A 57,671-nucleotide genomic window follows, 5' to 3' on the forward strand; every position below is an offset into this window, starting at 1 on the left:
ATAAAGATTCCAAAACTCTTGCAGACTTCATTAAAAATATGGAATTCCCGATGGTTTCATCCAATGTGACTGTTACAGGTGACAAGGATTTAGAACCGCTTTTTAAAGGCGAAATTGGTCAGCCCGGCGATGGTGGTAACGTCTACCCTGCAATGGTCAAAGAAGTAGATGGAGAGAAAGTCGGAATCTACGGATTAACGACTCCAGATACAGAATTCATCTCTAACCCTGGTGAAAATGTCGTCTTTGAAGATGCAGTTGAAAAATCAAAGGCTACAATCGCAATGCTTAAAGATAAAGGAGTTAATAAAATCATCGCCCTTTCTCACCTTGGGTATTCAAATGACTTAGAATTAGCTGAGGAAGTGGATGGACTTGACATCATCGTAGGCGGTCACTCGCACACCGTTCTTGAAGACCCTGTAGTCATTGATAAGGAAGAGCCTACCGTTATCGTACAAGCTGGTGAATATTTGAATCTTCTTGGAATACTAGATGTTACATTCGACGATCTGGGTGTAGTGACGGAGCATAACGGTGAAGTCCTGAACCTTAAGGATTATGCTGCTGATGAAGTTGCCCTTGCTAAGGTAAATGAATTCAAAGCTCCTCTTGAAGAGTTGAAAGCTGAAGTTGTTGGAAAAACGGAAGTGGCTTTGAACGGGGAACGTGCAGACGTACGGAGAAAAGAAACCAACCTAGGAAACTTGATTGCTGACGGAATGGTTGCGAAGGCAAACGAGTTTGTGGAAACGCATATCGGTCTTCAAAATGGTGGAGGGATCCGTGCTTCAATCGATGCCGGTGAAATCACACTAGGGGAAGTATTAACGACCATGCCATTTGGAAACAACTTGGTCACTCTTGATTTAACGGGACAAGAAATTATGGATGCCCTTGAGCACAGTGTATCAAGAGTTGAAGGGGAAGACGCACCAGGTGAATTCCTTCAAGTTTCAGGGATTAACTTCAAGTATGATGTTAGCAAACCTGCCGGGGAGCGAGTATGGTCCGTAGAAGTGAAGACAGACAACGGATTTGAAGAGATTGACCCTGAAATGATGTACTCTGTGGCAACAAACGCCTTTACTGCAGATGGTGGAGACGGCTATACAATGTTCAAGGAAGCGAAAGAAGATGGGCGCCTGACAGAATTATTCGTTGTCGATTTTGAGGTATTCACATCTTACCTTGAAAAGAACAACCCTATTTCACCAGCTGTTGAAGATCGAATCGTTCAAGAAGAAGCACCGGAAGTATCACGCCTGACTGGAGATACTCGTTACGAGACAGCCGTTGAAATTTCGAAAGAAGGTTGGGAAACTTCGGATACAGTTATCCTTGCCCGCGGAGATTCATTCCCTGACGCACTTGCAGGAGCACCTCTTGCATACAAGCATGGTGCGCCGATATTGTTAACTGAAAATGGTACATTAAATGCAGCTGCAAAAGCAGAAATCAAGCGTCTTGGTGCAAAGAATGTCATTATTCTGGGGGGAAAAGGTGCTGTGAGTAACTATGTGAAATATCAGCTTGAAGGAATGGGACTTGATGTTGATCGTATCGGCGGAGATGATCGCTGGGAAACTGCAGTGAACATCGCTGCGAGTCTTGGGGGATCCCCGGAGAAAGCAGTAGTAGCAAACGGTAAGAACTTCCCTGACGCTCTTGCCATCGCTTCTTATGCAGCGAGCAAAGGATATCCGATTCTATTGACTGATTCTGATAAACTTCCTGCTGAAACAAAGAAAGCTTTACAAGGAATCGACAGTACGATTGTAGTCGGTGGAGAAGCTGTAGTAAGCAAGGACGTCATGAAATCACTTCCTGAAGCGACTCGTTACTTCGGTCAAGACCGTTACGGTACTGCAGCGAAAATCGCAACAGACCTTAATCCATCTACACAAGTATACGTGGCTACTGGAAAGAATTTCGCAGATGCATTAGCCGGTTCTGTACTTGCAGCAAAAGAAAATGCTTCTATGTTATTAGTACATCCTAATGACCTGCCTTCTGTTACTTCTGATGCTATTGATGAATTAAAAGCGAAGGATTTCCATATTCTTGGCGGTGAAAATGCTGTAAGTGAAACTGTAGTTGAGAAGTTAATGAAATAATTTCAAATCAAGAGAAAAGCCATCGATTTATTCGATGGCTTTTACTTTGTCAAAATGCAATGAAAAATAGTACTGGATATTCTTCTGATTTGGAAATCATGCTCAGTAGTTTTAAATAAAGGCACTTTTTTTCTACCTATGCCAACGACTCTCCCTATACTTCCAAGCCTCCACAAAATAAGATTCCACCGAAGTATACCCAATACGATAAAACCCCTCATCAGGCTTCCAAACCCGATAAGCTCCTAAGCTCTTACGATATTCTTCAGTAAGCTCATCCGGAACAGGATAAGTGTCGTCGAAATCCAGATTTTCGAATTCCTGTACAGGCAGGTAATAGAGTGCCGATTGAATGATCCCCTCTTCCACCAGCTTTTTCAAGGCTGATCCCGAAGCGGCATGATCTTTGTGGGGATCGTTATAGGTTAACGCATGATGTCTGGCTTCAGGAAAGCGTTCATTCATTTCTTCCATAATCTTCATGACATCATTTTCATTAATCTCACCATCGGGAAGGTCATGTACGAAAACATTCTCTGACTTTACTCCCAATTCTCCTACAGATTTCTTAAATTCCTTCACCCGTGAGTTACCGAACTCTTCTTTAGAAATTGGTGGCATATTTTTCTCTCGCAAGTTCTCGTTGATTTTTTTGATGGACTGGCTGGCTTCACCATGTGAAAGCAAAACCACGGCTATTTCATTTCCCTTGTCGATTTGACGAAGGATAGAAGGCCCTAAACTTAGAGTTTCGTCGTCTGCATGTGGAGCGTAAAAAACAGAGGTATCAGGTTCTTTTTCAAAAAGAGTGCAACCGCCAAGGAAAACGGATAATAATAGAATAAAGGTTAAATAGATAGCTCGCATGTGGACCTCCAGGTGAGAAAAATAGTTAAATCTTTACTAATTGATTCTATCAAAGTTTTTGGGGCTGGTGTATACTTTCATAGTAGGAAAGTATAGAACGTGAAGTGAAAGGAACGGAGTATGGAACAAGTTCAACCAACAGAAAAACAGATGCAAGTGAAAAAGAAAAAAAGAGTCTATTCCCTCGATATGCTGAGAGGGATTATTGTAGCATTATCCGTGTTTTTGAGTACGATTCCTTATGGGAAGGTGGACTATCCCTACTTCCGTCATGCGGAATGGTATGGTGTCACTTTGATTGATATCATTTTACCAACGTTCATCACCATTTTTGGTGTGAGTATGGCGATTGCCTATCAGCGCGGGGTGAAATGGGAGAAGATTTTAAAGCGGACCGTTCGCTTGATTGTGTACGGCATCATTTTTACGATCATTGTGGAATGGACGTTGGATTTTTCGACTATTCGCCTGACCGGTGTATTACAGATGTTTGCCCTTCTGGGGATTGTTACGGTGGCGATCACCAAGTTTGTACAATCTCCTTTTAAGTTGATGATGATTGCGTTGTTGGTGTCATCGGTATATGGGGGTATCATCCTCTATACAGGTCAATCCTGTGAAGGCGGATTGCCTCAGCCAGAATGTAATCCTTCACACGAGATCGATAGCGCTGTGTTTGGGGAAAGTCATTTATACCATCATGGCGAGCGGGGGTATGACCCTGAAGGACTGGTCACCAGTTTGTCGGCTTTATCGAATGTCCTCTTCGGATATGCGTTTGGACGATTAATATTGACCCGTAAAGAGACGGGGGCATGGCGGGAGTTATTAGGGATAGGTGTTCTATTGATTGCCGTTTCTCTCGCTTGGGATCATTTCCTCCCATATAACAAACGCCTATGGACGCCTGCGTTTGCTCTATTGGCAGCTGGATTTGCAGCTAGTATGCTGTCGATTCTATATCTAATATTCGATAAGCGAAAAGTGGACGCCAAAGAGACGCCGCTGAAGCCGGTTGTTTGGTTTCTGGAAGCGTATGGACGGAATAGCTTCTTGATCTATTTTGGTAAATTTATGCTCGGTTCCGTATTGATCCATCTTTCAGTCACGGATGACGGTATAGAAAAATCGCTCTCCAGAGTGATCAATGAATGGGTGGCAATGTTTGCCCCGCATCCGCAACTGGCTTACGGCTTATTGAACCTGATCTTCTGGACAGTCGTTGCCTTCGTCTGTCATAGGAAGAAGTGGTATTTGAAAGTATAGAAGAAGGTCCGTCCCTTACTCTGAGGGACGGACCTTCTTCTATTTCTGATTTAAAGTCTTTTCAAATATAAGGCTGGCATAGGTTCTTGTGTATTTCAGAATGGTTTCTCCAACCTCTTCAGCCGGAAAATCAAATAAAGGTTGGAACAGCTCTTTATTGCTCTCTGTACCGAATGCGTCGACAAAACGGTACGTTAATCGAAGTTCGGTGAAGGTCGTCGTAAAGTAAACTTCCAACTGAGTGACGGTATCATTATCGGATTCTTCACTCTCAATCCGCTCATGATAAAGGGGGATCAGTTCCTCCATGTCATTTTCAATACGTACATGTGCGCGATTCATAAGCTGTGAAGCACCGTCTAGGTTAGGGTATTTTGCATTTAACAGAAGTGGCTGCAGAATTCCATGAAGAGCTTTGGTTGATTCAACATGTAATACAATGGCCTTCACCAAATTTTTTGTGTATTCATCCTCTGTTGGTGAGCTTTTCATCATTTCGAGTAAATGATCATTTACCTCTTCACGAAGCTCGTCCTTATCAAGGTGTATGACTAGTTTTTTATAGATGGTAGCAACTGATTGTGTGAGGGACTCCATGGGTAATGTGCCTTCTTTCTTATGTAAGGATTGAAATATGATACTATTTTACCATTAAAATACAGAAAATTCTATATATTATTCTGGTAAAAACGCGCTCTAAATAGAACGCGCTTCGTACAGCTTATTGGTTGCCTTCCAGGACTCCCCAAATGTCCTTCTCTACATTAGGTTGAATGGCTTTGATTCCGCCAAGGATCTTAACATCATAAGTGTAATCGATCATCAAATCTTTGATGGCTGGATGTAATCTGTCCGGAGGAGTCAATAATAAAGGCTCACCGAAATGTGCTGCAAGGGCGGAACCTGTTAATGCATCAGCAAATTGAGTCCCGGTTGCAAAGAACACAGAACCAGTATGGACGTTGAAATTCTGAATGATGCTGGCGTTCGTTTCATACCGGTTCACACCGTAAATTCTTGTTGGATGGTTTAATTTAGTCATGGCGGAGTGACTGATGACTCCTGTTCCCCCAATGACGTAGTTTTTCTTATACGTGTTCGCTTGAGCAAGGGTGGAAGCAGGGATTATGTCCTTCTCAGATAACAGAATCGGATAGCCCTCTTGTGCAGCTATGGAAGCGATGGAAAGGGCATCAGGGTAGTTCTTTCCACTTACGACAAACACTGCATCATGATTGGGAAGAGACTTAGAAATGGCAACGGCTGTCTCATAACGATTGTTTCCGCTGATACGGGTAACAGAAACTCCCAAATCTTTAATTTCCTCTACTACGTTATCAGATATCACGCCTGCGCCCCCAAGGATGGTTACTTTTTTGACATCCAATTCTTCAATTCCTTTTTTGGCTGAAGAATGAAGAGTTTGCTTGGGGGTTAATAGAATGGGAGCACCCTTATGGTAAGCAAGCGGTGCTCCGGCCAGGGCATCAGGATAATTGGTACCGGTAGCTAAAATCATTTCATCACTACCTGAATCCCACCCCTTTAAAGCAACTTGTAGAGCCGTTTCATATCGATCCGCCCCGTAGATCCGTTCTACATTAGGCTCGAGATAGAACTGAGACACCATCAACGCATATTCTTTGTCCACTCCCAAATCACTTTTATTCTTAACAGAAACATAGTAAGTTCCAGACGTGGATGGGTAAAAGGCAGAATATCCATTTTCTTCATTAACAAAGAATTCGTTGGGTTCAACGGCATTTTTGTTCTCATCATATAAAGTGATTTCCATTGGGATACTGACCGTTTCCTGCCAAAACCAACCGTATAAAAACAATGGATTTTCGTTATCCAGCACTACTTTATATATATCGACATCATCTTCAGGAAGGGATCCTTTTACATAAGTGGGATTGACAAGATCGCCGGCCGTAATATCATTTGCTGCGTCAAACGTATTATTTGGTTCTTCTTCTGATAATAATTCTTCCTCTTCATCACCTAAAAGCTCCACTTTTTGTTGTAGTGTAGCTGCCGGATTCTCTGCAAATGCAGACGCACAAAATAAGATGGATGCCAACAAGGTGGATCCAACCGAAGTAATAAACCACTTTTTCATCTTTTTCCCCCATTTTGATATTCTCTCTATTTTTGTGAAACCTTGTATAATACCATCTTATCACAATAATATTTACTATTTTAGGAGGACATAAAAAAACGCGCTCCCCATAAGAGCGCGTTCGAAATTATTCGATTCCTTCGATAATGGACCAAATTTCGTCTTCAACCTTAGGCTGGATCGCTTTCTCTCCACCAAGGATCGTCACACCGAATGTATAATCCATCATCAAGTCTCTGATTTCAGGATGTAATTCATTTGGAGTGGTAAGTAACAACGGCTCTCCCCAGTTAGCTGCAAGAGCAGATCCTGTTAACGCATCGGCGAACTGAGTGCCAGTCGCAATGAAGACGAAGCTAGTTGGAACATCAAACTCGCGGATGATATTTGCATTTGTTTCATAGCGGTTTGCACCTGCAATCCTGGTCGGATCGTTTAGCTTCTTTGTAACTGTATTACTGATGACACCGGTCCCGCCGATGACATAGTTCATCTCGTATGTTTTTGCCTGTGTCAGCGTTGCAGCAGGGATGCTTTCTTTATCTGATAAAAGAATCGGATATCCGTTTTGTGCTGCGATGGACGCAATGGATAGGGCATCTGGGTAATTCTTTCCGCTGACGACTACGGCTGCGTCATTGTTTGGCAGCTTTTTTGAGATGGCCACTGCCGTCTCATAGCGGTCCTTGCCGCTGATACGTGTAACAGATACATCCAGCGCCCTTAATTCCTTCACTACATTATCTGAAATGACACCTGGCCCTCCAAGGATCGTCACCTTATTTACTCCCAATTCATAAATGGCTTCCTCCACGGATGGGTGAAGGGAACCCTTCGTAGTTAATAGAATAGGGGCATCTTTATGGTACGCAAGCGGTGCACCGGCTAATGCGTCAGGGAAGTTGTTTCCTGTAGCCAGGATTATTTCATCTGTCCCGAATCCCCAGCCTTGTAAAGCAATTTCAAGGGCGGTTTCATATCTATCTTTACCGAATATCCGGTCTACGTAAGATTCAAATAAGAATTGTGACGCAACGACTACATATTCTTCCCCAGTTGCTGCATTCTTCTTATCCTTCACAGACATATAATAAGTACCTGGAGCAACCGTGTAATCAGCCATTAATCCATCTAACACATCTGTGCTCATTTCGTTTGGTTGAATCACATTCTTATCCTCATCATATAGAGTGATATCTAATAGAATCCCAGGGTTTTCATCCCATGATCCCCCGTATATAATCAATGGATCTTCAGTGTCGACTTGAATCTTATACATATCCACATCATCTAAAGTGAATGTCCCTTTTACGGCATCCTCAAGAAGAATTTCATTGGAATTGGTAAACGTATTATTCGACTCTTCCTCAACGAAGAAGCCCTCGCGATCGTAGCCTAAAAGCTCCATCTTTTCTTGAGAAGGACTTTCCGCTAATACAGATGTGCCGAATACACTTGATGCAAGTAGTGCTGAACCAACTGAAGCAATGAACCACTTTTTCATCTTTCTTTCCCCCGATAGTTATAATCTTGTTTTTATGCTGATGTCTTTGGCAATCCCGTACCAATCTTTCATAACATCTAGAATAGTATAATCGCGTTTTAAACGTTTGCATAGATAGTTTCATTTAAATATTTTTCGCCTTTTTTTTACAGGAATGGATGGGGTTTTAGAGAGGGTGAATAGGATAAAAATTAAGGGTGTTTTACATTTCTATGACCGAATAGAAACCGATTGTGATTTTTGCTATACTTACATCAGTGAAAAATTAAAGTATAACTCTCCATACTGAAAGGGGAACAACATAAATGAGCAAGATCCTTGTCACAGGCGGGGCCGGATTCATCGGTTCTCATATTGTAGAAGAATTGTTAAACAATAACGAACAAGTAGTAGTGATAGATAATTTCTCAATGGGTTCAATGGATAACCTTCCGAAGGACGATAAGTTAACAATTGTAGAAGGAGATATTTCTTCAAAAGAAACAATTGAAAAGTTATTTCAACAGCATCGTTTCAAAAAAATCTTTCATTTAGGTGCGATCGCCAGTGTAGCGGCTTCAGTAGAAGATCCCCTTCATACGCATCAAACCAATCTGGAGGCGACCTTATACTTATTGGAAGAATCACGAGAACAAGGCGGATTGGAGCGGTTTGTATTTGCTTCTTCTGCAGCGGTGTACGGAGATGAGCCGACGCTCCCTAAGAAAGAAACATCAACGATCAGACCATTGACGCCATATGCCATCGATAAATTTGCCTCGGAGCAATATGTGCTGGCATTCAGCCGGTTGTATGATATTCCAACAACTGCCGTTCGCTTTTTCAATGTCTTTGGAAACAGACAAAATCCATCGTCACCATACTCCGGTGTTGTATCGATCTTAACGGATAAATTCAAGCAGTTAGTAAACAATGAAGAAACCAACTTCACTCTTTATGGAGATGGAGAACAGACAAGAGATTTCATCTATGTGAAAGATGTTGTTCAAGCCAACCTTCTCGTTTCAGAATCAAGAGAGGCAATCGGTAAGGTATTTAACGTTGGCACAGGGGAATCGACAAGCTTAAACGAATTGATTGGCATGTATGAAGAGATTACGAATACAAAGCTTCCAATCAAACAATTGGAAGAACGGTCAGGAGATATTAAAGAATCCTACTCTGACATATCTGAGCTTAAATCTTTAGGATTCGATCCAAAGTTCTCTATGAGAGAAGGACTTTTGGAGTATTGGAACAAAGAAAACGAATAACGAAAAGTGCCCGTTTCTACAACAGAAACGGGCATTTTTTGTGTCGTTTGCAGGAGGGAATATTACATAAAAGGGGTAAATATGACGAATTTTGTTACATAAATGTAAAATTATTTTGAAAATTTTAATGATAAGATAGTTTTTGTAGATTTATAGAGAAGGGGAATTGAGAAATGTCAAATTATCGTAAACCTGTATCTATTACTTTCGTCACGGTATTAAGCTTCATGTTCCTATTATTTTTCCAGAATCCTGCATCAGCTGCAGGTACACAGATAGATCGAGTAAGTGGAGTCGACCGTTATGAAACGGCAGTGAAAGTTTCAAGAGAAGGATGGACAAGTGCCAGTACTGTCGTCATTGCAGTGGGAAATAACTTTCCCGATGCGTTGGCAGGTGCACCGTTAGCGGATAAGTATAATGCTCCGATCCTACTGGTAACCAAAGATAGTGTCCCTTATAGTGTGAAACAAGAGTTAAAACGATTAAAGCCAAGTAAAGCATACATATTAGGTGGAAGTTCCGTTATTTCATCCTCGGTTGAAACTCAGCTTAAGAGTTTAGGTATTACCAGTACGAGAGTGGCTGGGGAAAACAGATACGAAACAGCGGCGAAAATTGCTGCGTTAGTGGGTGGATCACAAGCGATTGTTACATATGGAAGGGATTTCCCGGACAGTCTTGCCATTGCACCCGTTGCTGCCAGTAAATCAATGCCGATCCTTTTAACAGAAAAGAACCATGTTCCTGAAGAGACAAAAAAAGCGTTAAGCAAATATAGTTCTTCTATTCTTGTAGGAGGTACAGGTGTGGTAAGTGACGGCGTTAAGAATCAATTGCCAAGAGCCACCCGTATTTCCGGGAAAGATCGATATGATACGGCAACAAAAGTCGCTGAGAAATATTACTCAGCTTCAAATAGTACAGTCATTGCAACAGGCGAAAGCTATGCAGATGCGTTGACGGGATCTGTCCTTGCAGCAAAAAAAGGCTCTCCTGTTATGTTGATTCAATCAAATAATGTCCCATCTTCTGTGAAATCGACAGTTGATAAATTAGGCATCAATCAGTTTACAATCATTGGTGGAACGTCCGTGATTTCTGAGAAAGCCCAAAGTCTTTTTGGTTTTGATACAGATGGTTTAATCAAGACGGCGAAACAGTATATTGGAACACCTTATAAATGGGGTGGAACGACTCCAAGTGGTTTTGATTGCAGTGGCTATTTAAACTATGTTTATAATAAATATGATATTGATCTGCCTAGAACGACATCAGACATCTGGAATTTTGGAAGCCGGTCAAGCTCTCCGGCAGTTGGGGATATTGTCATGTTTGAAACGTACAAGCCAGGCCCGTCACATGGTGGGATCTATATAGGGAATAACCAGTTCATTCATGCTGGTGATCGTGGAGTAGAGGTAACGAGTATGAATAATGTATATTGGAAACCTCGTTATTTAGGCGCTGTGAAGGTTGTAAATTAATAGATTGATAGAGAAACTGTTTGCCCTTGGCAAGCAGTTTTTTTCTATTTACCCGATAAAATTGTGCTTAAACATTTAGAGTTTTGTTTTCAAGATAGACAGTTAAATTTAACTAGTAAAAGTGAATGACGATCATGATGTTGATTGGTGCGGTAGTCTACCACGCTCGCTTACCATCAGTATTTATGAAAACATTTCTAAATAAATTAACGAGGGTGAAAACACAATAGTAAAAATATATTATTTTTTCTGAAAATAATGTCTCCTTTTGTTGACTAAAGAACTAACTGAGATTAAAATGGAAAATAGAGTTCGAATTTTTCCATAATTATATTTTTTTGGAAGATACGGAGTATTTCGGACCATTACTATTAATCTACCAAGGGGGAAAAGGGATTGACGTTTAAGAAAAAGGTATTTTCGGTCATGGCAAGTGCAGCTTTAGTAGCTTCCTCGTTCGCTGGAGTAACAGCTTTCAATCCTGATAAAGCGGAAGCCGCTTTACAGGAAACGAAAAAGTTCAAGGTTTCGAATTTCTCAGAAGTTGTGGCATTGTCTATGAGTGATCAAGCTGTTCAAGAGCTTGTCATCGTAGGTAACGGTAAAGTAGATGCGACTGGTCAATTAGAGAAGCTTGGCGTTAAGGTAAAACAGAATTATAAAAACTACGTTTACTTAGCGGACGTACCGACACGCAAAGTGATGGAAGTTCTTGACCTTAAGAGTGTTCGCACAGTAGGGAAGAATGCTGAAATCCAATTAGGGGAAGTGAATGACCCTGAGCTCGAAGTGAAGGATCAAAATAAAGTGGATGAGGATGCGGTCGTAAAACCTAATCAGGCTGAAACCCATGCTCCAACTGGAGTGGATGACTTCCACGATAAGTTTGATGGTACTGGTACACGTATCGGAATCATTGACTCAGGTCCCGATCCAGGTCATGAATCCTTTACAGAAGGCCTTGAAGAAGGAACGCGTAAATACGGGGATTCAAAAATTGTTGCAGTAAGAGACTACACAATTTCGAACCGCCAAATTGGGTATGGCATTGAAGATCGCTATAAGGAATACTTAGGCAGCGGATTGAACTACCTTTCTGAGGGAGACGTGCTGTTCGATAAAGGACATGCTGAAGGGGACTCCATTACTGTAGGGGAAACTACATATAATACAGCAGGGCTTGACGCTACCGATGACAAGTTATTCTTCGGAAGAACGGCATTTGAAACAAATCCTTATCCTGATACGAATCCTAACTGGACGAACCAGGATTTAAATGCGGATGGAGTGAATGGTAATTCGGATAATTTTGCTGTGCTATTGGTGGGGGATAAAGTCTATATCGATACGGATATGGATAATGACTTTACTGATGAAACAGCGTATGCAAACAATGAAACAGGCACATTCGATGTGAATGTGGAAGATGATATGCTTGGAGCGAACTTCCGTGTCAATGATATGGAATTGAACTGGTTCGGTGCCGGTCTGAAGAAGATCAACTTATTCACTGATTTCAACGGACACGGTTCTCACGTTTCAGGTATCTCTGCTGCAAATGGCCCGGCAAAAGCGAATGCATTCGGTGCCGTTGCAGGTGAAGGGGTTGCACCTGGAGCAGAGCTTGTTGGTATGCGTGTGTTCAAAGCAGCCGGCGGGGCTCCTACATTCAGTATTCAAAAGGCCATGGTCGATGCTGCGCTTCCTGAATCCGAAGGTGGATTCGGTGTCGATGTTGCAAACTTGAGCTTAGGTTCTTCCCCGGATCTGAATGATGGTTTAGGATCCTATGGAGAATTAATGACGGTTTTAAGTGAAGATACAGATATCGTATTCGTTACATCTGCCGGTAACTCGGGTCCTGGTGCAGACACAGTCGGATCACCTGGTGACGTAGCACCTATCATTTCTGTTGGTGCACATATCACGGCAGACATGTGGGCAAAAGAATACAATTCTTATCCATATGGTAAAAACGCAGACGGCACTCCTAAAGAAGGACAAGGATTATGGTACTTCTCTTCTGTAGGACCGAACGAGGTAGGGAATCAAAAGCCTGATATCGTCGGACCTGGATCTGCTTATGCTGCTCACCCGGTACAAAACGGACCTTATGTAGTCATGCAGGGTACAAGTATGTCTTCACCGTACGTAGCTGGAGCGGTGGCGTTACTTAAATCGGCAGCGGAGAAAGATCGTATTCCATTTAACTACGAAATCGCCCGTGAAGCGTTGATTGAAACGGCCAATCATTTAGAGGGCTATAACCGTGCTCAAGAAGGTGGCGGACTGATCGATGTTCCTGCAGCTTATGAGTATCTGCGCAAAAACTTCATCACAGACATTAAAGACGTAGACGTAACGGTCTATCATGGAGAAAAAGTGTCCGGCGGTCCGGGTCTATATGTAAGAAATAAAGAAATTCCTGAAACAGTGGAAGTATTAGTAGAGAACAAGACAGATGAAGCTAAGAGCCTTGATGTATCCCCGACTGGCGATTGGATTAGTCCATCTGTATCAAAATTAGATCTTAAGGCCGGAGAAAGCAAAACGATTACGGTGAAGTACGATGAGTCGAAATTAGAGACAGGCGTAAATGCTGAGACTCTAGTATTTGATGATGCATCGACTCCTTATGTAGAAGCTAGATCAGCTCAAACAATCATTACTGGCCATGAATTTAACCAGGAAAATCGTTTCCGCTTCCGCGAAGAAGGTGAAGTACAATCTTCTCAAACAAAAGGTTATACGTTTGACGTAAAACCTGGCGTAAGTGAAGTCCGTTTCTCACTGAATGCGATCAGTGAAAATGATGATTATAAAGGCCGCGTACGCGCGATCGTATTCAATCCTGATGGAGTTGAAGTGAGTGAATTCCAAGGATATGCAGGATACGGTTCCGGTGGATTAGGCGTTGAAGATCATGTCTTCAAGTCTCCTAAACCAGGGGTATGGGAAGTACATGTATATGGAACTTCCGGACCACAAGCAGGTAAGGAAGTAAATAAATATCAATTAGAGGCTGTTGTTCAGGATGTAGTTGCTCAACCAGGTGAAATTGATTTGGGTCATGTTGCACCTGAAACTGAAATGACTAAATCTGTTACATTCTCAAACTACTTATCTGAAGCAAGAGATGTGAAGGTTGTCGGTGCACCGTTCAGTACGCCTAAGCTTTCTTCTGAGAAAGTAGAAGTACCTGGTAACAATGAATTCTATTATCAAGAAATCGAAGTGAAGAACAATGTATCTTTAGAAGTTCAAACTTCAAATCCATCACATGCTACTGATGATGTAGATTTATATATCTATGATTCTGAAGGAAATGAAGTAGCATATTCTGCAGGTGCTACATCTGATGAAAAAGTTTCCCTGACTTCATTACCTGATGATACGTACACAATCGCAATTGAAGGGTATGCAACAATGGATCCAACGACGACTCTTGATCTTTCAATCAACGAGTTCGGTGTACTGTCTCCTGGTGAAAAAGGGAAAGGTAAAGTGGATGTTAAAGCTTCACAAACCCTTAAAGTAGGAAAATCATTAACGACGGATGTAAACATTACAACTCCATCCGAGTCTATGAGCTCAATCGGTGCTGTATATTTACTAGATGCGAAAACGGATGAAGTATTATCACTGCTTCCAATCAAGGTAGATGGTGACTTGATTACTGAAGTATCTGGTTTGAACCGTGAAGGCACTGCAATCGAAGTTTCCAAGAACCTTCATAAAGATGGATTTGCAGATGACCATAAGTACAAAACGGTAATCCTTTCTACAGGATACAACTTCCCGGATTCATTATCTGCAGGTCCACTAGCATCTGCAATTGATGCTCCAATCCTGCCTGTAGGCAGCAACGGGAAGCTTTCTAAGGAAGTCCTTGCTGAAATCGAACGTCTTGGTGCTGAAAATGTGTACATCCTTGGTGGAGAAGGTGTCGTTTCTGCCGACGTATTCACACAATTAAACAGCATCTCGATTGATTCTTCTGATATCGAACGTTTAGAAACAGATGGAATGCCAAACCGTTACGGTACAAACCTTGCCATCGTTTCGAAGCTTCAAGAGCTTGGATTCAAAGGAAATGGTGTATTCGTTGCAACTGGTAAGAACTTTGCAGATGCCCTGAGTGCTGCAGCAATTGCCGGTGCCAACGACATGCCGATCGTTTTAACAGACGGTAAAGGTCTGTCTGCTGAAGCGAAAGCGATCCTTGAAGACGAGAAAGTCTATGTGCTTGGTGGTAAATCTGCTGTTCCTGAGAGTGTAGTAGCTGAAGCCAAGAAAGTGGCTGTCGATGTGAAAGTCCTTTCTGGTGTGAACCGTTACGGTACACTTGCAGCAATTCTTGGAGAGTTCGCCAACAGCACAGATAAGCTATATGTTGCAAGCGGTAAGAACTTCCCGGATGCATTATCTGCTGCTCCACTTGTAACAGATAACGCAGGCTTACTATTACTGACAGATCCAAATGGATTACCGAAAGAAGTAGATGCGTTCTTAACGAAGTATCTGTACCAGAACAAAATCTCTTCAGTTACTGTACTGGGTGGTAAAGGTGCAGTTGGTGAAGGCGCAAGAGAAGACCTTCAAGAAAAAGTATCAAACTAATAGTGTAAGTTTAATAGGGTCACCTGCTAATTATAGCGGGTGGCTTTTTTATTTTTTTGGGGGGATTTCATATACATTGCGGCTTTACCATCACGTCTGTTTTAGTTAGATGTGAAAACATGGACCGTTCCTTTCCGCGGGGAGGAAGTCGAGCCTCCTCGACGTTCCGTCTGTGGGGTCTCGACCTTTCCTCTATCTCCCGCAGGAGTCAAGTGCCTTCCGCTACAATCCACTCTGTGCTGACTGCCTATTGACTGATATACAAACACCAAAAAGCTCATATTGTAGATATATGGTGAGCGTTTGTAGCAATTAAACTCAAAGGGCATTCGCAGACAGTTATCCTTACTTTGATGGTTAAGTTGAAAGCTTGCTCTACTAAATTCCCCTCACCAACCAGCACACACTTGATTGACAGAGCCCAGGCAGGTCATATTAAAGAAACAACAATCTTTGCAAAAAGAGCTATAGGTAAAGATTGTTATATTTATTTATATCTTTTAAAAGAGTCATGCTTAAAAAGTTGATTGGAGCGGAAGGATGCTCGACTCCTGCGGGAATAGCTGGACAGGTGAGACCCCGGAGGCGGAGCCGAGGAGGCTCACCGCCAGCCCCGCGGAAAGCGAGCATCCTGGAGCGGAAATCAACTAGTACTCTCTTTTTTAAGATGGTAACAGATGTACATCAAGGTCTTTGAGCCTATCATTCTGAAAATTTCTTGAATTCATGGACAGGCATTCCACCATCTTATATACTTTTTACAGATGATGTAAATGACATTCAACGGAGAGAGGAGTGGCATGATGAAATTGAGAAAAATCGCTTCTATTTTTTTATTCAGTTGTATCCTGCTGCCAAACGGCCTTGTGCAGGCGAATGATGAGAAGAAGGTTCAACTATTAGTGGTGCACAAGGATCAAGCAGGCGAAGTGTCGACACAGTCTTCAGATGAGAATGAAGGGAAATTTGAAGTGTTGTCGGTACCTCGACAAGACGTTTCCAGCACTCTATCCAAATTAAATAACAATAAAAATATAGAATATGCAGAGGTCGATCAGCTTGTCTACACACAGGCTGGCGCGCCGAACGATACATATTTTCATAATCAATCCCGGGATTTCCAGGTAATGAAGGTATTGGAAGCCTGGGAAAACTACAATCCTACTGAAGAAGTTACCGTGGCGATCGTCGATTCAGGTGTTGATCTGAAGCATCCTGAGCTACGCAGTAGATTAGTAGAAGGAAAGAACTTCATTAATGAAGAAGAGCCGCCAGTCGATAGGTCGGGACATGGCACCCATGTAGCGGGTCTAGTAGGAGCTGTGACCAATAACAAAATGGGCATTGCTTCTGCTGCTGAAAAGGTGAAACTCATGCCTGTCAAGGTGTTTGAAGGTAAGACCACTTACATGTCCACGGTTATTCAAGGCATTCGTTATGCAGCAGACAACGGAGCGGATATCATCAATTTGAGTCTGGGCAGCTACAGCAATATGCAAGCCCTTGAAGATGCCATTGATTACGCTGTGGACAAAGGCGCCCTGGTCGTGGGAGCGGCTGGTAACGATGATGAGCACGCCGTCCTTTACCCCGCAACCTACTCCAATGTCCTGGCTGTAGGCAGTGTGGACTCTGCTACATTGACAAGATCCACGTTCTCAAATTATGGGGAGACAGTAGATGTATCTGCCCCGGGCACAAACATTTTCAGCACATGGATGGACGGCTATCAAGCACTGGATGGAACTAGTATGTCAACGGCCATTGTAAGCTCGGTTTCCTCTATGGTCAAACAGCAGTACCCCTTTCTAAAAGGAATGCAGGTGAAGGATGTTCTTGAAAACTCAACCACCCCATTACCAGAAGTCGATAGACTTGGAACAGGGTTGATCAATGCGGAAAAAGCGCTGAACTATGTCAAAATGAAAAACCGTATCTACGGATGGAACTCTGTGGAAACAGCTGTAGAAATATCTAAAAGTGGATGGTCCTCGCTGGAGGAGAAAGAGTTGACGATCGGTGGCAGCAAATTAAGTGGATCGTTTGTTATTTTAGCAAGCGGTGGTTCCTTCCCTGATAGTTTAGCTGCTTCTCCATTGGCATCTCATTTGGATAGCCCGATTCTATTAGTCAAGAACAATCAATTGAGTGAGTCCGTAAAGGAAGAGTTGAAAAGATTGAATCCCTCTCATGTTTTGATGATCGGAGGGGGAAATGCCATCTCTCAGGATGTAGAAAATGAGATTAAGAATCTATCAATCGAGACCAAGCGACTATTTGGCGTGGACCGTTATGAAACGGCCGTAGCGATCAACAGCGTGATTCCCTACACAACCAACAAGGCCTTTGTCGTCTCAGGTCAAAACTATCCTGATGCTCTCTCGGTTGCTTCCTATAGTGGCAGCATGCAATATCCTGTGCTTTTTGTTCAAAAAGAGAAGGTTCCACAGTCGGTGAGTACCTATATGAAAGAGAATGAAATTTCCAAGACGTATGTCATCGGTGGTCAGGGAATCCTTTCTAATAAAGTGGCAGATAGTCTGCCTGGGGATTTCCGTATATATGGCTTGGATCGTTATGAAACCAATTATAAGGTCCATCAGACATTTGCTTCGGCAGATTCAGATTCCCTTTATTTTGCCACAGGAGCTAAATTTCCCGATGCCCTTAGCATTAGCCCGCTGGCTGCAAGAACAGAAAGCCCGGTGGTTCTCGTAGATAGAAACGATAACGTGAACCTGAAGAAATCAATCCATTTGATAACCAATCGCATCAACTATCACATTCTGGGTGGACCAGGTGCTTTATCCATTGATAAAGCATGGGAAATCGATCAGTATGTGATGAAAAAGTAAGATAGGGAGATTGCCTCTCTATCTTTTTTTGGCTGTTTTCGAAAGGTGGTTGTTTCTATTAACGATTTCCAATTGTAACCTTAAAAGTTGATTGGAGCGGAAGGTGCTCGACCCCTGCGGGAATAGCGGGACAGGTGAGACCCCACAGGCGAAGCCGAGGAGGCTCAACGCCCGCCCCACGGAAAGCGAGCATCCTGCAGCGGAAATCAACTACTGCAATCTTAGTTAAGAACGAAAAGAGTCATCTTTTAACAATGAAAGGGTTATAGTTTACTAGATACTATGTTAAGATGGAATAAAATAACATTTAAAAGGGGAACGCAATGAATTCTAAAATGAAGAAAGTTGTATCAGGAATAGCTGCGGTGGCACTTAGCGCGACACTGGCGAGTCCAATCACTTCGAAGGCAGCGGGGTATGAAAACCCGTCTAAATATGAAATCAATAAACTGTTGACGGAAGCAGCGATGAAGTATGATGTTCCTGCTGAGATCGTGAAGGCATTGGCATCTGAAGAGAGCGGCTGGAAGCAGTTCACGGCAGATGGAGAACCGAATATTTCGGATGATGGCGGGATCGGTATCATGCAGGTGACCGATACTGCCGGCTATGATGAGGAACGTTTGAAAAGTGACATCGCCTTCAATATTGAAGCAGGTATCAAAATCCTGAATGAAAAGTGGAAGCTTGGAGAGAAGGGTCTATCCAACTGGGATCGTTCTACCAGCATCCCAACGGTCGGGGACAATGAGCGTGACATCATCGAGAACTGGTATTTTGCCCTTTTAGCTTACAATGGACAGGTGCAGGAAAATAGCCCAATCAGGATGGCGACTGGTGAAAGAAACTTCGGAAGTTATCAGGAACGGGTATATGCAGAGCTTTCAAGTGGAAACCCGGGCATCTTCAAGAATGATAGAGTCGAATTTTCTTTTGCCAAAGAGGACTTCACCTATACAGGAGAGCCAAACTATTATTTATTATTCGATAAGAAACAGTATGAGGTGGATGGTCTTGCCCATACGACCAAACATTCGTATCAACCAGGGGATTTGGTGATTTCTGCGGATGGATCACGTTTCAGGGAACAGCCGACTTCTGAGTCCAAGGAAGTGTCAGCGAAACTTCCAAGCGGTGAAACGGAAGTCCTTGAGATCCTTAAAGGGTTTGAATATGATGAATCCACGAATCCGAATCACTTCGTCTGGTACAACGCCGAACGTGAAGACAATAAACAAGCGGCATACGTTGCTTCAAGCGAACTGAACAAGATCGGTGAGCGACTATCAGGAACCGATCGGATCAAGACGGCCGTCGACATTTCCAAGGAGGGGTGGAATCAGGCTGATACAGTCGTTCTGGCCCAGGGGTATAACTTCCCGGATGCGCTGACAGGTGGCCCCCTTGCTTATAAGAACGATGCGCCGCTGCTATTAACGGAAAAAAACAAACTGACTGAAGCGACGAAAGCTGAAATCAAACGATTGAAAGCGTCCAAGGTCATCATCTTAGGTGGAGAAGGCGCAGTCAGCAACGGAGTTAAGGATGCTCTTGAAGGAATGGGATTGGATGCCAAACGAATCGGTGGAATCGATCGCTACGAAACAGCCCAGCTTATTTCAGAGCAAGTAAATCCAAATCCTGATAAAGCCATCATCGCTTCAGGAAAGAACTTTCCCGATGCTCTTTCCGTGGCTCCATATGCATCTGTAAAAGGATATCCGATCCTTTTAACAGCGAAGGATGCTGTTTCTTCCTATACCAGTGAAGCCCTCACCAGGGTGGACAGCACGATCGTTGTCGGTGGAGCAGGAGTCATCAGCGATGCTGTCATGAAAAAGGTGAAAGGCGAACAGAGAGTAAGCGGAGTGGATCGTTATGAAACCTCCCTTGAAATTGCGAAGAAGCTGTCACTTGCCAACCCGGACGAGAAAGCACTTCTTGCGAGCGGGAAGAACTATCCAGATGCGCTATCGGGTTCTGTACTCGCAGCAAAGCAAAAGGCACCACTTCTTTTATCCAACCCGGAACAGCTGCCGACAAGCGTGAACAACTTTATGGCAGCTAAACAATATAAAGAGTTCTTCCTCCTAGGAGGACCAAGTGCCATGAATGTGGAAGACGAGCTTGGAGAACTTTATAAAAAGTTGTATTATTAATATAGAAATCTAAGACTCTATCGATCATCGATAGAGTCTTTCTTTTGGTAGGATTATTAAACAGAGATTACATTTATGTAAGATTCTATTTTTTTAATCTATTTCATGATAAAATTATTCTTCGTATTGATCTTCGACTTGAAAGGTGAAAAACATACATGAAGACTCGTAATGACTATAGACAGAGGATGAGAAGAAGAAAGAGATTTTTCCGCATATTTCTTGCACTTTCTTTCTTGGGGCTGAGCATTGGTACAGCGTATTTTCTCTACCAGTATCAAACCGGAAAAATGAATGCCGGGAAGACACAGGCGGCATCCGAAGAAATTCCTGAATTTAATGGTAAAAAAGATGAGCATGGAAAAGTTAATATACTCCTTCTAGGATCAGATACAAGGGGCGAAGAAAAATCACGTACAGATACGATCATGATTGCCCAATACGATCCTGAAAAAGGCGAAGCCAGATTGGTTTCATTAATGAGAGATATGTATGTAGATGTTCCAGAATACGGAAAGTATAAATTGAATACTTCCTATTTCCTCGGTGGGCCAGAGCTCCTTCGTCAAACGTTAAAAGAGAACTTTGATATAGATGTACAATATTATGCGTTAATGGACTTTAAAGGATTCCAGAAGATTGTAGATGCACTGGCGCCGGATGGAATAGAAATGAATGTAGAAAAAGAAATGTCCACAAACATTAATGTGACACTTGAGCCTGGCTTGCAAAAATTGAACGGAAAAGAACTACTGGGCTATGCCCGTTTCCGCCATGACGCAGAGGGGGACTTCGGCCGAGTCAAGCGCCAGCAGGAAGTCATCAATGCCTTGAAAGACGAAATGCTGTCTTTAAACGGCGTATCCAAAATCCCTAAACTGATGGGTACCGTTTCACCATATATCGAAACGAATATCGGCTCGATGGACCGCATCAGTCTTGCAAAAGAATTCGTCCTGAATCCGGTTGATAAGATCGACACCATGACATTGCCAATCGACAATTCGTTTGAAAATGCTCGATATGAAGGTGCCGGTGCCGTCTTAGACGTAGACCTTGAGGCGAATACCGAAGCGCTAAAAGACTTTCTGAATGGTGAAGAACCAAAGTCGTATGCAGAGTATGTCGAGGAAGAAGCGTTAAGTGACGATGCCGTGGTTGAGGAATCGACTGGTGTGGAGGATACCGGTAGTTATGAGGAATCGACAGAAACTGATGATTCTGGTGTTTATGAGGAATCGACTGAAATCGAGGATTCAAGCAGTTATGAGGAATAAAGAGTATAGATTGAACCCATGGAGTGTAGTGATACTCCGTGGGTTTTTTTGTAGGTATGTTATTAAACATATATAGGAGAGTAATGGGGGTATGTATAAAGAGAATTCGACATGGAGGATTAATTAATTAATTAATTGAAATTCGGATCAATAAATCATATTTTGGTTTAAAAAAGCCAAAACGGGATCGATTATCCCAATGCGGGATCGATTCCATCCCAATCCGGATCACTTATCCCGCGACGATCATTCCCCCTCCCATATTCAAGCCCCGGATCGGCCGAAAAGCCAATTAAACAGCACATCCCCAGCTGAAAATAGACAATCTTAAGCCAAAACCACTCCAGAAGTGAAGAAAAACTAGCAAACGGTCACTAATCCAGCCTCGAATACCATAACACAAAAAAATCTCCCCAATCACTGGGGAGATTTCTTCAATCGTCGCATAACTAGCTGACGTATTCCATTAATATTCAGAGCCAATACTACAGCCCCATAAGCAACAATACCAACTACAATTTGCACGATAAATCCGAAGATGCCATCAATGGCAAGTGCCGGCCAAACTAGAAGCGCCATTACACCAGTCGCGATAAAAATCTTTCCGACTTCTTTGAACGGAAAGGTGAGAGGGAAAATCTTCTTCCCGATTAAGGCACTCAACAGGACCGATACTACGTAGGAAATGATGGTCGCGTAAGCTGAGCCGAATATTCCGTACTCTGGTATGAACAGTAAGTTCAGGACTACATTCAGTACAGCAGCGGCCAACACAGGCCAGATCTGAAGCTTCGTATTTTTCCCGAGCTGGAAGGCCAGGTCGAAATAGTACATTTTAAAGCCTTGGATAAAGATCGCAAAGGCAATCAGTGAAAAGATCGTCGCTGCTTTCCCTTGATAGGATTCACCCAGGAAGATCCCGGTAAAGGAATCGCTCAACAGGATCATTCCCGTTGTCGCCGGAACCGATACAAGTAATAGCAGGGACGTATTTTCATTCAATTGTTTCTGGCATTCTTTGATCCCGCCTGTTTCAAGGGCTTTGACCACAAGTGGATAAGCGGCCAGATTGATGATCATCATCAATAAGAACAGGATTTGTTTGGCCAGATCGTATGAAACCGCATAGATCCCGACAGATGCCTTGTCCATTAACCAGCCAATCAAGTATCGGTCTGTATTCAGGATGATGGCTTCCATTGAAAGAGCTGCAATAAATGGAATGGAATACTTCACGACTTCTTTGATCATGTCCCGGTCAATCATCTTAATGTCAATTAAGTGAAGGTACTTCGGAATAAAGAAGACAATCGACAGGAAGATCCCGATAATCAGTCCAAGGATAATTCCTTCAGCCCCGAAGCCGAAGAATTTAATCAGAACGACAGCGATGATAAGGGATAATACCACTTTTAGGGCTGTCACAACGCCGAAAAGTTTGGACGAAAGCTCTGAACGCAGATACTCCGTAAACAAGTCGAACATGCTTTGCATGGTGAGTAATCCAATCCCCAGGAACCATAAGAGAGCCATTGAATGAAAAGGTGTATAGACAATGAAAGCTCCTGTGCCAAGGAAAACAGTCAGGATCGTCATGGAAATGAATGTAGCTGTGATCGAGCTGATGAACATGGCTTTTTGATTGCCTTCGTATTTAGGGTTATAGCGGAGTAATCCTAATCTAAGCCAGTGAAATAGGGTTGTATTCACAAATGTTACAGCCGCAATGACCAGTGCGTATTCACCGTACTCACTTGGTGATAGTAGGCGTGTATACAAGGCGATGGCCACAAAGTTGATGATCCCTGGAACACCTTTAGATAGAAAATAGATAAACGTATGTTTAAACATGGAAATACCTCTCTGTTGATCCGTTTTATTAACAAAATTTATATAGTTTTTACAAATAAATTCAATTTAATCGCTTTTTATATTATGATAAGAAGTATCAAATCAATTAGTATATTATATCACAATCGATATTGTTGAATATATTTCTTTTGTCAGGCTGTTTTAACAAGCATATTAAGAGATTAAGTCATCTTCTTTTAAATCGATGCAGCAAGTCAGTAGTAAAAAAGAGAGTGTGGTACCCGAGTTATGAAAGTTTTATTATTAGCACCAGCGAATAATGTACATACGAAGAAATGGCTTGATTACTATAATTCGATTGGTATCGAGGTCATAAATATTAGCTTAGAGAACCACAAAGACTCTTCTGAACACATCCCTTGGGAGAATGTAAGCAGAGTTTATTTAAATCTGAAACTGAATCACAAGATTTCTTATTTATTTACGGTTTCCAGACTGAAGAAGATTATTCGAAACTATAAGCCTGATCTGATCCATTCCCATTATGCTTCGAGCTATGGATTAATAGGGGCTTTAACAGGATTCAGTCCTTACATTCTATCGGTATGGGGATCAGACATCTATGATTTCCCTAAGCGGAATGTGATGAATCGGATCATCCTTCAGTATGCCTTGAGAAAAGCGGACTATATTTGTTCAACCAGCCCTGCGTTAGAACAGGAAACAAAGAAATATATAGATGCAAACAAGCCTTTGGCCATCACCCCATTTGGTGTGGATACCACACAATTCAAACCGAACCCGGCGAAAAAGATAGAAGGTCAATTCAGAATCGGAATTGCTAAAGGGATGGAACCGAAGTATGGAATAGAATATCTGCTGAAAGGCTTTAAGCTTTTTCTTAATACACTGGGCTCGGAGCGCCAGTATGTCCGCTTGCATTTGGCAGGGGACGGACCTTATCTTGCGAAATATATGAAACTGACAGAAGACCTGGGCATAGTTGAGAATGTAGAGTTTTTAGGACGAATCGCTCATGAGGATGTTCCTGATTTTATCTCGTCTCTTCATATATTTGTCATTTCTTCCTTGATTGAAAGCTTCGGGGTTTCAGCTGTAGAGGCCCAGGCTTGTGGTGTACCGGTTGTGGCAACCAATGTCGGCGGCCTTCCGGAAGTCGTGCTGGACGGGGAAACAGGCTATCTGATTCCGTCTAAGAATCCGGCAGCTTTGGCTGAGAAACTATTATATCTGTATAAGGATTCCTCAGAACGAGAGAAATTAGGGAAAAACGGCAGAGAGCACGTCATCAATCATTACGATTGGGAAGAGAATTCTAAAAGAATGATAGATCTTTATAATGAAATAGTAAAAGTAGAGAGTTAAACATCTCTATTTACATTTTTCCAAACCTATAAATATCAAAGACACTCAAAGATCCTAATAATGGAGAAATGAGTGTCTTTTTTTATAATTATGTAAAAGTTTACGAAAACATGTCAAAAGTATGTCAACTATTGCCGATACTAATGGTAGAATAAAGGAAAATTTTAATATAATGGAGGAGAATGCAAAAATTATGAAGAAAAAGATTGCGATGCTTGTTGTTACAATGACTATGTTTCTTGTCATACCGATTCTGGCATCAGCTGAGAAGAATGTAGTCATTGACCCAGGTCACGGAGGTTGGGATTCAGGAACAGCAGGATTTTCTGGGAGTTCAACTGGTTTTTATGAAAAGCATGCCAATCTGGCAATCTCTAAAATGGTAAGGGATAAGCTGAATGCAGCAGGTTTCAACGTTTATATGACTCACGATAATCTGGATACGTATTTGAGTCTTCAGGAGCGTACGGATATAGCGAATTCATTCGCTAAAGGAAAGAATGATCAAACGGTATTTGTTTCTGTCCATCATAACGCGGCACCAACAAACCCGTACGTACGTGGTTTTGAGTCCTATCATTATAATAATAAATATGCCTGGGAAGCGGAATATCCGCCCGATCCGATTCAGGTGGCGTACGGCAGTGAATCCGAGAGATTAGCAGAAACGGTTCACCCGAGTGTCCTGAATTCGACTGGCATAAATGATAAGGGAATGAGAAATAATCAGGCCTTTTATGTGATTCGTAACACGCAAATGCCTTCGCTTTTACTGGAAATGGGGTACATGTCGAATCCTCAAGAAGAAGCACTCATTAAGACATGGTCTTTCCAGAATAGTGCAGCTGAAGGGATTAAAAATGGCATCGTTTCCTACTTCAAAGTGTATGAAGTATACAGTGCAGCGAACAAACGACTTAAAGTCTATGAGACGAAAGATGAAGCCATTCAATATTCCAAGTCTCAATCCAATACATATGTATTGGATAAATATCAGCAGAAAAAAGTGTACGAGAATTTGAATGAATACAGTGTCTATCAAAAGGGCAAGGAGAAGCTTAATACCTACCCGATTAAAGAGGACGCTATTCAATATGCAGAAAGTCTGGCGAATACTAGAGTAGTAGATGAACACACTGAAAAGATCCTATGGTCTAATTATTTACCCAAAAAATACAGTGTTCAAACAGAAGCAGGCAAAAGTTTATGGTCTTATTACGATGTCAACAGTGCAATCGAATACGCTAAATGGAAGGCAACTCCATTAAAAGTGGTGGATATCGATTCTAAAGGAGTCATTTGGTCGAGTATCGATGGGGTTAAAATCAATCGTTTCATTAATGATACAAACCTGATTGGCCTTGATCGAATGGAAACGGCGATTAAGGTTTCCAAAGACCTTTATCCTAACGGTTTCTCAAGCTCCAAAGCGAAAAAAGCTGTTGTACTCGCAACCGCATATGACTTCGCAGACGCACTTTCAGTAGGGCCCCTGGCCGCTCAATTGGATAACGCTCCTATTCTATTAACCGCTAAGGACAAGCTTCCTTTACAAGTAGAAAAAGAGCTTGCAAGATTGAACGCGAAAGAAGTATACATGATTGGTGGTAAAGGAGCCGTTTCAAATGCGGTTCAAAACCGATTAGCACAGCTTGGACTGACCGTTACAAGAGTCGGTGGAGCTGACCGCTATGCGACGAATCTTCTAATTAACAAAAAACTGACGAATGTAAAAGGTGTATTCGTGGCATCAGGCAAGAATTACGCCGACGCCCTTGGAGCTGCACCGATTGCTTCAGCCAATCAATGGGCGATTGTGCTAACTGGTAAAGATAGCATCAATTCTACCGCTCTGTCTTATTTAAAAGGAAAGCAAGTGAAGGTCCTGGGTGGGGGAAGTGCCATTTCTTCAACGGTTGAACAATCGATTAAACGCTATTCAACCAATGTTGAAAGACTCTCCGGTGCAGACCGTTATAAAACACTTGCAAAAGTGCTGACGAAATTCAAATCAGTGATGGGTTCAGACAAATTCATCGTTTCAACGGGAACGAATTACCCCGATGCTTTAACCGCATCTGCCCTATCTGTTAAAACGAATGCGCCAATCGTATTGGTAGGCGGCACATTAGATGGTCATTTAGAGGATTTCATCCTTGAGTATCAGCCTTCTACCGGTGTAAAAGAAGTAATCAAAGTTGGCGGGAAAGTCGATGACGCCATCATTGAAAAAATGAAAAATGTCTTGTATTAAGGAGGACAACCCGTGTTAAACAGTCGTAAAAATTTCTTTCTGGTCTCTCTGCTCATCTTGTCTATGACTGTCTTTACAGCATGTAATGCTTCCTCTCCAAGTGAGAAAACAACGAAGGAAGAACCTGATACAACGAAAGTCGAAAGCGAAACGTCCAAGGAAGATACCTCTCAAACTGAAGAGTCGGATAACTCTACTGTTCAGGAAGAAGTGGAAGTAGAGGAAACTCAAGAGTCCTCTGAAGACTCCTCTTCTGAAGAAGAAGTAGCATCTGAAGAAGACAATGAAACGGCGGAAAAAGAAGAAGTGAATCTGTTACTCCAACAGCTGAAACCTGATAAAAACGTGGTCAAAACCTTTGAAAATAAGGATTTCAGCTTGACTGAGACAGTAGTCGATCACAATGAAACGCATGTTCAGCGTGTATTCAAAGTAGGAGAGATGGTCACTCTTCAAATTCTTAAATGGGATCAGGATGCCATTCAAGTCGTATATGAAGAAAGTAACCCAAAGAACGTGAAAGAAAGCATTTTGGACAACTTTACTCCGGAAAAAGAATCTCTGCCACTGGCCGATATCAAGCGTAAAGGAAAAGGCGACACAACTCGTTGGGAAATCATCAGTGAAGACGAAACGGTCGAAGTTCCTTACGACACGTACGAAAATGTCGTCGCGGTTCGTAGCACGGTGAAAAACGGAGACGTGAATACAATCAATACGATGTACTATGCTCCAGGGATCGGCATGATCAAAGAAGTATATGAAGAAACCGGAGACAACGGATATAAAATTGAATCCGTCTTGAAAAAGGTAGAAGCACTATAAATTCCTGAAGGTGTTCCGTTTTGGAACGCCTTCCTCAAGTACATATCGCAAGGAGGAAAAACATTGAAGAAGAAGTTACTATCTATGCTGGTTCTTTCCACAATGGTTACGGGAATGATGGCAGCACCGCTTAATACAAAGGCAGAAGGCCAGCCCATTTCTGTAAAACTGCAGAATTATATTGGAAGTAAGAGCTCACTTCCTTTTACTACAAATGGCGACTATCAAGTAAAGGGAACATCGATTTTCATCCAGCCTGGTGCATCTTACACCATGAAGGTTGAATCAGGGAAACTATCTCTTTATAAAGGTTCCACACTCGTGAAAAAGTTCGACGGGAACGTTACGATCATCCCGACGATTACAGAAGCGATGGATCGTGCCATGACGATTAAAGGGAATTACGAAAAGCAATACTTAGGAGAAGTTGAGTTTACTGTTGAATCCAGTAAATATGTGAGACCCGTGAATAATATCAATCTGGAAGACTACTTAAAAGGCGTGGTCCCTGCTGAAATGCCTGCTTCCTGGGGAGGTAACGGCGGACTGGATGCCTTGAAGGCTCAAGCTGTCGCAGCCAGAACCTTTGTATTGAAAAAGGGAAACTGGACGATTTACGATGGACAAAGTGATCAAGTGTATAAAGGGTATGATTGGAATCCTCATACGACGCAAGCAGTTAATGAAACACAAGGAGAAGTTCTGAAAAAAGGCGACAGCTATGCTGAAGCTTTTTATTCCTCATCTAATGGGGGAAGAGTATTCTCGAATCAAAACGTTTGGGGATCAGATTTAGTCCCTTACCTGGAGACGAAGCCCGACATCTATGATGCGAAAATTTCACCACATGGAGATTGGGCAGTCCCTCTTTCTAAATCTCAATTCGACGATAGCGAATTAGACCTTAAGAAACCACAAGCCTGGTGGTCAGACGTGAAGGAAGAAGATCAAACGATCATTTCAAACATGAAATCATGGCTGAAAAATAAAAACCATATTGATGATAAGAGTGAAATTAAGATAGTAGATATTAAGAATGTCTCTTTTGATATTCCAGATACATCTTTTACTTCTAAAGATGTATTAAAAGGAACAGTATCTTTCACTTATTTTGAGAAAAAAGATAGTGGATTTGTAAAGAATGAAGACGAAACAATCAAACTGCAAACCAAAACGATTAACGACCGTTCTTATAATATTCGTTTTATGCTGGGGACATCGATCATGAAGAGTCCTTATGTGAAAGAATTGGAAGAAACAGATGAGCTTTACACCATCAATGGCGGCGGTTTCGGGCACGGAATCGGCATGAGCCAATACGGTGCTTACCAAATGTCGAAAGAAGGGAACAACTTCAGAACGATCCTTGGCTACTACTATCCAACAACAAGCGTGAATAGGGAACTGGACTTAAATGACTATTCTCATGAGCTTGAAGGCATGGATCGCTATGAAACAAGCGTCAGCGTCTCGGAGTATGGCTGGGAAAATAAATCGAAGGCTGTTGTCATCGGCCGCGGCGATTTATCGATCGATGCTTTAACAGGAAGTGTACTGGCGAAGAAATTGGATTCACCGTTATTATTAACAACTTCTAAATCACTTCCAGATACAGTCCTTGATGAAATTAAGCGACTTCAGCCTGAAAAAGTCTACTTACTGGGTGGAACAAATGCCATCAGCGGCAATGTAGAGAATCAGTTGCAAGGCTTATCTGATGTTACCCGCATCAGTGGGAAAGAGCGTTATGAGACAGCAGTGAAAGTGGCAGATGAAATTAACAATAATGATGAAGTCTTTGTTGTGACAAAAGACGAGAAATCCCCGGATGCCTTGTCGATTGCTTCATATGCCAGCATGATGCAGATCCCAATTCTTTATACAACAAAAGATTCTCTTCATGAGAGCGTCGAAGCTTACATGAAAGAAAATACGATTCATAAGGTAACGATCATTGGTGGTCAGTCTGCCGTTTCCACTGAAGTAGAACGCCAATTAACAAACCTTGCTTCAAATGTATCAAGGGTATACGGGAATGACCGTTACCAAACAAGTTTAACGATTGCAGAGAAATACAGCAGTGAGTTTGAAGAAAAGACACTATTCTTCGCCCGCGGTGACATCTTCATCGATGCCCTGCCTGCGTCTTCATTAGCAGCAGCAATGAAATCACCATTATTATTAACGCGTAAGGATGCCTTGCCGGATCATGTAAAAACATGGCTGGATGAGCGCACTGTCTTAGCCGATACCTACTTCTTAGGCGGTAAAGGTGCCATTTCAGCATCTGTTCGTCAAGATATCCAACAGTCATTAGCGAATTAATTCGAATCATGAAGCTGCCATTCTTCGGGATGGCAGCTTTTTTAATGGGATATGAGTAATGATGAGGTTTTTTTCACTTTTGGAAGGGTTTTGGCTTTAGATTGTCCTTTTTCAGCTGGGAATGTGGTTTTTACTAACCTGAAGGCCGATTGGAGTGATGAATCTATGACTTGAAATGGTCTTCGCGCGATAATTGAACCGGTTTTGGATGTAATTAATCCGGATTTACGATAATTAATCCTGTTTTGGCTTTTTTAATCCTGAATCTGATTAATTGATCCTGATTTCAAAAAATTGATCCTCGGTGTCGAATTTTCTTTAATTATTCCCACAATATGCCCATCTTCCTCAAACTCTCGTCTCCGCCAACAGACAAATACCAGTAGCAGAAAATGCGTAACTTCCCCTTATGTAGATCAATCTTCCAAAAGTATGACTATAATTCAAGTTTGTAACACATATTTAACATAACGGAATCATAGAGAATCTGCGTCATTTTCAGTATTGACAAGGGTATCAAAGCGTATGGGGGTAGGGAACAAAGCATTTTCAAATGATGGTTTTTCATGTATAATTTTTTATTGTTGTTTGATTATCAAGACTTAACAGGGTGCGTCCCTTTTTACATAGGAAACACGAATTCGAAAGAGACGATGGTCCTCATAGGAAAGGAGTTTGTAATGAAAAGACAGTTTGCCGTGCTACTAATTTTAATTACCTTATTCTTAAGCGGCTGCGGTGATCAGCCATTGAAGTTCAGAAACCTTCTGGAAGCTGATCAATACATTCGCAATAATATTGAAGATACGGATTGGGATACCTTTAAATATATGCTGAGTCCTGATAACACGGTGACAGAAACGGACTTCAAGTATCTTAAAGAGAAACTCACTTCTCAACGTAAAAGTTACTTTCATACCGAAGCGGTCAATAAGTTCTATCGTTTTAACAAAGAAAATGAATTGGTTTATATGACGGAGTGGGAAAAGAAGGACGGAATTCTTTTACTGAAAGATATAGACTATATTCAATAAGGCTTTTCTCGCTAGTGCGAATACAGGCCTTCAATAAACTAAAAAGACAATGAGGAGTTTAGTATGAATTTTTCCACACTCATGAACAAGTATGAGCCAAGGATGAAACAGATCATCTTGATATTAGTGGCCGGATATTTGTTCTTCGCCCAGTTCTCTACTCAAGCTAAATACATCAAGCTTCTCCCCGTACCCGTTCCTGCGGTGTTGACACTGGGGGTTGGCTCGTTATTATTTCTGTATTACTTACTCAATCGAAAACGTTTGACCCAAACCTCAGAGTTTGATAAATACTTAAAACGCTTCCTGATTCTCTTTCTTATCTCATTGGCACTGGCTATTCTTTCTGCCTTTTATACTGCTACAGTCTTGAATAGTGTAGAGTATATGAACTACTTGAAAAGCTCGATGATTACGCGGGTCGCCTATTATCTCAGCTTTTTCATGTTTGTGTATTTCGGCTATCGTTTGCTTGCGAATGAACCAAAGGATAATGAAAGTATCATCAAAGTTTACCCGTTGTCGATATCGTTATTAGTGGCTGTAGCCTTTTGGCAGCTTGCCTATTTCGTGTTCAACATCCCATTTCTTAACTTAGATACACGTTCCTTTGTTCATAGTGTGGAAGGAGTGACCCTGTTCGACTTCCGAATCACCTCATTCACAAATGAACCAAGCTACATGGGGCCGTTCTTAATCGACCTGATTATATTGGCATTTCTTTTTGTGAAACGTAAATGGGTGTATGCAGTCGTCGTACTTATTCCCACTTTATTCATACTGGCCTTTACGTTTTCCGTGAGCGCCTATTTCAATCTTGTACTGGTGATAGGCTTCTTAATGGTTTATTTAATGTTCCACCCTAAATTTCCAAAGAAAATCCTATGGATGATTCCGTTGGTGGGTATCATCGGGATTGCAGGTCTTTATCTGGTAAACCCGGATCTACTGGCTAAATTTTTCTCTCCGATTTGGGGAAGAAGAGATAATCTTTTTGATCCGACTCAATCAAGCCGGATTTATATGTACGTCATGCCATTCCAGTGGCTGTTCGATCATTCCATCGTATCGGGACTATTTGGATACGGACCGGGAGCTTATGAGTTCCTGGCGGGGACCAAAATTGTGCCCCATACCCAGATGAGCCTGGCCATCTCGGCAAACAATATGTTTATTGATGTCCTATTCGAGCAAGGTGTCATCGGACTCCTACTTTTATTAACAGGTTTAATTTCCATCGCCGTATTCCTATTGAAGAACGGCATGAAGAACATGTACTACTTCATTGCATTAGTAGAGTACTTTCACCTGATGGTCACATCCTTATACAGAGCGGATTATGTCACACCACGATTCTGGGCAGTTCTATTAGTTATCGCCGTGCTAGTGAAAATCGGTGAAATGAAACACAAAGTTAAGCAAAATGTAACGGAGTGATACAGTTGAGTTCATACAAAATCTTTCTTTCATATCTGATCTTTGTGGTTCTTTTGTTCGGCATCATTGTTGGCGTGAAAACAAAAGAGGTGCAAAAAAGTGAATATAAATCGGTCGGAAACGAATATTCACTCCTGAATTTTGGCTTAGGGGAAAGGTATCAAGAAGTATTCAAGGTTCTTGAAGATCCTGAATCCAAGGATGAAGTACTGGATGATTCAGAACAGAAACTTCGCGTCCACTTCACTGGAGGAGAAGCAGACTACCTGATCACATCCAATAAAAAGTTCAAGATTTCCGGCACGATTAACGCAGGAGATGACCTCCAAAAGGTCATTGACAACAACTTAGAGCTGGACATGTTTGAATATAAAGCAGATGAAAATGCTGCACAATCGTACGTGTATATGATTATTAAAAAACAAAGCGTTGTATTCGAAGTAGAAGAGGGGAAGATTACCAAAATACTATTGGCTCAAGAAGAAATTCCTATTGTCGAGTTAATCAGTGCTTTGAATGAAGAGCTTGCAACGGAAGAGTTTCTCGAGTTAACAGACGAAGAGCTTCTCAAGAAGTCCGGCATGCTGAGCTTCCGAATCGATTACGAGAAGAACAACAGAAAAGTACTATCCGATGAATTCCTGCAATACGTTGACGCAGGTCTCTTACCAGAAACGCCATTACCAATCGGGTATTCAGAAAAGAACCTGTTCCGTAAATATGGTGATCCTGTTTACATCTTTGAAGGAAAAGGCGAGATTGAATTCTTCTACTACTACAAAGAGTTCAACTCCTTTGTTGGATTGAACGAAGAGAAGCGACTCGTGGAAATTAAGTTCCCGGTAAACATTCCGGCAGCTGAGTTCGAAAAGATCCATGGTGATCTTGAAAATGAGCTCGACCTCGAACAAAACGAGCTGGAGTTAACGAAAGAAAATGACATGATTACGGAAGTCATTTTAAAAGAGAAGTGATTTCTTGAGATGCACCCGGTGGAGTCGGGTGCATCTTTTTATTTCTTTGTCCGTCACCCTGACCTATGATGAAGATGGGATTCAATCCCGTAGTGGAAAGGCATAAAGGGAATTCGACACGAAGATCAATTATTAGAAATCAGGATCAATTACCTCCAAAACAGGATCAGTTTTCCCGCGAAGGTCATTCCAACCCACAAATTTCACCCTCAAATCGGCCTGCAACTTCCCCAAACAGCACATCCCAGCCCCAAAAAGGACAATCTAAAAGAAAAACCCTTCCAGAATGAACGAAAATCGATCTACCACAAACTAAAAAACGGCAGGCGCCAACAACCTGGCACTCGCCGCAAATCAAATCAAATCAATCAAACACTATTTCTTCTCATACCGGAAAATCTCTCTAAACGCCTTACCATAATACCCAAATGGCTCATCTAAATGACGGTACTTCTTTAAAAAGAAGAGAGTCAATAGAACAACTGCAGTAGGGGTATTGTACATTCTCTTAAACAACGGACCTTTTCCGATAAATGACTTTTCATACAAGCGGGTTTGCATCTCAGGCTTCTCGTGATTGACGACCACCTTCGGATAATAGCTGATGGACTTATTATTTCTGGCTAAATCAAATAGGAAGACATTTTCTTCTCCGGAAGGATAGATTGCACCTAATCCGAATTTCTCGTCAAATTGAATCAGAGAACGCTCGATATTCGCCGTTTGGATAAAGATCTCGATAGAAGACTTCTTCAACAGCTTACCGGTTGTAACCTGTTTCTGCTCTTCTTCGTCATATTCTTTATAGTAAACGCCTTGGATCGGATCATAGATTTGGAAGCAAGCGACATCGGTCTCGAGATTCTCGTTGAAGTAATCAACAACAATCTGGAACGAGTCGTCATTATACCAGCAGTCATCATCCGAAAACGTCAGAATGCTCCCATTGGCATGCTCAATACCAACGTTTCGGGCAAGTGACAACCCTTTGCGATCAATTTCAATATGATTGTATTTAAAGTTAACATCTTTTAAAACGGATGTAATATAATTGTGATTGTCTTGTGATACAATAATGACTTCGAAGTCTTTATATGCTTGATTATTAAGACTTTCAAACAATCGTTTCAGTTCCTCTGGCTTCGTTCCAAGAGTTGGTACGATTACACTAATCATTTTCTTCATCCTCACATCTGAAATTACTCGCTATATTATAGCACATTAAACCTGTGAGATTAAGAAATCAACAACATATGGTATAATACTCGTGAAATTTAATGATTTTGGCTCATCGATTGGAACGAACGTTTCAATCGCTTTCAGCAAAGCTGAAAGTACGCCCTGTGGAGAGAAAACGAAAGAGCAAAAAAATTTGCTCGGGCGTTTTCTCTCCACAGGGCGTAAATGAGCCAAAATCTGCAGAAACTATTTAAAAAGACTTCGAACCAGAATAAGAACAAATGATTTACACAAAACTAAGAGGTGAGTTCTTTGAGAGTAAAAAAAGCGATTATCCCGGCTGCGGGTTTAGGTACTAGATTCTTACCAGCAACAAAGGCACAGCCGAAAGAAATGTTACCAATTGTAGATAAACCTACAATCCAATATATTATCGAAGAAGCCGTTAATTCCGGGATAGAGGATATCCTGATCGTAACAGGACGTGGAAAACGTGCCATCGAAGATCATTTTGACAAGTCTTTAGAGCTTGAAGAGATGCTTGCGATGAAAGAAAAATACGATGAACTCGAGCAAATCAAACAAATCTCTCACCTGGCGGACATTCACTACATTCGTCAAAAAGAGCCAAAAGGACTCGGACATGCCATCTGGTGTGCCAGAAAATTCATCGGGAACGATCCTTTCGCAGTCCTGCTTGGAGACGACATCGTGGTCTCTGAGAAACCTTGTCTTAAACAACTGATCGATGAATTCGAAGAAAAAGAATCGAGCATCATCGGCGTACAGGAAGTTCCTGACGAGGACGTATCCAAATATGGTGTCATCGACGTAGAAGACCCTACGAACGATGGTCCACTTTTCAAAGTCAAAGGACTCGTAGAAAAGCCGAAACTAGAAGATGCTCCCTCTAACATGGCCATCATGGGGAGATATGTTCTAACACCGGATGTTCTTGATATCTTAGGCAACCTGGAGCCTGGTCAAGGAAATGAAATTCAATTGACAGATGCTCTTCAAGAATTAAATACTAAGCAAAATGTTTACGGATATTCTTTTGATGGTAAAAGATATGATATTGGAAACAAATATGGCTTTGTTCAAGCAACGGTAGAATTTGCTTTAATGAGAGATGACCTTAAAGGTCCATTAAAAGCTTGGTTAAAAGACATCATTTCAGAATGAACAAGGAGAAATTAAGATGAATATTTGTGTAATTGGTACGGGTTATGTAGGACTTGTTTCAGGCGTGTGCTTCAGTGACGCCGGAAACAAAGTGACATGCCTGGATATAGATGCTCAAAAAGTAGAGAACCTGAAAAATGGGATCATCCCTATATACGAGCCGGGCTTAACCGAATTAGTAGAAAAGAACATCAGCGAAGGCCGTTTATCTTTCACAACGGATTATGCTCAAGGGATGAAGAATGCAGACCTTGTCATCATTGCGGTCGGAACTCCTCCAAAAGAGAATGGTGAAGCGAACCTGCAATACATCGAAGCGGCTGCCCGCTCGATTGCGGAACACCTGCATGACTATAAAGTGATTGTGACGAAGAGTACGGTTCCAGTGGGAACAGGTGCCATGATCAAAAGTGTCATCAAAGATGTTGTCGGCCACGAAGAATTCGATGTCGCATCAAACCCTGAATTCCTTCGTGAAGGATCGGCCATTCACGATACAGTGAATATGGAAAGAGCGGTCATTGGTGTGGAATCAGAGAAAGCGGAAGCGATCCTTAAGGAATTACATGCTCCGTTCACCAAAAATGTCGTCGTAACAAATATCGAAACATCTGAAATGATCAAATATGCGTCCAATGCGTTCCTTGCAACGAAAATCAGCTTCATCAATGAAGTGGCAAACGTGTGTGAACTTGTTGGAGCAGACGTGACGAAGGTGGCAGAAGGAATGGGCTATGACCCTCGTATCGGCCCTCAGTTCCTGAACGCAGGAATCGGCTACGGTGGTTCATGTTTCCCTAAAGATACAAGTGCCCTTGTAAAGATTGCCGATCAAGTAGGCTACGATTTCAAGATTGTCAAAGACGTTGAAGAGGTGAATGGTCTTCAGCGCTTTAAAGTTGTAGATAAGCTGGTAGAAGCTTTTAATGGGGACCTGACGAACAAGAAGATTGCCGTTCTCGGTCTTGCATTTAAACCGAATACAGATGACATGAGGGACGCACCTTCTGTTGATGTGATTCCGAAGCTGCAGGAGCTTGGAGCTGACATCATCGCTTATGATCGGATTGCCGAGAAAAATGCGAAGGCGCTTATTCCGAATCTGCGTACTGGTCAAGATCTATATGAAGTCATTCAAAACTCTGATGCCATCCTCATTTTAACGGAGTGGGATGAAGTGAGAGAGCTTGATTTAGAGAAAGTATCTGCATTGGTTAACAGCAAAGTAATCGTTGATGGACGTAATATCTTTGATCCTGCTAACATGGAAGAGAACGGATTCTACTACGCATCAATCGGAAGAAAAACGATTAAAGCATAATATGATAGGTGGATCCTTCATCAGGGTCCACCTTCAATTGGTATATAAGGATAGACGAGAGGAAGTCATGATATGATACTAGAAATAATCTTTTGGCTGCTGATTCTTCTTTCGGTTTATATCTATGCCGGATATCCGATTCTGCTGAAACTCCTAACTGGAGTTGTCAAAAAGGGTCAAATCACGGATACAGGCTATGAACCAAAGGTAACGCTCTTTATCGCAGCGTACAACGAAGAGAAAGTCATCGCTGAAAAAGTACAAAACTCTGTGGATCTTGATTATCCACAAGACAAGTTTGAAATCATCGTTGTGTCAGATGATTCATCCGACAGAACGAACGACATCGTCAATGAGTTCGTGGCAAAATATCCGAACGTAAAGTTGAATGTCGTGAAAGGGAGAAAAGGAAAGACCGCGGCACTGAACAAGTCCGTCCCTCTGGCAACTGGTGAAGTTCTTGTATTCTCTGATGCAAACTCTCTCTACAATAAAGATGCCGTTCATCATTTAGTGAAGCACTTTAAAGATGAAGAAATCGGTGGAGTTTGTGGTGAGCTAAGATTGACGAATCCAACCAACTCATCAATCGGAGAATCAGAGGGTGCTTACTGGAAGTATGAGAAGCTCTTGAAAATGCTCGAGACGGCAACAGGTACGACAATCGTAGCAAATGGTTCGATCTATGCCCTTCGTAAGGAATTATTCAAAGAAATGAATCCAAACGTTGGGGATGATATGCAGAACCCGCTGATCATCATCAACCAGCAAAAGAGATTCGTCTACGAGCCGAATGCGATTACGATGGAAGAGACGTCACCAAAATCATCAGAAGAATTTGGCCGGAAAGTTCGTATCGTAACACGAAGCTTCACTGGAATCATGAGCTACAAGCATGTGTTGAATCCGTTCAGGAATTTCGATTTCTTCTATAAATACATGTCTCATAAATTCTTAAGATGGCTCGTTCCTTACTATATGATTGCCATATTTATCATTAATCTTTTCTTACTGGATCAGCCAGTCTATCAAGTCATGTTCGGCTTACAATTGGCATTCTACATCCTCGCACTATTAGGCAAGGTGACGAGCAACAAAATAACGTATATCCCATACTACTTCTGCTTGGTAAACTATGCAGCCTTCCTCGGTACAATGAGAGCGATCTCAGGTAAGAGACAGGCAACTTGGACACCAACTAGTAGATAATGGAAATAAAACCCGGTTTGAGCTACCTCAAACCGGGTTTTTTCGCGAGTTCATTTATCGTGTCCATCACTAATAAAGTCGATTTCTACAATAAAATGTCAAACCCTGACTTTATAAGTAAAAGGAAAAGTGTTAAAATTTTATTACAATTATGTAAATGAGGTATTAAGATTATGAATCTAGTAAACAAGCTAAAACAGGCGTTGCTATCCATATGGCAAGACAAACTGCTACTCATCTCTGCCATTGGTCTTTCCATTAAAGTCGTCCTATTTTATTTATTTTTAGGAAAAGGCCTGTTTGAAGTGAAAAGCTTATTTGTGACACTTCCGGGCAGTATTTTGATGTTATTTTCTTTTGTGTTTTTATTTAAGACGTGGTCGAGGAAGACGGCCATCATCGGTCTTAATATTGTAGCGACCTTCCTGTTGCTGTCCCAGTTATGGTATATCCGCTACTTTGGTACACCTTTATCGTTCTTTGCCTTGCTGCAGACTTCTAATCTTTCAGGATTAGGACCGAGCATCATGGAACTGATCAACGGGCTGGATGTCCTGTTAGTAGTAGATATCGTCCTAATGCTCATTCTGACTAAAAAGAAATCATTTTCGATTCCTAAGGTGCAATGGAAAACCTTTATCATACTCTTCCTTGCAGGTTTCAGCATCCTTGCCGTGAAACCATTGAAGAATCATTATGTCGACGGCACTCCATATGCTCAAATCTTTAAGATTTACGATCGCTATGATTACATATTGAAGTTCAATCCCCTTCAATACAGTGTGCTGGATATGTACCTGTTTTATCAAAACAATCGTTACATTGACTTGAACGAGGAAGAAGAAGCTCTCGTGAAAGATTGGTTTGACAATAAAGAGGAATATAGAGAAAAGAGACTGTACTTAAATAATAAGTACGATGGAGTCGGTGAAGGGAAAAACCTCATCATTCTGCAATTCGAATCCCTGGAAAACTGGGTGCTGAATAAAAAGGTGAATGGGAAAGAGGTCACACCCAACCTGAACAAACTGTTGAAGAACAGTATCTATGCCTCCAATTTCTATCCGCAAACGAAAGGCGGCCGAAGCTCTGATGCAGAGTTTGTCGTGAATACGTCCCTGTTGCCGGTAATGGAGGGGAGTACATTCTTCCGATATCCGACGAATGATTACACAACGCTACCCAGTCTATTGAAGGAAAAGGGATATTCCACCTATGCATTTCATGGGGACGAGGGTACGTATTGGAATAGAAGAGAAGCTTACCCTCATATCGGAATTGATGAATACCATGCCATTGAGGAATTCCATGAAGGGGAAGAAATAGGGATGGGCTTAAGTGATGAAGAGTTTTTCCATCAATCGGTTGAATTCCTGAGCAAGAAGGAGCAGCCTTATTATGGCTATCTGATCACGTTAACAAGTCATACACCGTTCGTGATCCCTGAACAATTCAGAGGCCTGGAATTTGAAGCTCAATACAGTGACACGTCAGCTGCTCACTATCTTCAGTCCATTCATTACACGGATATGGCAGTTGGCAAGTTACTGGAGGATCTTGAAGCGAATAATATGCTTGATAACACCATGATTGCGATCTTCGGTGATCACGCGGCCTTCGAAAGCAGCTACAAGGATCAAATGATGAAAGAAAATCCAAAGGTTGAGGGGATTGATGAAGAAGGCAGAGTGCCATTCATCCTCTACAATCCAGGCATGGAACCGATGGAATTAGACAAGGCATACGGTCAAGTAGATATCTATCCTACGCTGGCCTATGTAATGGGCATTGAAGAAAAGAAGTATGAAGATGTGATAATGGGTAGAAATATGCTGACATCTGATGACAGTTTTGCCGTCATTCCACTGGAGAATATCATTCGTTCAGATCGTGAACTGACAGAGGATCAGAAGAAATACGAATTGAGAGCTCAGCAAGTATCGGATCTTATTATCAGAAGTAATTATTTCGAAGAAAAAGAATAACCACTTGAACACTCCTGTCTATGTGATAGGAGTGTTTTTCTGCTCTGCGATATTCTTCAATTGGTTTGCTCTCATTTCGATGAATGTGTGCATGTACTTTTTTAAAAAGATGATGTCTGCAACCGCCCCTACTAAGCCCAAAGGAGCTCTATAAGAGAAAGTATCCTTCATTAGTGCGCCATTTTCCTGTTCACGAAATTCATGGATATGAGTAAAGGATTTAAAAGCACCCTTCACCATCACGTCTGTGAACGAATGGGGAGCATCCATTTCGACAATTTGAGCCGTCAGTCGCTGTTTAACGCCAAAATGAACGGCTTCCCAAGTGACGGTATCTCCAATCTCTAATAATCCGCTTGTGACGCCTCCTATAGCCCTCTCTTTCGTTTTAGAGGTAGTTTGAGTATGAATATCCACATTGCGGGCTAAATCAAAACAAAGGGAAACAGGAGCATTTATGTGCGTTATATGGCGAATCGTGGGCAAAATAGAGTCAACTCCTTTTCTTAAACGTAATTTTCGGACGATCGGTTGTTTGAAATGGAGGACGGACCTGGATGTATCGAACGCTTATATCAAGAAAATTCGACACGGAGGATCAAGTAATTGAAATGAGGATCAACTAATCAGATTTAGGATTAAAAAAACTGAATCAGGATTAATTATCGTAAATCCGGATCAATTATATCCCAAACCGGATCGATTATCCAGCGAAGACCCATTCAACTCACAGATTCTCCACCAGAATCGGCCTTCAGACTAGTCCTAGACGACATTCCCAGCTGAAAAAAGGACAATCTAAAGAAAATCTCCTTATTATCAGCCCATTTGAAGTCAAAACAGGTTATTTTTGTCCGATCAGGTAAAAAAGGATAATCAATAAAGAAAACCTTGGATAATCATCCAAGGTTTTCTACTAATCTAGTATTTTCCACGCATAAACGAAAGCGTGTGCTTATCTTTCACGTAGTTTCTTCATCGTATTGATCAAAGGCTTATGCTGACCGATCAATCCAACCACTTCTGCCGTTAACTGAATGATAATCACCAGAACAGCGGAGAATAAAATAGCTCCCCAAAGCGTTGATCGAGTGAAAAGAATCGCGCATAGTCCGAAAAATGCTCCGATCGCATAAATGATCAAGACCGTCTCTTTATGAGAGAAGCCCATTGCCAGTAAGCGATGGTGTAAATGAGATTTATCAGGTGCTGAAATCTTTTGCTTATTCAGGATACGTCTGATAATCGCAAAGAACGTATCGAAAATCGGTATAGCCAGGATGATAATTGGAACAACTAAACTGAAAATCGTCACACTCTTGAACAATCCAAGGAGCGAGATGATGGAAATACAATAGCCAAGGAATAATGCTCCTGTATCACCCATGAAGATCTTCGCAGGATTGAAGTTAAAGAATAGAAATCCGATGGTGCCACCGATTAAGATAACGGTAAGGGCAACGACCATGTACTGACCGTTCATGGCTGCAAGAGCCATAATGGACGTCATGGCGATAACGGATACTCCCCCTGCCAGTCCATCCAATCCGTCGATCAGGTTAATGGCATTGGTGATTCCGACGATCCACAGGATACCGAACACATAACTGAAATTCCCTAAATATATACGCTCTGCCACGAACGGCAAAGTAATGAAGTCAATTTTAAAGTCGGCAAACACGACGATACAAGCTGCCAGGATTTGTCCAACAAGTTTAGCTTTTGGTGACAAGGTAAAGCGATCATCTAGGATCCCTACGATCAGGATGATTCCTCCGCCAAGAATGACCGGCCAAAGTGGAACAATAAGGTCGTTCAAGTACAACAAGCCAGCTGATGCACCGATGACGATCGATAAGCCGCCCACACGAGGCATGAGTCCTTTGTGAACCTTTCGATGGTCTGGTTTATCGACAAAGCCAAATCGCTTGGCGAATTTGATTACGAATGGAGTCACTGCTACAGAAACAACTAAAGAAATAGCAAAAGCAATTACAAAATCAATTAGAGAGTACATTCGTTCACCTCTTTTTCTTCTATGGGCACTCCAATTGTAAGAATACCACATATTTAATGATGTGCAACAGTTTTTTTAAGGGAACAATTACTAAAATGCGTAGTGGATATTATGTCAAAAAAAGCAGAGGCTTTCTTCATTAGACGTCGAATTTTAGTGAAAAGTTTCAAAAAGTAACAAGTTAATTTACTACTACCCATTAACCAGATGGATCTAAACGTTAGGATGTCCAATTAATTTCACCATTGTAGGCGAAAAAAGGTTATTTCTCTATCCGTCTAAAGAGTCATTTTTCCGTGTTACTTCTATACAATTAGTATGAGTTTGATGAAGGCTTTGTAAGAATAAAGATTTTTCCAATGTAAATTTTTTTACGTGTTGGTTTCAACAGGCGTTTCAAGGTATTCCACATCGCCTTCCATAATGTCAGCCTGTCCATTTGTAAGCTCTGTCATCCACTCGATGAACGCAGATTTATTCGCTTCCTCTACATACACCTCGACCTCGACGGCTTCCAGGTAATGAATGTCTTTCAGTTGATAATCGGAAGATCTCACTTCGTTTTCCACTTTTCCTAACCACGTATAATCAATCGTAGATCTCATGATTCGCATCAGGCTTCTTTCCACAATACCGGCAGCATTCAATCCCTCGGAAGTCGCACGTCCATACGCACGGATAAGTCCTCCGGCGCCAAGCTTGATTCCACCGAAATAACGGGTGACCACGACAACGGTGTCTTTAAGATTCCTTTTCTTTAACACCTCCAGCATAGGCACTCCTGCGGTCCCGCTAGGTTCACCATCATCATTCGCTTTTTGGATCAGATTATTTTCACCGATCATATAGGCAGAACAGTTATGATTAGCACCCGAGTGCTTTTTCTTAATGGAAGCGATAAACTCCTGTGCTTCTTCTTCTGATTCCACACGATTTACATAAGTGATGAACCTGGATCGTTCTATATTGATTTCATGTTCCCCGTAACCCTTGACGGTACTATAGTGATGTAGCAATACGCTTTCTCCTTTCTGTTTCCTTATGTATGAATAATGGCGAAATACGCGTTTAATCTCTGTTTGTATCCTATATCTACTATATATAAAAGTAGAACGGATTGCACATAAATATATATCTATATTCCAATTACATACGGAAATAACTGGTTCTACATGAAATAATGGTAATACAATGTAATCAAACTTTAATCTCCGACAATATGTGACATGGTATAATGGACGCTGATAGTAATACTTCAGTTGTTCCAAAGCTCTGAAAGGGAAGTCGAATGGTCTAGATAATTCCCATTCATTCTCTTATGTTCCCGGAGCGAATGATCCCTTGGTAGAGGTATTACATAGGAATATGCCTAGATGAATAAAGGAGTTTTATGATTTTACATGGAATTGATAATAGGTAGATGAGTGGTAGGTCCATGGACATAACGAAATGGATGAAACTCAAGCTGAAATAACCGATTATTACTATGTAAGTATAGTTTTACATGAAGCTTTATTCTGGGTTGACTACTATAGTGGAACAAAAGAGGGGTGTACCGTGTCACTTAAAAAAATAGACACCAAGATGTTAGATAGCATCCTGAAAAAGATGGTCGATACGGTTGACGAAAGTAAGGATGAAATCTTCCAGATTGGCGAGCAATGTCGAACTGATTATGAAGATTTGATGAAAGAACTGCTGGAAGTGAAAGAAATGGTCTTGAAAGTGATTGATGAAGGAGATCACCTCCAACAGAAATCGAAGTTTGCCCGACTCAGACTTTCTGAAGTAAGCAAGCATTTTCAAACCTATTCAGAAGATCAGGTAAGAGAAGCGTATGAAAAGGCTCATGACCTGCAAATGAAGCTATCCATGAATAGACAGCAAGAAAAGCAATTGAGGGACCGTCGGGATGAACTGGAAAGACGGTTAAATGCACTAGGGGACACGATTGAACGGGCAGAAAATCTTTGCTCACAAATATCCGTCGTTCTCAATTATTTAAATAGTGACTTAAGGCAAGTGAATGAGGCACTGGAGGATGCGAAGCAGCGTCAGGATTTCGGCCTGCAAATCATTGAGGCGCAAGAGGACGAGCGGAAACGCTTATCCCGGGAGATTCATGATGGTCCTGCGCAAATGATGGCCAACGTCTTAATTCGTTCCGATCTGATCGAGCGGGTTTTTCGTGAAAAAAGCGCAGACGATGCCATCAAGGAAATCCGCGACCTCAAACGGATGGTCCGCTCAGCCCTATACGAGGTCAGGCGCATCATTTACGACCTCAGACCAATGGCGCTTGATGACCTGGGGTTAATACCGACCCTCAAAAAATACTTGAGTACAATCGAAGAGTATAACCAGGAGACCTCCATTCAGTTTGTGAATATGGGGCTCGATATCAGACTTCCTTCAAAATTCGAAGTCGCTCTATTCCGATTAGTACAAGAAAGTGTCCAGAACGCACTTAAGCACGCTGAAGCGTCACATATCCAAGTTAAAGTAGAAGTAAAGAAAGACCAAATAACAGTTGTTGTCAAAGACAACGGCAAAGGATTCGACAAAGACAAACAAAAAACAGGATCCTTTGGCATCATGGGGATGAAAGAACGTGTCGACCTTCTTGAAGGAGACATCACGATTGACTCAAAAGTAGGAACAGGAACGGTCATACTGATCCAGGTTCCACTTAATAAGTAAATTTTTCCAAGGTTTAGGGAGGCGAAAGACATGGCAACAAATATTGTTATCATTGATGATCATCAGCTTTTCAGAGAGGGAGTAAAACGAATCCTTGAATTCGAACCTTCTTTCAACGTAGTAGCAGAAGGCGATGACGGTTCAGAAGCCATGAACCTAGTTGAAACACACGAACCAGATGTTGTCCTGATGGATATCAATATGCCTGAAACAAACGGCGTAGAAGCAACACGTGAACTGATGGACAGATACCCGGATACAAAGGTCATCATCCTATCCATCCACGATGACGAAAACTATGTTAACCATGCTCTGAAAACAGGAGCACTGGGTTATTTATTAAAAGAGATGGACTCAGAGGCACTGGTTGATGCAGTGAAAATCGTCGCAGATGGCGGTTCCTACGTTCATCCGAAGGTAACACATAACCTGGTAGCAGAATACAAGCGCCTGGCAAATGCCCAAAACTCAGGTGGATTCCAACAATCCGAAGTTCGCCGCCCGCTTCACCTATTAACGCGCCGCGAGTGTGAAGTACTGCAAATGCTTGCTGATGGTAAGAGTAACCGAGGTATTGGTGAAGGACTGTATATCAGTGAGAAAACTGTCAAAAATCATGTAAGTAATATATTACAAAAGATGAATGTGAATGACCGTACTCAGGCAGTTGTGACTGCGATTAAGAACGGTTGGGTGGAAGTACGATAACGTTTAGAGAGACATGAGTATTGTTCATTTGTGGTTGAGAGAGCGGCCCTTCTTTGAGAAGGGCCGTTTTTTGGTTTTTTTGTTGGAGTTTTGGATGGGTTTCAGGCTTTGGATTGTCTGTTTTAGCTGGGAATGAGGTTTAGAAGAGGATGAATCCCCGATATGGGGGTGAAATTCCTAATCGGGGATACCTTCGCGGAGGAATTAATCCCATTTGGTCTGTTTTCAATCCCGATTTCGAATAATTAATCCTGTTTGGAATTTATTGATCCTTATTTTGATTAATTAATCCTCTTTTTAAATAATTGATCCTGCATGTCGAATTTTCTTGATGTATGTTTGCGTTAGGCTCATCCAGTACCAAGCTCCACTCTCCGACAGCAGGCTGTTACTTGACTGTCAAAACAGCGTATCACTAAAAAATCCACTCCCCAACTAGGAAGTGGACTCACCCTAATGCTTTCTCCGCGCAAAATCAACAAACCGGAACATATCCAACCGATGTCTCGATTCGGTATATTCAAATAGCGTCGCATCCTTCAAGTGCACATAATTCTTCACGACCACCACATGATCATATCTATCTAAATCAAGATATTCCCGGTCCTCATCGGTACACTTTTCCACAACAATCTCTTTTTTGGCAAAATCGATCGGAAGCTCCAGCTCGCTCTCCAGATATTCATAAATGGAGTTCTCGCATATTTCTTTCGTCAACAAAGGGACTTGTTCTTTCAGAAAATAGGATTTATCCAATATAATTTTTTCCCCGCTGATTTGACGGGAGCGGACGACTTTCCAGACTTCAGCGTTTGCAGGAGTCTCGAGCTGTGAAGCTACCTGATCATCCGCATGCATTAATCCAAAGTCATGAACGAATGTCTCAATCTGATCCCGACCCATAGAAGTCTGCAGCTCTTTAAAGCTCACAAGCCCTGAAATCGGAAAGCTCATCCGCGACACATCGAGTACGAGGGACCCTTTTCCACGCAGCTTCTGAATGAACCCTTTTTGAGCCAATAATGTAAGCGCTTTACGAATGGTCTCACGTGAAGTGGAATACATCACCGAGAGCTCGTTTTCCGAAGGCAGGATCGAACCCGCTGTATAGGTACCATTTTGTATTTTTTCAGAGAGATCCTCGAAGATTTGTTTGTATTTATTGCTTTTCGTCATAATATCACCTGCTATTATTTTACCATAATTAATAGGAAGAAATGAGATTGAACTTGAGTGTTGTGAATATTTTCAATAGAATGGAGATAGCGCAAATTTTAGAAAAGGGTGAAGAGCATTGTCGAAACAGCATTGGAAGAAAATCATGTTGGGAATTGGCATGAGTACATTACTATTGGGTGCTTGTGGTGCAGACGAAGAGAAGAAGGAAGAGAACACAAACAGTACGGAAGAGGTAAAGCCAAGTGAAGACCCGGCAACAGATGAAGCGGCATCTCTGAATCAGATGACACAAATCGTTGAGGATGCGAGCGAGCTGAAAGAAGCAGAGGGTATCCCGGAAGAAGAGAAAACGGCGATCAACGCAGCCTTTGATCAATATATCAATGCATTTAACGAAGAAGACTTTGAATCATACATGAGTGTCATCTCGAAGACCCCGGTGAATTTCGAATACGCGGACGAAGAGCGCTATGTGAAACAGATATTTGACTCCGTCGATTCAAAGCGTACGGTTGAAAACGTGAAGATTATTAATTACGCTGCCGGTAAAAAAGCAGATGTTTATGCTGATATTGAAGCGACGACGAAGGACCCGAACAGTGATAAAGAAGTGACCCGTTCCGGTAAGCAAGTAACCGTCTTCCATAAGAAAGAAGATGGATGGAAGGTTGCGGCGATTTTCTTTTTAGCTAGTGAAGGGGAAGAGGGAGCTACTGAATAGCAATAGTGCAGACTGAGGCGGATTGTATCCGCCTCAGTCTGTTTTTGAATGCATTCAATGCAAGGAAGAGTAATGATTAAATATTTCATCAAGCTCCCGGCTTAGCCGGAGGGTCGTTGGGTGCAGGAAACCGTGCGCGAGTGCAAACTCTTGGAGCTCCAGCCTTTTCTGTTCCATCTCTTGAAGGGTATCTATGACTCTAATAGAAGTGTTCATGGTGAAAAACTCCTTTTTAATTTATTATGCCATAATTAATTATTAATATTAACCTAATTTACATATAGGTTAACAAAGTGGTTGGTATTATCGAAGTTCTTCTTTTTAATCAACTTCCAACGAATAAAAAGTAGAAGAAACGCAAAGCTATAGTTTACCACAGCGATGATTATGAATGCCGGAAGTTGCTCCGGTAACGATTCATTGGAGAAGACATCGGGACTAATCATGGCGATGGGTACAGTACCACCGATAAATGCCATGATGGCGAAAAATAGTAATCCGATCCGGGAATATTTTCTAATCATAGTTTTATCAGAAATCATTGGTGTTGCCTCCATTTGTGTCTTTTCTGAAGAATTTCATACGAAGAATGAGTGCAATGGCGCAAGACCCGAATAGAAATAAAGCCATTGCGGATAAGGGGACTACTACAATTGGAATCTGGTCTTTGGGAATCACCCAGAGAAGTAATACAGAGAACATTATGATCCCGCTTATACCCATGATGATGCTATACAATAAAAGTGCAGTTCTTACAGATTGTTTGACTTTCAGTTTATTCATATATTTCCTTCTCCAATATTGAAATGGTTCTTTGTCATGATTTACAATACCCACTATTTTCCTATTTAAACCATTATTCATGTTATATCAAAGAAAGAACGTTCAGAGAATCATCCACCTCTAAACGTTCTTAAATTTATTAATACTTATTTTGTAAAATGAAACACAACAGACTCATAAGGACGTAACGTTATGTTCTTATGCTCATTCGCCGTATCTTCGTAGTTAGACAACAATACCTCGCTCGACCAGCCTTCAACATCGACCTCATCAGGAAGAGAGAACTCTGCTTCATGACTATAGAAGTTGTTCACCACAAGTAGTTTTTCACCTTCACCGTTGCGGACATAAGCAAAAATGTCACGGTGATCTTCCAGAATCAGCTGATAGTCGCCATCCACAATGATGTCATATTCCTTGCGAAGACGGTTCAGCTGCTGGTAGTGATAGAAGACAGAGTTTTCGTCTTTCAGCGCTTGTTCAGCATTGATTTCCTTATAGTTCTTCGCCACCGGAATCCAAGGAGTGCCGCTCGTGAATCCGGCATTTTCTTCCCCATTCCACTGCACCGGCGTTCTTGAGTTGTCACGGGACTTGTGACGCAGAATTTCTAAAATCTCTTCTTCAGACTTACCTTGTTCTTTTAAAATATTGAAGATATTGATGGACTCAACATCACGATACTCATCAATGTTGGTGAACTTAGGATTGGTCATCCCGAACTCTTCACCCTGATAAATATAAGGAGTGCCCTGCATCATATGAATCGTCGTCGCGAGCATTTTCGCTGATTCGTTATGGTACTCCCCGTCATTTCCGTAGCGGGAGACGATGCGAGGCTGGTCATGGTTACACCAGAATAGGGCATTCCAGCCTCCGCCTTTGTACATTTCACGCTGCCAGGTAGAAAGGATGTCCTTCAGCTTAAGAAAGTCAAAGTCAGCAACAGACCATTTCTCACCGTTAGGGTAATCTACTTTCAGATGGTGGAAATTAAACGTCATGCTGAGTTCGTTGCGGTCAGGTTTCGAATATTTGATACAGTGATCGATCGTTGTAGAAGACATTTCTCCAACCGTCATGATGTCATATTGAGAGAAGACTTCCTTGTTCATTTCCTGCATATACTCGTGGACCTTGGGACCGTCTGTGTAAAACTTTCGTCCGTCTCCAGGTGCGACCGAACCGTCATCGTCAGGGAAGTCCTGATCCTTGGAGATTAGGTTGATTACGTCCAAGCGGAAGCCGTCGACGCCTTTTTTCAGCCAGAAGTGCATCATGTCATATAGCTTCTTGCGGACTTCATCGCTCTCCCAGTTTAGGTCAGCTTGCGTCACGTCAAAGAGGTGAAGATAGTACTGACCTGTTTCTTCATCATACTGCCAAGCGTTGCCGCCGAACTTGGACTGCCAGTTTGTCGGCTCGGAACCATCAGGCTTGCCGTCCTTCCAAATATAGAAATCACGGTACTCGTTATCCTTCGATTTACGGGACTCAATGAACCACTGATTCTCCGTGGAAGTATGGTTGATCACGATATCCATAATGATCTTAATCCCACGCTGGTGAGCCTGTTCTAATAGCTCATCGAAATCTTCCATCGTCCCATACTCATCATGAATATTGAAGTAATCGCTAATGTCGTAACCATTGTCGCGCTGAGGACTCTTGTAAATCGGCGTCAGCCACACCACATCAATCCCAAGCTCCTTCAAATAATCCAACTTCGCCGTAATCCCCCTAATATCCCCAACGCCATTCCCCGACGTATCATAAAAACTCTTCGGATAAATCTGATAAACAACCGACTTCTTCCACCAAGGCTGCTTCATATCTAAAACACCATCCTACATTAAATTTTGAGGGACGGACCTCAATCCATTTCACTTATGCACCATCATGGCCGTCAAACATGACTCTTCTGTGATCTTGCTATCATAAGGTCCGTCCCTGCATTACGAAAGAGGGACGGACCTCCAACACATATTTCTCTAATTTTCTACCCATGAGACCGGACATTCCGCACCACTTCAAGCTTTATGAAGGTCCGTCCCTAAACAAAAGGGAGACAACCATCCATCACACTTAACCTGAAACGCAGGCGAGTGGCTTGAATTGATTTGTCCCCCTTAGTTTAACTTGTATATACAAGTTGTTACAACTATTTTCTCTCTATATTTATTAGACTGCTTCGTTTTTGCTGAATTTTGACCATACCATTGTCAGGACGAATGGTACGACGATACAGATGGCCATTCCGATAAAGAATGATAGCCAGTATTCAGGAATGATCGATAGGAATCCAGGTAATCCGCCTACACCGATGGAGAATGCTTTTGTTCCTGTCATCGCTAACAGTACACCACCGATGGCAGACCCGATCAAGGCACTGATGAATGGATAGCGGTAGCGCAGGTTAACCCCGAACATTGCCGGTTCCGTAATTCCTAAATAAGCAGAGATGGCTGACGTACCTGCCAGGCCACGAAGCTTTTCGTTTTCTTTCTTCGCTACAAACATCATGGCAAGCGCTGCTGAGCCTTGTGCGATATTCGATAGTGCCAGGATTGGCCATAGGAATGTTCCACCTTGGCTTCCGACTAGCTGTAAGTCTACTGCAAGGAAGGTATGGTGCATACCTGTGATAACCATCACCGCATACAATCCACCATACAGCAATCCACCTAACCAAGAAGCAGAGTCGAATACCCAAACGACACCGTCAGTTAATAGGTTACCGATAAAGAACGTAACCGGTCCAATCAAGATAAATGAAGCAAATCCAGTAATTAAGAGTGCAACTGGTGCCACTACTAAGAGCTTGATGGAATCGTGAACTCTCTTATCCAAGAACATTTCAATTTTCGCTAATAGATAGGAAGCAAATAGAATCGGTAGAACTTGTCCTTGATACCCAATTTTGTCGACTTCTAATCCGAATAAGTTCCACGTAGGAATCTTTTCTGCACTTGCATAAGACCAGGCGTTAAGTAAGTCCGGATGAACCAGCATAAGACCTAATACGATACCGAGTAATGGACTTCCACCAAAACGCTTGACCGCTGACCAACCAATCAACCCGGGCAGGAACACAAAGGCCGTGTTGGCAATCAAGTTAATAATCGAAGCAATATCTGCCCATTGCTTATGAACATCAATGACCGATTTCTCATCATAGAAAATCCCCGGCCCGGTCAAAATATTATTCAGACCCATCAACAAACCGGCTGTAACGATCGCAGGCAGAATCGGAATGAAAATATCCGCCAATACTTTGATCGCACGCTGCAATGGATTCAGGTTTTGAGTAGCGGCATCCTTCACATCCTGTTTCGATGCCTGCTCAATCCCTGTTTCCTCTGCTAAAATTTGATACGCTTTATTTACAAGACCTTGTCCGATGACAACTTGAAACTGACCATTGGAAGAGAATGAACCCTTCACCAGATCAATCGCTTCTAATCTTTCCTTATCCACTTTTTTCTCATCATTCAGTACCAACCGAAGACGAGTCACACAATGAGTGGCCGTGCGGATATTATCCTTGCCGCCAATCGCTTCAATAATTTCCAGAACGTCTTCACGTTTCACGCTCATGAAATTCCCTCCTTTAGGTATGGTGCATGGCAACTCCCGGAAAAATGTCGAAAGTTGTCTTGAACCCGCTTTCATTTCTATTAATGGAATTCCCCTAAATAGTATGTGGAAAACGCTTCTGTGTATGCTTTCGTAAAAAACATCCGATAAAACGAAACGCTTTCATTTAGTAGGGGGCTAGTTGTATATACAAGATATACTCTTATTGTATTCATGTATATACAGGTTGTCAATGGAAAAGTGTAGCGGTTTCATTTGGATGTAGTCAAAACAAAAATCTGTAAGTGGAGAGTGCAAGTTGATTTCCGCTCCAATCAACTTTTTGAGAATGATTCCTTTTAAATTGACAGTGCTTTAACAGAACCTATGTAGAAAAACAACACCTATGCGAATGGTTGAGTGACTTTTTAATTTGCATCTAAACAAACAAGAAGACACCCCCTGCCACCCGGGAAAGTGTCTTCAATTACAATCTACCCTTTACGCGATCTCTCTCATATTTGTTCCACATATAATAGGTATAATAAAGTTGTGCCAGATGACCAAGCAAGAAGACCGCCAGAAAGATCCAAGTATAGAAAAGGTCCAAGCCCATATATCTTAATAAAAAATATAAAACAGGGAGAAGCAGGGTCATCCAAAGAGTTCGAATCATTTTCCTTCTATAACTGAGCCTGAAATAATCCAGTTCGAAGCCTTTGTCGACCTTCTTGGTATATCCCTCCCACATATGGAACCTCCTTTCGAGTGATAAAAAAGACATCTGCCAAACAAAGCAGACATCTTCTTTCCATCATTTAATTAAGGGCATCAAACATACCAACTGCAACTACACCAATAAACCCTAATATGATCCAAACGATATAGGCGATGAGAATCAACCATCCCAAAAGTTTCTTGCCCGTTATGATCCAGTAGATCCCTAATGTGATGAAACTGAACAGCAGTCCTAGAATCCCCCACAACCATGGATTTTTGTCATGTTTTTTGGCATCCATAAATAAGTAGACAGCAATAATAATATTGAACAAATAAATCAAAGCTTCCAAAGTATCCCTCCTAAATATTTTACACTTATATGTAAATTTACCTGTTTTTACTAAATGTAAACCATTTTCGGATAATTCCTCAGTAATTCCAATGAAAAAAAGCCAGCTGATCGTCAGCTGGCGTGATTTCTTTCATTCCAAGATGCCATCAACCGGCCATCTTCACCTTTTTAACTGTATCCTTTTTCTTCAATAGTGTCTTATAATTGATCATCGAATAAACCACATAAGAAATCCCCAAGCAAATCCCGAATATCAGAACCGCATATAGCAGATATTGAACAATCAATAAAGATTCATTCCCCGTGCTCATCCATTCCATCACATTATTCCACAACCGCTGCCTGATCAACGGATGCTCATGGATCAAATAAACCCCTAATACATATCCGGATATGAAGTTAATGGGCCTTGATACAAACGTAAGCTTCGAGAAGAAGAGGAACAGAGCAAGTGACATCACCACAATGACAGGGGAGTTATATGATAACAGCTTAAATGGTAATTCCCACGATTGCAGTATGACCAAGGCCGTAACGGCTCCCAGTAATATGTAAACGCTTAAATAAAAGTGCTTGCTTAAGGAAGACAGGAACTGTCCATGGTGTCTTAAATAGCCCGCCACAAAATAAAGAAAGATGAAATGCACGATGCTATAGCCACCGTTCACCCCGAAGCTCCCCAACGGATGGAAGAACTGCCATACACAATTGATCATAAATAATAGGAAGAGAAATTTCCCGTAATCTTTCTTTGATAGCTGATTAATCAAGATATTTAAATAAGGTGAAAGCATAAACAATACGATGTACACGGTGATGAACCAGTAGGTGGACAGATACACCGGGAATACCGATCTGATGAAGCTCGTATAGGATCCATCCGTTAATTGTAAAACGGTCAATCCGGCAAAAATAAGAACCGAGAAAATGAATGTTTCCCGCACGACCCTGAACGCTTTGCTCATCTTAAATTGTGACTTACATATAAAATACCCGCTTATTAGCACATACACATTGACCCCGACGATACAAAGCACCTTTATGAAATGGAAAAGAAATTGATTCACTGTGCTTAATTCTGATATCGCAATATATTTTGAAAATCCATAGGTACCGAAATGCAACAAGACGATCATGACCATCGAAAGTACCCTGAGAGATTCAAAGTTTGACAGCCTAATTTTTCCCGCCAATCCAACCCGCCCCTTGTTTACATAAATATAAATTCTATTAATTTTAATCTATAAAAATCGTCTTGTCATTCAGAATTTTCTTGATGGAATTCAGTATTGGGTATTAGGGAGGGGGCGCCTGGGATCGGCTGGTCCATAGGAAAGGAGAGAGGGTGAATAATATTGGGAATAATAGAGAGTAAAGACCTATAAAGTGGTGATTACAGCAATGGGAGCGCAACCATAAATTTCTAAAGTGCGTGAGGCAGGGGATGACCTGGGTTTTGGGGGAAATAAGGACATTCACCTATAAAAACATTCGTCTATTAAAACGATATGCAATAGTAACGGGCAGGCACAACCTTTTTAACAGAGTTACCGATTATGGCAATTTAACCATAAATTACTAAACCTTATTATACTGGGGTTTCTTCCTTATTTTTCTTCATATAAGAATTTTAGCCTATTAAAATATCAGTCTTCTTCCTCCATAATGGACAAGCAACAAAATTCGACATTATCGATAAAGGAGACATTTTTTTGAAGAAAACCATTATTGCCTTTACTACTGCTGCATTACTTTCGTCAGTTGCTGTCAATTCATCGGAAGCGGCTTCTTACCGCGTACAATCAGGGGATTCCCTTTCGGTGATTGCGTATAAATATGATACATCTGTTTCAAACCTGAAGAGCTGGAATAACCTGAGCTCCGACATGATTTATGTAAACCAAGTCCTTGAAGTATCAGCACCAAGCGCTTCTGCTAAAACATATACCGTACAATCAGGGGATTACCTGTCAAAAATCGGTGTGAAATTCGATGTGTATCTGGCTGAACTTAGAGCATGGAACAATCTAAAGAGTGATGTCATTTATCCTGGCCAAACGCTGATCGTTTCTTCAGGAGGAACAAGCACGCCGCCACCATCAGACTCTAGTACCTATACCGTCCAATCGGGAGACACCTTATCCCACATCGCGATTCGCTATGATGTGAGTGTTTCATCCATCAAGTCATGGAACGGATTAACCTCCGATAACATTTATGTCGGTCAGAAGCTTTCTGTTAAAGGAACGTCTGATGGCGGAACTCAAACACCATCTTCCAACGTAGTCGATATCGCGAAGAAGTATGTAGGAACTCCATACGCATGGGGAGGAACATCACCATCAGGCTTCGACTGCAGCGGATTCATCTACTATGTATTCAATCAAGCAGGACAATCGATTGCACGTACGAACACAGAAGGTTACTATAGCAAATCATCCTTCGTTTCGAGCCCGAAAGCAGGCGACCTGGTATTCTTCGAGAATACGTACAAAGCCGGCATCAGCCATATGGGGATCTATGTTGGAAACGGCGAATTCGTCCACGCTTCAGACAACGGGGTAACGATATCGAAGTTAAGTAATACGTATTGGAATCCTAAGTTTGTCGGATATAAGAGATTTAACTAATTCTATGGAGCGTCCTGCCTGGTATGGGTGGGGCGTTTTTGATTGGTCATATTGCCATGCGCATAAAGAAAAACTCGACACGGATGTTTAATTAACCGTTCACATAAAAAAACCGCCAAGGATCTACACCCTGAACGACCTCCCAAACATTTCTATTAATAAGAGAACACACCACCCAGTACACGGTCATACTTCCAATACATCCATTCACCAAGCACCACACAAGGAGCCACAACAACCATCCCTAGAAACACAGAACCTGGAGATATATCATACAAGAATCCACCGATATACGTCAGGATCGCCGTACTTAATCCCATACCCAACGAAGTATACACTCCCTGGGTAGCACGGATGTCTTTGTTCTCCAATTCTTCATAAATCAACCGCATAAAAGCATAATGTGTCAATCCGAAGGTTAGAGAGTGAAAGATTTGGGTAAAGATGAACACAGGGGTGCTGGGGAATAGGAACAACAATGTCCAACGCGTCACAGCAGCCCCTGCTACTATCATAAACAGGACGGAAGTGCTTTTCCCCTTTAACAGTCGATCTGAAAACGCAAAGAACAGGATTTCAGATAGCACGTCAATATTTTAAATCACACCGATATAAACCTTCAAATAAAGGACACCATAATTATAGTAAGAAGCATGAGCTCCCTGAATCAGCACAACCATCGTCCAGACAAACTTACGGGATTTCAGCAGTCCCCGGCATGAAAGCTTCTCCTGAACACGGGTATCACTCATGGACTGAGGTAACTTTGCCAACGAAGACAGCAATATCACAACAATTCCACCGAATAACAGATAAATCACTGCACCCTCGGTAAATAGAGACGTCAGAAATCTAACCAAAAGCAGTGCAACCGTATATCCAATCGATCCCTACGAACGGCTCCGGCCATAATCAATTCCATTTTCCTTCATCATGACAGCCGCCATGCTCTCTACCGTCGGATACACAAGGCTGAATTACACCATATACACCAAAATCATCCCGAAAGAATCATAGGCAGGAACAGCAAAAATGAAGCTCCGGATATCAACACTAGCCAACGAGAAAGTCTCCCCAACGAAACCGTCTGACTCAACTTCGGAAATAAGAAAAAGCTCGAAAACGACCGCGCAATCACCCCAACCGCAATCACCGCACTTGCAGCCGAAATGGAAAAGTCCTTACTTTCCACCAGTCACGCTGTCCAATAAGGTATGAAAATTCCCCAAGTGAAAAAAATCGCAAAGAACTAAACGGACAACCACGTCTGATTCTTCAAATCTATCAAAGCTCCCTTTATGTATTGTGGAAATCAATTCACAAATATTGAGTCATGATATAGCAGTTAGATGGGAAATACAACCAACTTAGTGACTATCTCTTTTGTATCAATGAAAAATATGGTAGCATTACAATTCGTTTACAAAAACTTGCAGGACATTTAGCCTAAAATATAGAAGGAAGTACTACAGAAAAAACACAGATTCCATAGCATACAGGGGGAGTATCATCATGCTACAAAAAAAATCATTTGTCGTCATAGTGGCGAGCGTCCTGCTCTTAACGGCCATCGGAGTGTATATCGCTGTAGGCAGTTTAAACAATACCAGCACAACTGAAGGTACAACCCAGACTGACGTTGTATCGACTGCGGGTGTAGAAACCACTGCACCGCAAACCAAAACAGGCAAAGAAAACCCATTCGGAGAAAAAGTAAAAACGCAGTTAAGCGAAGATCTGATCCAGCAATACATACACGCTATGAGTCATCAGAAGGTTGAGGCAGATGAAAAATGGTCGTACTTTGAAATCACCGATGAGCGAATCGATTA

At 41.8% G+C, this 57,671-nt stretch carries 44 protein-coding genes (2 of these 44 cut by a window edge); 24 read left to right on the forward strand and 20 right to left on the reverse strand.

The genetic code is table 11. The features are described from left to right. Nucleotides 1-2,117 carry the 3' portion of a cell wall-binding repeat-containing protein gene (locus ACOSV2_RS15645; protein ID WP_428975947.1) on the forward strand. Its footprint begins 337 nt before the window's first position, so only the last 2,117 of its 2,454 coding nucleotides appear in the window; its start codon lies off the left edge, out of view; the stop codon is at nucleotides 2,115-2,117. Between the two features lie 132 nt (nucleotides 2,118-2,249). On the opposite strand, the gene ACOSV2_RS15650 is transcribed toward ACOSV2_RS15645, so the two are convergent. Next, entirely contained in the window at nucleotides 2,250-2,984 is a 735-nt protein-coding gene (locus ACOSV2_RS15650; protein WP_428975948.1) for a PIG-L deacetylase family protein, read from the reverse strand. A 120-nt stretch (nucleotides 2,985-3,104) separates the two neighbouring features. Here ACOSV2_RS15650 and ACOSV2_RS15655 point away from each other — a divergent pair, with 120 nt between their 5' ends. After that, nucleotides 3,105-4,250, forward strand: a complete 1,146-nt coding sequence (locus ACOSV2_RS15655; protein ID WP_428975949.1) for a heparan-alpha-glucosaminide N-acetyltransferase domain-containing protein — start codon at nucleotides 3,105-3,107, stop codon at nucleotides 4,248-4,250. Between the two features lie 39 nt (nucleotides 4,251-4,289). Here ACOSV2_RS15655 and ACOSV2_RS15660 read toward each other — a convergent pair whose 3' ends face one another. From ACOSV2_RS15660 to ACOSV2_RS15670, 3 genes are all read right to left on the reverse strand, one after another. Continuing rightward, nucleotides 4,290-4,847 carry a hypothetical protein gene (locus ACOSV2_RS15660; protein WP_428975950.1) on the reverse strand — a complete coding sequence of 186 codons (558 nt, stop codon included), beginning with the start codon at nucleotides 4,845-4,847 and terminating at the stop codon, nucleotides 4,290-4,292. 124 nt (nucleotides 4,848-4,971) lie between these two features. Next, nucleotides 4,972-6,372, reverse strand: a complete 1,401-nt coding sequence (locus ACOSV2_RS15665; RefSeq protein ID WP_428975951.1) for a cell wall-binding repeat-containing protein — start codon at nucleotides 6,370-6,372, stop codon at nucleotides 4,972-4,974. Nucleotides 6,373-6,499: 127 nt separating this feature from the next. Beyond that, on the reverse strand, nucleotides 6,500-7,876 hold the full coding sequence (locus ACOSV2_RS15670; protein ID WP_428975952.1) for a cell wall-binding repeat-containing protein: 1,377 nt from the start codon (nucleotides 7,874-7,876) through the stop codon (nucleotides 6,500-6,502). Between the two features lie 305 nt (nucleotides 7,877-8,181). Between ACOSV2_RS15670 and ACOSV2_RS15675 the strand changes: the two genes are divergently transcribed. The 6 genes from ACOSV2_RS15675 to ACOSV2_RS15700 all read left to right on the forward strand — a co-directional run bounded on the left by ACOSV2_RS15675 (nucleotide 8,182) and on the right by ACOSV2_RS15700 (nucleotide 21,527). Further along, nucleotides 8,182-9,129, forward strand: coding sequence for an NAD-dependent epimerase/dehydratase family protein (locus tag ACOSV2_RS15675; protein WP_428975953.1), 948 nt, complete (start codon nucleotides 8,182-8,184; stop codon nucleotides 9,127-9,129). 173 nt (nucleotides 9,130-9,302) lie between these two features. Next, a complete protein-coding gene (locus tag ACOSV2_RS15680; RefSeq protein ID WP_428975954.1) occupies nucleotides 9,303-10,616 on the forward strand; it encodes a cell wall-binding repeat-containing protein in 1,314 nt (437 codons plus the stop codon). A gap of 396 nt (nucleotides 10,617-11,012) precedes the next feature. After that, nucleotides 11,013-15,236 carry a cell wall-binding repeat-containing protein gene (locus ACOSV2_RS15685; protein WP_428975955.1) on the forward strand — a complete coding sequence of 1,408 codons (4,224 nt, stop codon included), beginning with the start codon at nucleotides 11,013-11,015 and terminating at the stop codon, nucleotides 15,234-15,236. Between the two features lie 800 nt (nucleotides 15,237-16,036). After that, complete coding sequence (locus ACOSV2_RS15690) at nucleotides 16,037-18,091, forward strand: S8 family serine peptidase (RefSeq protein WP_428975956.1); 2,055 nt, start codon at nucleotides 16,037-16,039, stop codon at nucleotides 18,089-18,091. Nucleotides 18,092-18,414: 323 nt separating this feature from the next. Further along, nucleotides 18,415-20,250, forward strand: a complete 1,836-nt coding sequence (locus ACOSV2_RS15695; protein WP_428975957.1) for a cell wall-binding repeat-containing protein — start codon at nucleotides 18,415-18,417, stop codon at nucleotides 20,248-20,250. A gap of 158 nt (nucleotides 20,251-20,408) precedes the next feature. Then, entirely contained in the window at nucleotides 20,409-21,527 is a 1,119-nt protein-coding gene (locus tag ACOSV2_RS15700; protein ID WP_428975958.1) for an LCP family protein, read from the forward strand. A gap of 417 nt (nucleotides 21,528-21,944) precedes the next feature. Here ACOSV2_RS15700 and ACOSV2_RS15705 read toward each other — a convergent pair whose 3' ends face one another. Next, a complete protein-coding gene (locus ACOSV2_RS15705; protein WP_428975959.1) occupies nucleotides 21,945-23,378 on the reverse strand; it encodes a lipopolysaccharide biosynthesis protein in 1,434 nt (477 codons plus the stop codon). Between the two features lie 249 nt (nucleotides 23,379-23,627). Here ACOSV2_RS15705 and ACOSV2_RS15710 point away from each other — a divergent pair, with 249 nt between their 5' ends. From ACOSV2_RS15710 to ACOSV2_RS15740, 7 genes are all read left to right on the forward strand, one after another. Further along, nucleotides 23,628-24,725, forward strand: a complete 1,098-nt coding sequence (locus tag ACOSV2_RS15710) for a glycosyltransferase (protein ID WP_428975960.1) — start codon at nucleotides 23,628-23,630, stop codon at nucleotides 24,723-24,725. 193 nt (nucleotides 24,726-24,918) lie between these two features. After that, nucleotides 24,919-26,979: a cell wall-binding repeat-containing protein gene (locus tag ACOSV2_RS15715; RefSeq protein ID WP_428975961.1), complete on the forward strand. Its 2,061-nt coding sequence runs from the start codon at nucleotides 24,919-24,921 to the stop codon at nucleotides 26,977-26,979. 12 nt (nucleotides 26,980-26,991) lie between these two features. Further along, nucleotides 26,992-27,804, forward strand: a complete 813-nt coding sequence (locus ACOSV2_RS15720) for a hypothetical protein (protein ID WP_428975962.1) — start codon at nucleotides 26,992-26,994, stop codon at nucleotides 27,802-27,804. A 63-nt stretch (nucleotides 27,805-27,867) separates the two neighbouring features. Further along, nucleotides 27,868-30,129: a SpoIID/LytB domain-containing protein gene (locus tag ACOSV2_RS15725; protein WP_428975963.1), complete on the forward strand. Its 2,262-nt coding sequence runs from the start codon at nucleotides 27,868-27,870 to the stop codon at nucleotides 30,127-30,129. Between the two features lie 680 nt (nucleotides 30,130-30,809). Next, nucleotides 30,810-31,163, forward strand: coding sequence for a hypothetical protein (locus ACOSV2_RS15730; protein ID WP_428975964.1), 354 nt, complete (start codon nucleotides 30,810-30,812; stop codon nucleotides 31,161-31,163). Between the two features lie 63 nt (nucleotides 31,164-31,226). After that, nucleotides 31,227-32,600 carry an O-antigen ligase family protein gene (locus tag ACOSV2_RS15735; RefSeq protein ID WP_428975965.1) on the forward strand — a complete coding sequence of 458 codons (1,374 nt, stop codon included), beginning with the start codon at nucleotides 31,227-31,229 and terminating at the stop codon, nucleotides 32,598-32,600. Nucleotides 32,601-32,605: 5 nt separating this feature from the next. After that, a complete protein-coding gene (locus ACOSV2_RS15740) occupies nucleotides 32,606-33,574 on the forward strand; it encodes a hypothetical protein (RefSeq protein WP_428975966.1) in 969 nt (322 codons plus the stop codon). 375 nt (nucleotides 33,575-33,949) lie between these two features. On the opposite strand, the gene ACOSV2_RS15745 is transcribed toward ACOSV2_RS15740, so the two are convergent. Continuing rightward, nucleotides 33,950-34,750, reverse strand: coding sequence for a glycosyltransferase family 2 protein (locus tag ACOSV2_RS15745; RefSeq protein ID WP_428975967.1), 801 nt, complete (start codon nucleotides 34,748-34,750; stop codon nucleotides 33,950-33,952). A 315-nt stretch (nucleotides 34,751-35,065) separates the two neighbouring features. Between ACOSV2_RS15745 and galU the strand changes: the two genes are divergently transcribed. From galU to ACOSV2_RS15765, 4 genes are all read left to right on the forward strand, one after another. Continuing rightward, on the forward strand, nucleotides 35,066-35,938 hold the full coding sequence (galU, locus tag ACOSV2_RS15750) for a UTP--glucose-1-phosphate uridylyltransferase GalU (protein ID WP_428975968.1): 873 nt from the start codon (nucleotides 35,066-35,068) through the stop codon (nucleotides 35,936-35,938). Nucleotides 35,939-35,954: 16 nt separating this feature from the next. Beyond that, the gene (locus ACOSV2_RS15755) at nucleotides 35,955-37,259 is read left to right on the forward strand and encodes a UDP-glucose dehydrogenase family protein (protein WP_428975969.1); all 1,305 of its coding nucleotides are present in this window, start codon (nucleotides 35,955-35,957) and stop codon (nucleotides 37,257-37,259) included. A 72-nt stretch (nucleotides 37,260-37,331) separates the two neighbouring features. Continuing rightward, nucleotides 37,332-38,468 (forward strand): glycosyltransferase family 2 protein, encoded by a 1,137-nt coding sequence (locus ACOSV2_RS15760; RefSeq protein ID WP_428975970.1) that lies wholly within the window; start codon nucleotides 37,332-37,334, stop codon nucleotides 38,466-38,468. 173 nt (nucleotides 38,469-38,641) lie between these two features. Then, nucleotides 38,642-40,453, forward strand: a complete 1,812-nt coding sequence (locus ACOSV2_RS15765) for an LTA synthase family protein (RefSeq protein ID WP_428975971.1) — start codon at nucleotides 38,642-38,644, stop codon at nucleotides 40,451-40,453. Nucleotides 40,454-40,471: 18 nt separating this feature from the next. Here the strand turns inward: ACOSV2_RS15765 and ACOSV2_RS15770 are convergent, their stop codons facing one another. The 3 genes from ACOSV2_RS15770 to ACOSV2_RS15780 form a co-directional block, all read right to left on the reverse strand. Beyond that, nucleotides 40,472-40,939: an SRPBCC family protein gene (locus ACOSV2_RS15770; RefSeq protein ID WP_428975972.1), complete on the reverse strand. Its 468-nt coding sequence runs from the start codon at nucleotides 40,937-40,939 to the stop codon at nucleotides 40,472-40,474. A 469-nt stretch (nucleotides 40,940-41,408) separates the two neighbouring features. Continuing rightward, a complete protein-coding gene (locus ACOSV2_RS15775; protein ID WP_428975973.1) occupies nucleotides 41,409-42,470 on the reverse strand; it encodes a glycosyltransferase family 4 protein in 1,062 nt (353 codons plus the stop codon). A gap of 371 nt (nucleotides 42,471-42,841) precedes the next feature. Beyond that, nucleotides 42,842-43,486, reverse strand: coding sequence for a YigZ family protein (locus ACOSV2_RS15780; protein ID WP_428975974.1), 645 nt, complete (start codon nucleotides 43,484-43,486; stop codon nucleotides 42,842-42,844). Between the two features lie 568 nt (nucleotides 43,487-44,054). Between ACOSV2_RS15780 and ACOSV2_RS15785 the strand changes: the two genes are divergently transcribed. Together ACOSV2_RS15785 and ACOSV2_RS15790 are read left to right on the forward strand one after the other, a co-directional pair. Beyond that, the gene (locus ACOSV2_RS15785) at nucleotides 44,055-45,170 is read left to right on the forward strand and encodes a sensor histidine kinase (RefSeq protein ID WP_428976282.1); all 1,116 of its coding nucleotides are present in this window, start codon (nucleotides 44,055-44,057) and stop codon (nucleotides 45,168-45,170) included. A 30-nt stretch (nucleotides 45,171-45,200) separates the two neighbouring features. Beyond that, nucleotides 45,201-45,878 (forward strand): response regulator, encoded by a 678-nt coding sequence (locus ACOSV2_RS15790; RefSeq protein ID WP_044338399.1) that lies wholly within the window; start codon nucleotides 45,201-45,203, stop codon nucleotides 45,876-45,878. A 453-nt stretch (nucleotides 45,879-46,331) separates the two neighbouring features. On the opposite strand, the gene treR is transcribed toward ACOSV2_RS15790, so the two are convergent. Then, nucleotides 46,332-47,054, reverse strand: a complete 723-nt coding sequence (gene treR, locus ACOSV2_RS15795) for a trehalose operon repressor (RefSeq protein WP_428975975.1) — start codon at nucleotides 47,052-47,054, stop codon at nucleotides 46,332-46,334. 118 nt (nucleotides 47,055-47,172) lie between these two features. Here treR and ACOSV2_RS15800 point away from each other — a divergent pair, with 118 nt between their 5' ends. After that, nucleotides 47,173-47,778 carry a hypothetical protein gene (locus ACOSV2_RS15800; protein ID WP_428975976.1) on the forward strand — a complete coding sequence of 202 codons (606 nt, stop codon included), beginning with the start codon at nucleotides 47,173-47,175 and terminating at the stop codon, nucleotides 47,776-47,778. 54 nt (nucleotides 47,779-47,832) lie between these two features. On the opposite strand, the gene ACOSV2_RS15805 is transcribed toward ACOSV2_RS15800, so the two are convergent. From ACOSV2_RS15805 to ACOSV2_RS15840, 8 genes are all read right to left on the reverse strand, one after another. After that, on the reverse strand, nucleotides 47,833-47,994 hold the full coding sequence (locus tag ACOSV2_RS15805; protein ID WP_428975977.1) for a Spo0E family sporulation regulatory protein-aspartic acid phosphatase: 162 nt from the start codon (nucleotides 47,992-47,994) through the stop codon (nucleotides 47,833-47,835). Between the two features lie 53 nt (nucleotides 47,995-48,047). Then, complete coding sequence (locus tag ACOSV2_RS15810) at nucleotides 48,048-48,320, reverse strand: hypothetical protein (RefSeq protein WP_428975978.1); 273 nt, start codon at nucleotides 48,318-48,320, stop codon at nucleotides 48,048-48,050. Beyond that, nucleotides 48,310-48,561, reverse strand: coding sequence for a hypothetical protein (locus tag ACOSV2_RS15815; protein WP_428975979.1), 252 nt, complete (start codon nucleotides 48,559-48,561; stop codon nucleotides 48,310-48,312). Before ACOSV2_RS15815 ends, ACOSV2_RS15810 begins: the two co-directional genes overlap by 11 nt. Before the next feature lie 146 nt (nucleotides 48,562-48,707). Beyond that, nucleotides 48,708-50,393, reverse strand: coding sequence for an alpha,alpha-phosphotrehalase (treC, locus tag ACOSV2_RS15820; RefSeq protein WP_428975980.1), 1,686 nt, complete (start codon nucleotides 50,391-50,393; stop codon nucleotides 48,708-48,710). A gap of 349 nt (nucleotides 50,394-50,742) precedes the next feature. Further along, on the reverse strand, nucleotides 50,743-52,158 hold the full coding sequence (gene treP / locus ACOSV2_RS15825) for a PTS system trehalose-specific EIIBC component (RefSeq protein WP_428975981.1): 1,416 nt from the start codon (nucleotides 52,156-52,158) through the stop codon (nucleotides 50,743-50,745). A gap of 466 nt (nucleotides 52,159-52,624) precedes the next feature. Then, on the reverse strand, nucleotides 52,625-52,888 hold the full coding sequence (locus ACOSV2_RS15830; RefSeq protein ID WP_428975982.1) for a hypothetical protein: 264 nt from the start codon (nucleotides 52,886-52,888) through the stop codon (nucleotides 52,625-52,627). Between the two features lie 67 nt (nucleotides 52,889-52,955). Continuing rightward, nucleotides 52,956-53,207, reverse strand: coding sequence for a hypothetical protein (locus ACOSV2_RS15835; RefSeq protein WP_428975983.1), 252 nt, complete (start codon nucleotides 53,205-53,207; stop codon nucleotides 52,956-52,958). A gap of 148 nt (nucleotides 53,208-53,355) precedes the next feature. Continuing rightward, nucleotides 53,356-54,402, reverse strand: a complete 1,047-nt coding sequence (locus ACOSV2_RS15840; RefSeq protein ID WP_428975984.1) for an acyltransferase — start codon at nucleotides 54,400-54,402, stop codon at nucleotides 53,356-53,358. Nucleotides 54,403-54,921: 519 nt separating this feature from the next. Here ACOSV2_RS15840 and ACOSV2_RS15845 point away from each other — a divergent pair. After that, nucleotides 54,922-55,839 carry a C40 family peptidase gene (locus ACOSV2_RS15845; RefSeq protein ID WP_428975985.1) on the forward strand — a complete coding sequence of 306 codons (918 nt, stop codon included), beginning with the start codon at nucleotides 54,922-54,924 and terminating at the stop codon, nucleotides 55,837-55,839. A 155-nt stretch (nucleotides 55,840-55,994) separates the two neighbouring features. Here ACOSV2_RS15845 and ACOSV2_RS15850 read toward each other — a convergent pair whose 3' ends face one another. Continuing rightward, nucleotides 55,995-56,426 carry an MFS transporter gene (locus tag ACOSV2_RS15850; protein ID WP_428975986.1) on the reverse strand — a complete coding sequence of 144 codons (432 nt, stop codon included), beginning with the start codon at nucleotides 56,424-56,426 and terminating at the stop codon, nucleotides 55,995-55,997. 9 nt (nucleotides 56,427-56,435) lie between these two features. Continuing rightward, a complete protein-coding gene (locus ACOSV2_RS15855; RefSeq protein WP_428975987.1) occupies nucleotides 56,436-56,699 on the reverse strand; it encodes a hypothetical protein in 264 nt (87 codons plus the stop codon). A 652-nt stretch (nucleotides 56,700-57,351) separates the two neighbouring features. Here ACOSV2_RS15855 and ACOSV2_RS15860 point away from each other — a divergent pair. Further along, nucleotides 57,352-57,671, forward strand: partial view of a DUF6241 domain-containing protein gene (locus tag ACOSV2_RS15860; protein ID WP_428975988.1) — the 5' portion only. It continues 214 nt past the right edge of the window; only the first 320 of its 534 coding nucleotides appear in the window; it begins with the start codon at nucleotides 57,352-57,354; its stop codon lies beyond the right edge, outside the window.

It is taken from the genome of Rossellomorea sp. DUT-2, from assembly GCF_052665285.1.

Coding starts and splice junctions, on each gene's coding strand:
- ACOSV2_RS15690 (WP_428975956.1), top strand. CDS start 16,037: ATGATGAAATTGAGAAAAATCGCTTCTATTTTTTTATTCAGTTGTATC.
- ACOSV2_RS15705 (WP_428975959.1), bottom strand. CDS start 23,378: ATGTTTAAACATACGTTTATCTATTTTCTATCTAAAGGTGTTCCAGGG.
- treC (WP_428975980.1), bottom strand. CDS start 50,393: ATGAAGCAGCCTTGGTGGAAGAAGTCGGTTGTTTATCAGATTTATCCG.
- ACOSV2_RS15730 (WP_428975964.1), top strand. CDS start 30,810: ATGAAAAGACAGTTTGCCGTGCTACTAATTTTAATTACCTTATTCTTA.
- ACOSV2_RS15670 (WP_428975952.1), bottom strand. CDS start 7,876: ATGAAAAAGTGGTTCATTGCTTCAGTTGGTTCAGCACTACTTGCATCA.
- ACOSV2_RS15805 (WP_428975977.1), bottom strand. CDS start 47,994: ATGAACACTTCTATTAGAGTCATAGATACCCTTCAAGAGATGGAACAG.
- ACOSV2_RS15735 (WP_428975965.1), top strand. CDS start 31,227: ATGAATTTTTCCACACTCATGAACAAGTATGAGCCAAGGATGAAACAG.
- ACOSV2_RS15815 (WP_428975979.1), bottom strand. CDS start 48,561: ATGAATAAACTGAAAGTCAAACAATCTGTAAGAACTGCACTTTTATTG.
- ACOSV2_RS15785 (WP_428976282.1), top strand. CDS start 44,055: ATGTTAGATAGCATCCTGAAAAAGATGGTCGATACGGTTGACGAAAGT.
- ACOSV2_RS15830 (WP_428975982.1), bottom strand. CDS start 52,888: ATGTGGGAGGGATATACCAAGAAGGTCGACAAAGGCTTCGAACTGGAT.
- ACOSV2_RS15745 (WP_428975967.1), bottom strand. CDS start 34,750: ATGATTAGTGTAATCGTACCAACTCTTGGAACGAAGCCAGAGGAACTG.
- ACOSV2_RS15775 (WP_428975973.1), bottom strand. CDS start 42,470: ATGTACTCTCTAATTGATTTTGTAATTGCTTTTGCTATTTCTTTAGTT.
- ACOSV2_RS15650 (WP_428975948.1), bottom strand. CDS start 2,984: ATGCGAGCTATCTATTTAACCTTTATTCTATTATTATCCGTTTTCCTT.
- ACOSV2_RS15660 (WP_428975950.1), bottom strand. CDS start 4,847: ATGGAGTCCCTCACACAATCAGTTGCTACCATCTATAAAAAACTAGTC.
- ACOSV2_RS15700 (WP_428975958.1), top strand. CDS start 20,409: ATGAAGACTCGTAATGACTATAGACAGAGGATGAGAAGAAGAAAGAGA.
- ACOSV2_RS15680 (WP_428975954.1), top strand. CDS start 9,303: ATGTCAAATTATCGTAAACCTGTATCTATTACTTTCGTCACGGTATTA.
- ACOSV2_RS15710 (WP_428975960.1), top strand. CDS start 23,628: ATGAAAGTTTTATTATTAGCACCAGCGAATAATGTACATACGAAGAAA.
- ACOSV2_RS15655 (WP_428975949.1), top strand. CDS start 3,105: ATGGAACAAGTTCAACCAACAGAAAAACAGATGCAAGTGAAAAAGAAA.
- ACOSV2_RS15675 (WP_428975953.1), top strand. CDS start 8,182: ATGAGCAAGATCCTTGTCACAGGCGGGGCCGGATTCATCGGTTCTCAT.
- ACOSV2_RS15765 (WP_428975971.1), top strand. CDS start 38,642: ATGAATCTAGTAAACAAGCTAAAACAGGCGTTGCTATCCATATGGCAA.
- treP (WP_428975981.1), bottom strand. CDS start 52,158: ATGAGCGTGAAACGTGAAGACGTTCTGGAAATTATTGAAGCGATTGGC.
- ACOSV2_RS15790 (WP_044338399.1), top strand. CDS start 45,201: ATGGCAACAAATATTGTTATCATTGATGATCATCAGCTTTTCAGAGAG.
- ACOSV2_RS15755 (WP_428975969.1), top strand. CDS start 35,955: ATGAATATTTGTGTAATTGGTACGGGTTATGTAGGACTTGTTTCAGGC.
- ACOSV2_RS15810 (WP_428975978.1), bottom strand. CDS start 48,320: ATGATTTCTGATAAAACTATGATTAGAAAATATTCCCGGATCGGATTA.
- ACOSV2_RS15695 (WP_428975957.1), top strand. CDS start 18,415: ATGAATTCTAAAATGAAGAAAGTTGTATCAGGAATAGCTGCGGTGGCA.
- ACOSV2_RS15715 (WP_428975961.1), top strand. CDS start 24,919: ATGAAGAAAAAGATTGCGATGCTTGTTGTTACAATGACTATGTTTCTT.
- treR (WP_428975975.1), bottom strand. CDS start 47,054: ATGACGAAAAGCAATAAATACAAACAAATCTTCGAGGATCTCTCTGAA.
- ACOSV2_RS15665 (WP_428975951.1), bottom strand. CDS start 6,372: ATGAAAAAGTGGTTTATTACTTCGGTTGGATCCACCTTGTTGGCATCC.
- ACOSV2_RS15760 (WP_428975970.1), top strand. CDS start 37,332: ATGATACTAGAAATAATCTTTTGGCTGCTGATTCTTCTTTCGGTTTAT.